At 56.4% G+C, this 57,671-nt stretch carries 51 protein-coding genes and 1 riboswitch (2 of these 52 running past the window's edge); of the genes, 28 read left to right on the top strand and 23 right to left on the bottom strand.

Annotation, left to right across the window (positions count from 1 at the left end; translation table 11 throughout):
* On the bottom strand, nt 1–500 hold the 5' end (the start) of the coding sequence (locus JYB85_RS00700) for a phytanoyl-CoA dioxygenase family protein (RefSeq protein ID WP_207380643.1). It extends 1,471 nt beyond the left edge of the window; 500 of the gene's 1,971 nt are visible here — the first part of the coding sequence; it begins with the start codon at nt 498–500; its stop codon lies off the left edge, out of view.
* A gap of 139 nt (nt 501–639) precedes the next feature.
* Between JYB85_RS00700 and JYB85_RS00695 the strand changes: the two genes are divergently transcribed.
* Together JYB85_RS00695 and JYB85_RS00690 are read left to right on the top strand one after the other, a co-directional pair.
* Nucleotides 640–1,554, top strand: a complete 915-nt coding sequence (locus JYB85_RS00695) for a phytanoyl-CoA dioxygenase family protein (RefSeq protein ID WP_207380642.1) — start codon at nt 640–642, stop codon at nt 1,552–1,554.
* A 17-nt stretch (nt 1,555–1,571) separates the two neighbouring features.
* Nucleotides 1,572–2,090 (top strand): hypothetical protein, encoded by a 519-nt coding sequence (locus JYB85_RS00690; protein WP_207380641.1) that lies wholly within the window; start codon nt 1,572–1,574, stop codon nt 2,088–2,090.
* On the opposite strand, the gene JYB85_RS00685 is transcribed toward JYB85_RS00690, so the two are convergent.
* The 4 genes from JYB85_RS00685 to JYB85_RS00670 are packed head-to-tail and all read right to left on the bottom strand — an operon-like array spanning nt 2,082 to nt 5,802.
* Entirely contained in the window at nt 2,082–2,663 is a 582-nt protein-coding gene (locus JYB85_RS00685; protein WP_207380640.1) for a DUF4937 domain-containing protein, read from the bottom strand. The genes JYB85_RS00690 and JYB85_RS00685 overlap by 9 nt on opposite strands.
* A 37-nt stretch (nt 2,664–2,700) precedes the next feature.
* Nucleotides 2,701–3,414, bottom strand: coding sequence for a hypothetical protein (locus JYB85_RS00680; RefSeq protein ID WP_207380639.1), 714 nt, complete (start codon nt 3,412–3,414; stop codon nt 2,701–2,703).
* Nucleotides 3,411–3,728, bottom strand: a complete 318-nt coding sequence (locus JYB85_RS00675; protein WP_207380638.1) for a GIY-YIG nuclease family protein — start codon at nt 3,726–3,728, stop codon at nt 3,411–3,413. The genes JYB85_RS00680 and JYB85_RS00675 overlap by 4 nt, the downstream gene beginning before the upstream one ends.
* 1 nt (nt 3,729) lies before the next feature.
* Nucleotides 3,730–5,802 (bottom strand): S9 family peptidase, encoded by a 2,073-nt coding sequence (locus tag JYB85_RS00670; protein ID WP_207380637.1) that lies wholly within the window; start codon nt 5,800–5,802, stop codon nt 3,730–3,732.
* Nucleotides 5,803–5,962: 160 nt separating this feature from the next.
* A riboswitch (FMN riboswitch) is annotated at nt 5,963–6,172 on the top strand.
* Between the two features lie 110 nt (nt 6,173–6,282).
* Between JYB85_RS00670 and ribB the strand changes: the two genes are divergently transcribed.
* On the top strand, nt 6,283–6,936 hold the full coding sequence (ribB, locus tag JYB85_RS00665; protein WP_207380636.1) for a 3,4-dihydroxy-2-butanone-4-phosphate synthase: 654 nt from the start codon (nt 6,283–6,285) through the stop codon (nt 6,934–6,936).
* A 238-nt stretch (nt 6,937–7,174) separates the two neighbouring features.
* Nucleotides 7,175–10,327 (top strand): EAL domain-containing protein, encoded by a 3,153-nt coding sequence (locus tag JYB85_RS00660; RefSeq protein WP_207380635.1) that lies wholly within the window; start codon nt 7,175–7,177, stop codon nt 10,325–10,327.
* A 54-nt stretch (nt 10,328–10,381) separates the two neighbouring features.
* Here the strand turns inward: JYB85_RS00660 and ftnA are convergent, their stop codons facing one another.
* Nucleotides 10,382–10,909, bottom strand: a complete 528-nt coding sequence (gene ftnA / locus JYB85_RS00655; protein WP_207321556.1) for a non-heme ferritin — start codon at nt 10,907–10,909, stop codon at nt 10,382–10,384.
* 223 nt (nt 10,910–11,132) lie between these two features.
* On the opposite strand from ftnA, the gene JYB85_RS00650 reads away from it, so the two are divergent.
* The 4 genes from JYB85_RS00650 to moeB all read left to right on the top strand — a co-directional run bounded on the left by JYB85_RS00650 (nt 11,133) and on the right by moeB (nt 17,411).
* Complete coding sequence (locus tag JYB85_RS00650; RefSeq protein WP_207380634.1) at nt 11,133–14,225, top strand: efflux RND transporter permease subunit; 3,093 nt, start codon at nt 11,133–11,135, stop codon at nt 14,223–14,225.
* On the top strand, nt 14,222–15,298 hold the full coding sequence (locus tag JYB85_RS00645; RefSeq protein ID WP_207380633.1) for an efflux RND transporter periplasmic adaptor subunit: 1,077 nt from the start codon (nt 14,222–14,224) through the stop codon (nt 15,296–15,298). Before JYB85_RS00650 ends, JYB85_RS00645 begins: the two co-directional genes overlap by 4 nt.
* Nucleotides 15,299–15,394: 96 nt before the next feature.
* Nucleotides 15,395–16,645 carry a molybdopterin molybdotransferase MoeA gene (gene moeA / locus JYB85_RS00640; protein ID WP_207380632.1) on the top strand — a complete coding sequence of 417 codons (1,251 nt, stop codon included), beginning with the start codon at nt 15,395–15,397 and terminating at the stop codon, nt 16,643–16,645.
* Between the two features lie 19 nt (nt 16,646–16,664).
* Complete coding sequence (gene moeB, locus JYB85_RS00635; RefSeq protein WP_207321552.1) at nt 16,665–17,411, top strand: molybdopterin-synthase adenylyltransferase MoeB; 747 nt, start codon at nt 16,665–16,667, stop codon at nt 17,409–17,411.
* Here the strand turns inward: moeB and JYB85_RS00630 are convergent, their stop codons facing one another.
* Nucleotides 17,412–18,590, bottom strand: coding sequence for an HD-GYP domain-containing protein (locus JYB85_RS00630; RefSeq protein ID WP_207380631.1), 1,179 nt, complete (start codon nt 18,588–18,590; stop codon nt 17,412–17,414).
* Between the two features lie 273 nt (nt 18,591–18,863).
* Here JYB85_RS00630 and JYB85_RS00625 point away from each other — a divergent pair, with 273 nt between their 5' ends.
* Complete coding sequence (locus tag JYB85_RS00625) at nt 18,864–20,213, top strand: isochorismate synthase (RefSeq protein WP_207380630.1); 1,350 nt, start codon at nt 18,864–18,866, stop codon at nt 20,211–20,213.
* A gap of 4 nt (nt 20,214–20,217) precedes the next feature.
* Here JYB85_RS00625 and JYB85_RS00620 read toward each other — a convergent pair whose 3' ends face one another.
* Entirely contained in the window at nt 20,218–20,958 is a 741-nt protein-coding gene (locus tag JYB85_RS00620) for an ABC transporter substrate-binding protein (RefSeq protein ID WP_207380629.1), read from the bottom strand.
* Nucleotides 20,959–21,146: 188 nt separating this feature from the next.
* On the opposite strand from JYB85_RS00620, the gene JYB85_RS00615 reads away from it, so the two are divergent.
* The 5 genes from JYB85_RS00615 (at nt 21,147) to mutM (ending at nt 24,532) form a co-directional block, all read left to right on the top strand.
* Nucleotides 21,147–21,806, top strand: coding sequence for a 7-cyano-7-deazaguanine/7-aminomethyl-7-deazaguanine transporter (locus JYB85_RS00615; protein WP_207380628.1), 660 nt, complete (start codon nt 21,147–21,149; stop codon nt 21,804–21,806).
* Nucleotides 21,807–21,873: 67 nt separating this feature from the next.
* Complete coding sequence (locus tag JYB85_RS00610) at nt 21,874–22,335, top strand: GNAT family N-acetyltransferase (protein WP_207380627.1); 462 nt, start codon at nt 21,874–21,876, stop codon at nt 22,333–22,335.
* A gap of 259 nt (nt 22,336–22,594) precedes the next feature.
* Nucleotides 22,595–23,182, top strand: a complete 588-nt coding sequence (gene mobA, locus JYB85_RS00605; protein WP_207380626.1) for a molybdenum cofactor guanylyltransferase MobA — start codon at nt 22,595–22,597, stop codon at nt 23,180–23,182.
* Nucleotides 23,183–23,256: 74 nt separating this feature from the next.
* Nucleotides 23,257–23,700 carry a hypothetical protein gene (locus JYB85_RS00600; RefSeq protein WP_207380625.1) on the top strand — a complete coding sequence of 148 codons (444 nt, stop codon included), beginning with the start codon at nt 23,257–23,259 and terminating at the stop codon, nt 23,698–23,700.
* Nucleotides 23,701–23,716: 16 nt separating this feature from the next.
* Complete coding sequence (mutM, locus tag JYB85_RS00595; RefSeq protein ID WP_207380624.1) at nt 23,717–24,532, top strand: bifunctional DNA-formamidopyrimidine glycosylase/DNA-(apurinic or apyrimidinic site) lyase; 816 nt, start codon at nt 23,717–23,719, stop codon at nt 24,530–24,532.
* 65 nt (nt 24,533–24,597) lie between these two features.
* Here mutM and JYB85_RS00590 read toward each other — a convergent pair whose 3' ends face one another.
* The 9 genes from JYB85_RS00590 to JYB85_RS00550 form a co-directional block, all read right to left on the bottom strand.
* On the bottom strand, nt 24,598–26,328 hold the full coding sequence (locus tag JYB85_RS00590; RefSeq protein WP_207380623.1) for an ArnT family glycosyltransferase: 1,731 nt from the start codon (nt 26,326–26,328) through the stop codon (nt 24,598–24,600).
* Between the two features lie 10 nt (nt 26,329–26,338).
* Complete coding sequence (locus JYB85_RS00585) at nt 26,339–26,977, bottom strand: TVP38/TMEM64 family protein (protein ID WP_207381939.1); 639 nt, start codon at nt 26,975–26,977, stop codon at nt 26,339–26,341.
* Nucleotides 26,978–27,011: 34 nt separating this feature from the next.
* The gene (locus JYB85_RS00580; RefSeq protein WP_207380622.1) at nt 27,012–27,737 is read right to left on the bottom strand and encodes a glycosyltransferase family 2 protein; all 726 of its coding nucleotides are present in this window, start codon (nt 27,735–27,737) and stop codon (nt 27,012–27,014) included.
* A 170-nt stretch (nt 27,738–27,907) separates the two neighbouring features.
* Complete coding sequence (locus tag JYB85_RS00575; protein WP_207380621.1) at nt 27,908–29,392, bottom strand: capsule assembly Wzi family protein; 1,485 nt, start codon at nt 29,390–29,392, stop codon at nt 27,908–27,910.
* Nucleotides 29,393–29,406: 14 nt separating this feature from the next.
* On the bottom strand, nt 29,407–29,895 hold the full coding sequence (coaD, locus tag JYB85_RS00570) for a pantetheine-phosphate adenylyltransferase (RefSeq protein WP_207380620.1): 489 nt from the start codon (nt 29,893–29,895) through the stop codon (nt 29,407–29,409).
* 133 nt (nt 29,896–30,028) lie between these two features.
* Nucleotides 30,029–31,123 carry a glycosyltransferase gene (locus tag JYB85_RS00565; RefSeq protein ID WP_207380619.1) on the bottom strand — a complete coding sequence of 365 codons (1,095 nt, stop codon included), beginning with the start codon at nt 31,121–31,123 and terminating at the stop codon, nt 30,029–30,031.
* Nucleotides 31,120–32,121: a glycosyltransferase family protein gene (locus JYB85_RS00560; RefSeq protein WP_228730172.1), complete on the bottom strand. Its 1,002-nt coding sequence runs from the start codon at nt 32,119–32,121 to the stop codon at nt 31,120–31,122. Before JYB85_RS00560 ends, JYB85_RS00565 begins: the two co-directional genes overlap by 4 nt.
* Nucleotides 32,122–32,204: 83 nt before the next feature.
* Complete coding sequence (locus tag JYB85_RS00555; RefSeq protein WP_207380617.1) at nt 32,205–33,272, bottom strand: hypothetical protein; 1,068 nt, start codon at nt 33,270–33,272, stop codon at nt 32,205–32,207.
* 1 nt (nt 33,273) lies between these two features.
* Nucleotides 33,274–34,320, bottom strand: coding sequence for a glycosyltransferase family 9 protein (locus JYB85_RS00550; RefSeq protein ID WP_207380616.1), 1,047 nt, complete (start codon nt 34,318–34,320; stop codon nt 33,274–33,276).
* Nucleotides 34,321–34,403: 83 nt separating this feature from the next.
* On the opposite strand from JYB85_RS00550, the gene JYB85_RS00545 reads away from it, so the two are divergent.
* Nucleotides 34,404–35,129 (top strand): 3-deoxy-D-manno-octulosonic acid kinase, encoded by a 726-nt coding sequence (locus JYB85_RS00545; protein ID WP_207380615.1) that lies wholly within the window; start codon nt 34,404–34,406, stop codon nt 35,127–35,129.
* A 61-nt stretch (nt 35,130–35,190) separates the two neighbouring features.
* On the opposite strand, the gene waaA is transcribed toward JYB85_RS00545, so the two are convergent.
* Nucleotides 35,191–36,459, bottom strand: a complete 1,269-nt coding sequence (gene waaA / locus JYB85_RS00540) for a lipid IV(A) 3-deoxy-D-manno-octulosonic acid transferase (protein WP_207380614.1) — start codon at nt 36,457–36,459, stop codon at nt 35,191–35,193.
* Nucleotides 36,460–36,606: 147 nt separating this feature from the next.
* On the opposite strand from waaA, the gene JYB85_RS00535 reads away from it, so the two are divergent.
* The 5 genes from JYB85_RS00535 (at nt 36,607) to glpG (ending at nt 40,926) form a co-directional block, all read left to right on the top strand.
* Nucleotides 36,607–37,242: a TetR/AcrR family transcriptional regulator gene (locus tag JYB85_RS00535; RefSeq protein WP_207380613.1), complete on the top strand. Its 636-nt coding sequence runs from the start codon at nt 36,607–36,609 to the stop codon at nt 37,240–37,242.
* A 224-nt stretch (nt 37,243–37,466) separates the two neighbouring features.
* On the top strand, nt 37,467–38,660 hold the full coding sequence (locus JYB85_RS00530; RefSeq protein ID WP_207380612.1) for a glycine C-acetyltransferase: 1,194 nt from the start codon (nt 37,467–37,469) through the stop codon (nt 38,658–38,660).
* 22 nt (nt 38,661–38,682) lie between these two features.
* Nucleotides 38,683–39,708 (top strand): L-threonine 3-dehydrogenase, encoded by a 1,026-nt coding sequence (gene tdh / locus JYB85_RS00525; RefSeq protein ID WP_207321531.1) that lies wholly within the window; start codon nt 38,683–38,685, stop codon nt 39,706–39,708.
* 79 nt (nt 39,709–39,787) lie between these two features.
* Nucleotides 39,788–40,099, top strand: a complete 312-nt coding sequence (gene glpE / locus JYB85_RS00520) for a thiosulfate sulfurtransferase GlpE (protein WP_207325126.1) — start codon at nt 39,788–39,790, stop codon at nt 40,097–40,099.
* Entirely contained in the window at nt 40,096–40,926 is an 831-nt protein-coding gene (gene glpG, locus JYB85_RS00515; protein WP_207381938.1) for a rhomboid family intramembrane serine protease GlpG, read from the top strand. The genes glpE and glpG overlap by 4 nt, the downstream gene beginning before the upstream one ends.
* 7 nt (nt 40,927–40,933) lie before the next feature.
* Here the strand turns inward: glpG and elbB are convergent, their stop codons facing one another.
* Nucleotides 40,934–41,587: an isoprenoid biosynthesis glyoxalase ElbB gene (gene elbB / locus JYB85_RS00510; protein ID WP_207380611.1), complete on the bottom strand. Its 654-nt coding sequence runs from the start codon at nt 41,585–41,587 to the stop codon at nt 40,934–40,936.
* A 388-nt stretch (nt 41,588–41,975) separates the two neighbouring features.
* On the opposite strand from elbB, the gene polA reads away from it, so the two are divergent.
* A complete protein-coding gene (polA, locus tag JYB85_RS00505) occupies nt 41,976–44,753 on the top strand; it encodes a DNA polymerase I (RefSeq protein ID WP_207380610.1) in 2,778 nt (925 codons plus the stop codon).
* Nucleotides 44,754–45,411: 658 nt separating this feature from the next.
* Here the strand turns inward: polA and yihA are convergent.
* Nucleotides 45,412–46,068, bottom strand: a complete 657-nt coding sequence (yihA, locus tag JYB85_RS00500; RefSeq protein ID WP_207380609.1) for a ribosome biogenesis GTP-binding protein YihA/YsxC — start codon at nt 46,066–46,068, stop codon at nt 45,412–45,414.
* A 168-nt stretch (nt 46,069–46,236) separates the two neighbouring features.
* Between yihA and JYB85_RS00495 the strand changes: the two genes are divergently transcribed.
* The 4 genes from JYB85_RS00495 (at nt 46,237) to JYB85_RS00480 (ending at nt 49,350) form a co-directional block, all read left to right on the top strand.
* The gene (locus tag JYB85_RS00495) at nt 46,237–46,857 is read left to right on the top strand and encodes a c-type cytochrome (protein ID WP_207380608.1); all 621 of its coding nucleotides are present in this window, start codon (nt 46,237–46,239) and stop codon (nt 46,855–46,857) included.
* Between the two features lie 748 nt (nt 46,858–47,605).
* Nucleotides 47,606–48,286, top strand: a complete 681-nt coding sequence (locus tag JYB85_RS00490; protein WP_207380607.1) for a methyltransferase domain-containing protein — start codon at nt 47,606–47,608, stop codon at nt 48,284–48,286.
* Nucleotides 48,287–48,337: 51 nt separating this feature from the next.
* Nucleotides 48,338–48,871, top strand: a complete 534-nt coding sequence (gene yihI, locus JYB85_RS00485; RefSeq protein WP_207380606.1) for a Der GTPase-activating protein YihI — start codon at nt 48,338–48,340, stop codon at nt 48,869–48,871.
* Between the two features lie 14 nt (nt 48,872–48,885).
* Nucleotides 48,886–49,350 carry a DUF2489 domain-containing protein gene (locus JYB85_RS00480; RefSeq protein ID WP_207380605.1) on the top strand — a complete coding sequence of 155 codons (465 nt, stop codon included), beginning with the start codon at nt 48,886–48,888 and terminating at the stop codon, nt 49,348–49,350.
* 26 nt (nt 49,351–49,376) lie between these two features.
* Here JYB85_RS00480 and JYB85_RS00475 read toward each other — a convergent pair whose 3' ends face one another.
* Nucleotides 49,377–50,672, bottom strand: coding sequence for a metal-dependent hydrolase family protein (locus tag JYB85_RS00475; protein ID WP_207380604.1), 1,296 nt, complete (start codon nt 50,670–50,672; stop codon nt 49,377–49,379).
* Nucleotides 50,673–50,811: 139 nt separating this feature from the next.
* On the opposite strand from JYB85_RS00475, the gene hemN reads away from it, so the two are divergent.
* Nucleotides 50,812–52,152, top strand: coding sequence for an oxygen-independent coproporphyrinogen III oxidase (gene hemN / locus JYB85_RS00470; RefSeq protein ID WP_228289728.1), 1,341 nt, complete (start codon nt 50,812–50,814; stop codon nt 52,150–52,152).
* A 59-nt stretch (nt 52,153–52,211) separates the two neighbouring features.
* Here the strand turns inward: hemN and add are convergent, their stop codons facing one another.
* Nucleotides 52,212–53,210 (bottom strand): adenosine deaminase, encoded by a 999-nt coding sequence (add, locus tag JYB85_RS00465; RefSeq protein ID WP_207325121.1) that lies wholly within the window; start codon nt 53,208–53,210, stop codon nt 52,212–52,214.
* A 231-nt stretch (nt 53,211–53,441) separates the two neighbouring features.
* Here add and JYB85_RS00460 point away from each other — a divergent pair, with 231 nt between their 5' ends.
* Together JYB85_RS00460 and JYB85_RS00455 are read left to right on the top strand one after the other, a co-directional pair.
* Nucleotides 53,442–55,280, top strand: a complete 1,839-nt coding sequence (locus JYB85_RS00460) for a DUF885 domain-containing protein (protein ID WP_207380603.1) — start codon at nt 53,442–53,444, stop codon at nt 55,278–55,280.
* Nucleotides 55,281–55,287: 7 nt separating this feature from the next.
* Complete coding sequence (locus JYB85_RS00455) at nt 55,288–56,262, top strand: alpha/beta fold hydrolase (protein ID WP_228730170.1); 975 nt, start codon at nt 55,288–55,290, stop codon at nt 56,260–56,262.
* 148 nt (nt 56,263–56,410) lie between these two features.
* On the opposite strand, the gene JYB85_RS00450 is transcribed toward JYB85_RS00455, so the two are convergent.
* On the bottom strand, nt 56,411–57,671 hold the 3' portion of the coding sequence (locus JYB85_RS00450) for a putative bifunctional diguanylate cyclase/phosphodiesterase (protein WP_228730168.1). The gene runs 1,238 nt beyond the window's last position; only the last 1,261 of its 2,499 coding nucleotides appear in the window; its start codon lies beyond the right edge, outside the window; the stop codon is at nt 56,411–56,413.

Genomic DNA, 57,671 nt, shown 5'->3' with positions numbered 1-57,671 from the left:
TCCCCCGGACACCACCGGGTGGCGTCGGCCAGGACAACCCCAGCGACCCTATGGCGGATATTGAATAATTCAACCAAGCGATTGACCGAGCTGACATTCTCCTCATGAATATCCAGCAGGGTCACTGTCACGTCGGCATCCGGATTCAGCGCCAACCAGGGGAGCATTAACAGGCCATAGGGTCCTGTACCTGCATAAAGTATGTTCACCGGGGATCCGAAAGCCAATTTATCGCTAATTGCCTCGGCCACGCCCTGCATAAATACCTGGGTACGAGTGGTTTCCAGCAGACATTTGGCGGCTTGCACCGGTGAAATAGCTATGCCCTGGGAGGTGTCTATATCGTGCCATTCGTTCATGTCGGCATGGGCCGAAATGCCCGTCAGCTGAGCCAGTAGCTCAGCCATAGCCTGGGTATGGGGGTGGTTCAAACCGACATCGACAGGGTTATGCAGCAGGCTGGAAGCATGTTCCAACAGGGAGGTCAGCGTTGCATTCATCTCAGTTCCTTCTGATAGCTCTTGCTACGAAAATGGCTAGCTTATTGTTTTTTATTTCAAAAATTAGGATAGATGAATTTGAGTTCCCGACAAGTTCTGCTAAATAAATAACTCACTGGAATTCATTGGGGACAAGGGAATGGCCAACTTTAATATTTCGAGCTCGCAACAGCAGCAACTCAAGGACCGGGGCTATGTACTGCTGGAACAGGCCTTGCCACAGGCACTGCTGCTGCGTTGGCAGTCCCGGGCGGCCGAGCTGGAACGTAGGGCCCTGGAGGCCCAGGCACAGGGACGACCACTGTATCATGCCTGTGTTGTACAGGACCCAGTCGGTCCCCGACTGATGCGTTACGATGATGTTTTTGCCGACGCTTGGGACGACAGCCTGGCACTGCTGGCCTGCCCGGCCATGCTGGTGGTGGCGCAGCAGCTGTGCGGTGACGGCACAGTGCCCTTGCAGTTGGATATTCTGTATAAGCATCAGCATCCGCATCCTGTCATCAACTGGCATCAGGGAGCACAACATCCCCGCAGCTATCCCTACCTGAATATCGGCATCTACCTCGACCCAGCCCCCGCGGGCGACGGTTGCCTGCGCTATGTGCCCGGCACCCAACACAGGTTGCACGATATTCAGGACCTGTCCGCCGAACATGGCTGGGACATTCCCGGGGTGGCGCAGCAGCCGGCACAGCCCGGTGACATACTGGTGCAGGACATGATGATATTGCATGGTTCTGAGCCCAAGCGCAGCCCCGGCTGTCGACGCACCATCTATGTGGAACTCAGGCCCATGGCAGGCATATTGGAGAGTGGCCGCCAAAGCCCCGAGTGGGCTGAGCTCAGACGCCAATGGATGGCGTTGGTGCTTGAGCGCGCCAATCCTGCCGATGTTCCGCCACATTGGTATGAGCTGTATCCGGTCGGCAAGGTGGATGAAGCCGAACTGCGGGCAAGGCTGGTTGCTCAGCGCGAGGCGCCCATTCCGGCGGTCTGGGCAACCTTTCCGGTGGAGCATCCCAACTACCCGGTTCCGGCCGATTTACGCTGATGCAGGAGCTGGCCACAATGACTGAAACTCAAAAAATTCTGGGCTTTTTTGACGAGATAGGGCTGAGTTATCGCCTCTCCTCCCTTGAGGAAAAGACATTCTTGCCCGGCATCAAGATAGAGCGGGGCCAGCTGCTCATAGACCTGGCGCGGCTGCGCTATCCGGGCGACCTGCTGCACGAGGCCGGGCATATTGCCGTGACCGATGAAAATGCCAGGCCCAGGCTTGGCGGCGATATGAAGCATGCGGGGCACATGGGCGGTGAGGAGATGGCCGCCATCGCCTGGTCCTGGGCGGCACTGCAAAAAATCGCCCTGCCAGCCGAATTGCTGTTTCACCCCGACGGCTACCGTGGCGCTTCCGCGAGCCTGATCGAGGCCTTCGCCGACAATAGGGGCTTCGGTTATCCCTTGCTGTACAGCTGGTTTATGTGTGAAAAACCGGACCACCCCGACGGTTATCCCAAAATGCAGCGCTGGTTTCGTGACGAAGCCTATCGCCAAGCCCGGCTGGCGGAGCTGACTGACTCAGCCTGACTGAATCTGGCTCAACAGCCTCCATTCGGGTAACAGGGGTAGATTCAAACAGGTCGACATGGCTGAATGTGCTGATTGACCCTGCATATCACCCACCGGCTCATTCGCTTGCACTCCGTCATGCCAAAAAGATAAACGCAGGCAATGTCCTGACTCCTGATTTGAGCGACCCCACACCCCACCCAAGAGTCCCGGGCCAGTTAAGGGTTTGGTCTGCTTCATATGACCTGGATATTGCTCTATGCGCACCGAGGTGGCATTCAACAGCCAAGCCGGTTGCAACGCTTCCAGGTCCTGTTCAAGGGTGAAATATTGCACCTTGCATTGCTGGTAGGTGTGCTCTTGGCCGCTGCCAGCAAAAATCCCGTCATGAACCGACGCCATAAAATTCACGACTGCCTGCTCGCTTTGCCACAGGGCAAGAATAATGGCGTGACCGTTGACGCTGTCCCAACCACCAAACTGAGCGATGAAGCCATCACATCCGGCTATGGGCGCCCATGCCATCTGGGCCTTGCTGAAATCGGCCCGCATTCCCGGTTTCGGCGTGCATTCGATGAACTTAAGTATCATAACTTTTTATGCGCCTGCCCGAGTAGCTCACGCCGGCTCATTGCAGTGCTCCCTCGAAGTTACGGTATTCGAGTTCCATGGCGGTCAGGTAAAGTTGCCGCGCCAACTCTTCATCCACAGCATGCTCGCCAATATAAGCCTCAATAAAATTGCCTATGGCAAAAGCACCGGCCACACAGGCGTTGCTACTGATCCAGGGGCCGTAAAGATTGGTATCGGTCGCGGGCGACAGCTGCTGGGCCAACCAGCCCCAGAGGTACTCGCAGGGCAACATGGCTATCAGGGTGTAGATGGGGTCGGCCGCTTTACCCGCCTCAGCCTGCCCTGTGGCCAGGCGGCGCTCAAAGTCGGAATAACGCTTGGCGGTATCGCTCGGCAGTACGGCCTTGGGATCCGCCAGGCGCCATTCCCGGCAGGCCGCGCGGTAATATTTTTCATAACTTTGCTGCTTGTGCAGCAAGAAGTCCCGCAGCACGGGATCCCGGGTACGCAGGGCCGCATCGCCAAAATCATCGGCGCCCTTACAGCAGTAATAGATATCACTGACATTAAAGGCGCCGTAGCTGCGCGGATCCAATGACCCTGTCCTTATCCCCTGCACAAAGCCTGTCGCCAGCGCCTTATGTGCCAGCTCACTGCCGCCGTCCTGCCACAGGCGCCAGAACAGCGAGTCCGCAGCCGGTGCTTGGGTGTCGAGCCGATGTTTTTCCACCAGAAGCCTGTGGTCATGCAGTCGCCGGGGGTTTCTCATGGGGTTTCCTTTTCCGTTTGCAATTCGCTGTTATCAGGCGCCTGCGCCAAAGCTAGTGCCAAGGCTTCGGCCACCAGCGCCTCCTTGGCAGACTTGGACAACCGCTTGACCGCCAGCTCGCGCTTGAGGGCAGCACTGCGATCGCCAACATGTTCACTGTAGACCAAAGTCAGCGGCCCCCTGCCCCTCAGATACTTGGCACCCTTGGGGCCGCTGTGTTCGGCAAAGCGACGGGCCACGTTGGTGGTGATGCCGGTGTAGAGCTCACCGCCGCCGCAACGGATCAGGTACAGATGCCAGTCGGCTGCGGCCATCTCAGTCCAACCCCAGCAGGTGCAGAAAGAAGGCGTATTCCAGCGCCGTGTCTTCGTACTGACGGTAACGGCCGCTCTTGCCGCCGTGGCCCGTGTCCATGTCCGTTTTGAACAGCAGCAAATTTGCGTCGGTCTTCATTTCCCTGAGCCTGGCGACCCATTTGGCAGGCTCGAAATATTGCACCTGGGAGTCGTGCAGCCCCGTGGTCACCAGCAGATGGGGGTAGGCCTGGCGGCTGATGTTGTCATAGGGCGAGTAACTCAACATATAGTCGAAGCATGCCCTGTCATTGGGATCGCCCCACTCATCGTATTCGTTGGTGGTCAGGGGCAAAGTCTCATCCAGCATGCTGGAGACTATGTCGACAAAGGGCACGTGGGCGGCCATGGCGAGATACAGCTCGGGCGCCATATTGGCCACGGCCCCCATCAACAGGCCACCGGCGCTGGCGCCACTGGCGACCACTTTCGAGCGATCGCCATAGCCCAGGGCCAACAGGCCCTGGGTGGCGTCGATAAAATCGGTGAAGCTGTTGCGCTTGTTAAACAGGCGCCCGGCGTCGTACCAGGCCCGCCCCAGCATCTCGCCGCCGCGGACGTGGACTATGGCGTACACCAGCCCCCGGTCCAGCAGACTCAGGGCGGCAGCGGAAAAGTCTGGCTCCACTACATGGCCGTAGGCACCATAACCGTAGAGGTACAGGGGATTGCTGCCATCGCCCTTGAATTTGCCGCGCCTGTATACCAAGGATACGGGGATCTCGGCCCCATCCCTGGCCTTAAGCCACAGGCGCTCGCTGTGGTACAGCGCCGGAGAAAACTCAGGTGGCAGCTTTAGCTGTTTGAGCAGGGTGCGCGCGCCGGTTTTCAGGCAATAATCGAATACCGAATCCGGAGTAGTGAGGCTGGAATACCAGATGCGTAAGCTGGTGGCATCTGGGTCCAGGTTGGTGCCAAGCCCTGTCACGTAGGCAGCTTCATCGAAGCTCAGCTGCGAGGGCGCGCTGCCATCATGGGGCACAGTGTGGATATGGGTTGCGCCCCGTTCTCGGGTTTGCAACACCAGGGCATGGTTGAGCAGCAGTATGTCTTCAACCCGCACCTCGCTGGCGTGGGGCCAGACCTCCAGCCAGCTATCCATGTCGTCCGTGTCGGTGGCCGCGACCTTAAACACCCGGAAGTTGGGCGCCTGATGGTTGCTCAGCACCCAATAATGCTCGCCGAGCTTGGCGATGCTGTATTCATGGCCTTCCTGGCGCGGTAAAAAAGACTGGAATTGGACCAGGGGCGCATCGGCATCCAGCAAAGACACCTCGGAGGTCAGGGTTGCCTGCTGATACAAGAGGATGCGGCTGTCATCCAGGGTCTTGTCGAGACCGAGAAAGAAGCTGTCATCCGTCTCCTCGTAGACCAGCACATCCTCGCTCTGGGGCGTGCCGAGGCGGTGGCGATACACCTTGTTGCCGAGCAGGGTGACGGGATCCTTGGCGATATAGAACAAATGCAGATTGTCATTGGCCCAGACGGGATCCCCTTCGGTGTTCTCCAGACTGTCCGCCAGCGTTTCGCCCGTGGCCAGGTCCAGCACCTGGATGCGATAAATGCGCCGTCCCAGGCAGTCCTCGCCTATGGCGAGCAGGCGCTCGTTGGGACTGACACTGCTGCCACCGAGATCATAGTAATCCTTGCCGACGGCGCGGAGGTTCACATCCAGCAGCAATTGCTCGGGCCCCTCCAATTCGGCCTTGCGCGCCAGCATCGGATATTCCAGACCAGCCTCGAAGCGGCGGTAGTAGTAATGGTTACGCCAACGGTAGGGCACGCTGGATTCATCGGGATCCAGCCTGGCGATCATCTCCGCCAACAACTTGTCCCTTAGCGGCGCAAACCCGGCTATGTGGGCATCGGCATAGCCGTTTTCCGCCTCCAAATGCGCCAAGACTGCGGGATCTGTCCGACTGTCGTCCCTGAGCCAGGCATAAGGGTCCGGGCGCAGCACGCCGTGTTCGGTCCATTGGTGTTCACGGCGGTCGGCCACGGGAGCTGGCGGCAAGGTTGGGGATACGGCTGACATCAAAGTCTCTTTGGAAGCGGGCATGTGGCGCCATCTTAAGCCAGCGGAGTTGTCATCGCCACTGTTCACCCCTATGTACAGAACAGGTCCGCCTCAGCCTTGGGCATAATTTGGACTTGGGAGCGTAAGACGGGCACAATGGCGGGCGCCGCACACAGCGGCATATTCTCAGGGCGGGGTGCAATTCCCCACCGGCGGTAAATTCTCAACAGAGAAAAGCCCGCGAGCGCCCGTGGCTTGCCACGGGGTCAGCAGATCTGGCGTCCCTGCCATGGCAGTTAACCATTGCTGTTAACTGCCACGGCAGCTAATCCAGAGCCGACGGTGTTGTCAGTGATTTCTGACTCAGTCCGGATGAAAGAGAATGGTCACAGCCAGGCGCGGATTTCCGTGCCCGGCTCGCTGCCACCCGCGTTTCGGCGCGGGTGTGTCTCTCCATGCCCTGATTCAGTAAAACTCAATTTTTTAAGGATTTTTACCATGAATCAGTCTTTACTCAGCGCTTTTGGCAATGCCCAACAAAGGGTGGAAGCCGCCTTGGACGCCCTGCGTCGGGGCCAGGGCGTACTCCTGGTCGATGACGAGGACAGGGAAAACGAGGGCGATCTTATTTTTGCCGCCCAGTCCCTTACCGTGCCACAGATGGCCATGCTGATCCGCGAATGCAGTGGCATAGTTTGCCTGTGTCTGACGGATGACAAACTCAGGTCGCTGGCCTTGCCCCCCATGGTGGAGCACAACTCCAGCCAGTACGGCACCGCCTTTACCGTCAGCATAGAGGCCAAGGTCGGGGTCACCACAGGGGTGTCGGCCGCCGACAGGGTCACCACCATCAAGACCGCCATAGCCGCAGATGCCAAACCCGACGATCTGGCACGACCCGGCCATGTCTACCCGCTGCGGGCCCAACCCGGCGGTGTGCTCAACCGCCGCGGTCATACCGAAGGCACTGTTGATCTGATGCAACTGGCGGGCCTGGCCCCGGCCGGGGTGCTGTGCGAACTTACCAATGCCGATGGCACCATGGCCAAGTTGCCGGAAATAGTTAGCTTCGCCAATCACCACGGCATGCCGGTACTCAGCATCGAAGATCTGGTGGCCTACCGGCTGCAAATCCAGAGCAAGATTGCCTGATGCAGCTAATGCAGCATAAGGCGGCCTTGGCCGCCTTTTTTATGTGCCCAAGTCAGTGACAGCAGCCTGCGCCACCGCTGGCGCAACCCTCAACATCGCCCTTCGCCACTGAAACTTCCTTTTTGTGAGCAGGATTAGAAATCCATTAAATAAGGGTCGCCTCATAAGCCGCGCCTGTGATACTACTGCCTGGCCCAAACCCTTTTCACCCATTTGTCGGAACAGGGAGTCCCACGACATGCTGTCACTGCATCACCTCGGTCTGAGGCAAAAGTTAATCCTCTTTGCCATTCTGCCCCTGGTCCTGCTGGCCCTGATGGGAATGAACCGGGCCTGGGAACTGCATCAAGCCACCAAGGCAGACAACCACAATAGCCAAGCCATCATAGTCGCCGGAGACATAGCCGCGCTGCTGGAGCAATTGCAGCAGGAACAATTACTGCTCCTCACCTGGCCCAACAGCCCCATGGCCGAGCTTGAGACCTCGGGAGAGCGCAGTAATCAACTGCTGGAGCAACTGTTGGCAAGCGATGCCGTCAAAGATTTACAGCAGCAAATTCAACCCCTTCCCGGCGATATGCGCCTCGGAAATTGCCTCGATGAAATCCGTCGGCTCGGTTATCAACTGGCATTGCAGCGTCAGAATCAACATGCTGTGGGTGTGGCCGGTCCCCTGCCCTTCAGCCCCCTGAAACAGTGGCTGATGTTGCTGCTGAGCCAATTACAGTACCAAAGTCAGGATCTGCAACAGGCCCGGGCCTATGGTGAACTGTCGGAAGTGTTTCAACTGGCCGAATTGACCGTCAGGGAAAACGAACTGGTGCCGCTGATTTTGGCCGGCAAGGTCAGCCTCGACGCCTTCAACGCCTTGGCTCTGGCCCAGGAACACACGCTTCAGCGAGCCAAAGAGACCTTTTCACCTGCACACAGACAAGGTCTTGGTCTGGTACAGGCTTCACTGACCCAGCAAAAACTGGAACTGTTGCGCCGGCAAATACAGGGCCAATATCGTTTGCGGGATCAGGCCAACGAACTTGAACACCTGGTGGCCGGTTCCGGCCTGCTGCAGAGCTTCCAGCTCTACTGGCAAGGTGGCGACAATACGGATCTGCAGCGGTTCCAGCTCGACTGGCAGGCGGCGCGGCAATTGCTGGATGCCATGTTGGGTTCCCCCTTCCTTGGCGAAGATCAACAACTGGCCCTGGGCCAACTGCATCAGGGACTGCTGGAGCTTAAACGTCTCAGCAATCAGCGGCCGCAACCCAAGTCATCAGCGGCGGCGCCCTTTGTGCCGCCCCTGAAGGCTGCCCTGTCGACCCTGCAGCAACCCAGCCAAACCATGTTGCTCGACCAATGGCACGCCCTGACCCAGGAGCGCCTGGGGCAACTGCATGCCCTGGGTCAGGAGATACGCCTTCAAATTGCAAGGCAGAGTCAGCAGCAACAAAAATTGACCCTGTTTTATATCTGCTTCTACCTGCTGATGGCCAACCTGATTTTGATCGCTTCCATTTGGCTGGGGCGCAAAATCATTGCCAGCTTTATGAACAAGATAGCGGCCATTGCCCGGGATATGCGGCGCATGGCCGACAATCCCAATCTGGAGCTCAGCATAGACATCAAGGGCTCGGACGAAATTGCCGACATGGCGCTTGCCATGAACAAGATGCTCAGTGAATACCAGAAATTCCGCAAGGATCTCGGCCGTGCGGCCGCAGTGTTCGAATATTCCGCCGAAGGCATCATGGTGACAGATGCCGATAACCATATCGAAATGGTGAACCCTGCCTTCAGTCGCATCACAGGCTACAGCCTGGCGGAGGTCAAGGGCCGCAATCCTTCCATGCTCAGCGCCCACCGCAATCCGCCACACCTGTATGAAACCATGTGGCAATCACTGGCCAACCAGGATAAATGGGAAGGCGAGATCTGGAACAGGCGCAAGGACGGTCAGATCTATCCCGAATACCTGGCCATTACCGTGGTACGCAACGACGCCGGTGAAGTGGTGCAGCACATAGGCCTGTTTATGGACATCAGTCGCCGCAAGCAGTACGAGCAGGACATCTGGTACCAGGCCCATTTCGATCCCCTGACCCAGCTGCCCAATCGCAAGTTGTTTGCCGAGCGCCTGCAACACGAAATCAGTCTGGCCCGTCACGATGAACGCAAGTTGGCGGTGATTAGCCTCGACCTGGACAGGTTCAAATTCATCAACGATACCCAGGGCCACAGCCTGGGGGATGAGCTGCTCAAGGCAGTCGCGGCCAGGCTGCAAAGCCATATGGGCAAAGCGGATTTCCTCGCCCGCATCGGCGGCGATGAGTTTGTCATTATCCTGCCGCGATTGGCCAACGATCTTGCCATAGAGCAAGTGGCGACCCGGCTGGCGACCTGCCTTGACGGTAACTTCGAACTCGGCGGCCAGTCGCTGGGGATCAGCGCCAGCATGGGCATAGGCCTGTATCCCGAAGACGGCAGCGATGTGGAAACCCTGTGCCGCAATGCCGAAACCGCCATGTACCAGGCCAAGGACGATGGCCGTAACACCTTCCGTTATTTCACTCCCGGGTTGCATAGGGCCATGAGCGAGCGGCTGGATCTGGAACAAAAACTGCGTCAGGCAGTCCAGACCGAAGCCTTCTGCCTCCATTACCAGCCCATAGTGGATATGCATCAGGGCACTGTGACAGGTGTGGAGGCGCTGCTGCGCTGGCCCCAGGCCGATGGCAGTTTTATTTCTCCGGACAGGTTTATTCCGGTGGCGGAAGAAACCGGTTTGATCGAAACCTTGGGCCAATGGGTGCTGGAGCAGGCGCTGGCCGATCTGGCCAAGTGGCACGCCAGGGGCTGGCCGCTCACCATGGCCATCAATGTCTCAGGTGCCCAGTTGCAACATACCAAGGGGGATGGTTTCGATATGCTGCTGGCCAAGGCGCTGGAACGCCACCAGCTGGACGCATCACAGGTTCATATCGAGATCACCGAAAGCATGCTGATGGATGACAACAGCCGCGGTCTGGTCAACCTCAGACGCATTGCCCGTTTGGGTTGTGATATCTATCTGGACGACTTTGGCACCGGCTATTCGTCCCTGAGTTACCTGAAGAAATTCCCCATCTCTGTGATCAAGATAGATCGCAGCTTTGTCGAGCGCTTGCCCCAGGGCGAGTCCGACGCCGGCTTGGTGCGCGCCATAGTCAACATGGGCCAATCTCTGGGGATGAAACTGGTGGCCGAGGGCATAGAAACCGAGGCCCAGTGGCAATTCCTCGCCTCCCTGGGCTGCGACTATGGCCAGGGTTATCTGCTGTCACGGCCACACAGCTTTGAAGAAATCAGCGCCTGGCTGCCACAGCAACAATTGCCGGGCCAGTGCGTTAACCAGTAACACTGGCAATAAAAAACGCGGCGTTTGGGCCGCGTTTTTTATTGGGCTGCGACCTTAGGCCGCCGGCGCCTTCATTATGCTGTCACTGCTGCTGTTTGCCAGTTGTTGCAAATCTTTATCGATGAAGAACAGTGCCTTGCCGTCTTCACCCACCAGACGGATCTTGTCGACTATGCTTTTGAACAGCTTTTCTTCCTCGTGCTGTTCGGCCACATACCATTGCAGGAAATGGAAGGTGGAATAGTCCTGGGTGCTGAAAGCGGTGTGGGCCAGCTCGTTGATCTTGCGGGTGATCAGCTGCTCGTGCTCATAGGTGTACTCAAACAGGGCCAGCAGTGAGCTGAATTCGGTGCGCGGTGCGGCAATGGCGCCCAGCAGCGGCATGCCACCGGTTTCACTGACATAGGTGAACAGACGGCGCATATGGCCCATCTCTTCATCGGCATGCTGGCGCATAAAGTGGGCCGCCCCTTCAAATCCCTTATCCTCACACCAGGCACTCATCTGCAGATAGAGATTGGAGGAGAAGAACTCCATATTGATCTGTTCGTTGAGCTTTTCAATCATGGCGCTGGCCAGCATGGCACTTCCTCTTAGCCTGTTTCGATGGCCGACCATTCTCCCCAAGGGGCGATTTAAAAGCAACCTTATTTATCTAACCCCATGATTTGCAAGTGCTAACCATTATCAATCCCAGTCAGGCAGGTCATTCGTGCAACATTTGCTAACCAATTGTGTGGGAAGCAATAACATTTGCTCCCTATTATTTGCGCGATACATTTCGATTTCATTGGCAAGGACTGGCATGGATCTCACCACCCAAAGTACCCGCAATCCGGCCGCCACCCTGGTGGCGCTGCTGCTCATCCTTATTTTTGGGGTACTGGCGGTGGCCAAGCTGCCCATCCAGCTGTTGCCGGACATACATCAACCGCAGATCTCCGTGTTTAACGGTTGGCGTGCAGCCGCGCCCCAGGAGATGGAATCCAATATCATTGAGCCCCAGGAAAATGTGCTGCGCCAGGTGCCGGGGGTGGAGGAGATGAACTCCAACATTTCCCAGGGATTCGGCGGTATCACCCTGACCTTTGAGGTGGGCACCAATATGCAGGAGGCGATGATCAATGTGATCAACGCCCTCAACCAGACGCCCCCCAGACCGCTGGACGCCAACGAACCCTTTATCAATGTCGGCGGAGGCAATAACGGCGTGCCCAACATGGCGTCGATCCTCATTCGTACCACGGCAGATAACCCGATCACCGATTTCAGCCACTACCAGAAAATGATCGACGACGTGGTGGAACCCCGCCTGCGGCAGATTGCCGGGGTGGGCGGTGTGCAGCTGCAAAGCCGCCAACCCAAGGAACTGCACATAGAGTTCGATCCCTTCCGTGCCGCCGCCCTGGGTATCACCCTGGATGAGCTGCGGGCCACAGTATCCCGCGCCGCCGATATTTCCGGCGGCACGGCCGATGTGGGCCGGCGCCAGTACACTGTGCGTTTTGTCGGTCAGTACAAGCCGGAAAATCTGGGTAACCTGATAGTCACCTATAACGAAGGTCGTCCCGTGCACCTGAGCGAACTGGCGGAAGTGAAAATTGCCGCCGCCGAGCAGCAGGGCTTTACCAAGCGCAACGGTTTCCCGGCCTACTACATCACGGTGGAAGGCACCTTTGATGCCAATACCGTGGCCGTGCTCGACGGTATCAATGTCGCCATCGAGGAGCTGAACCGTGAGGTATTGAACAAACAAGGGCTGGTGATGGAGCTGTCCTTCGATGCCTCGGTCCACATCAAACGCGCCATCCTGCTGGTGCAGGGCAACCTGGGGGTCGGCGCCGCGCTGGCGCTGCTGATCCTGTTCGCTTTCCTGCGCAGCTGGCGGGCCACCCTGATGATAGCCTCCACCATTCCGGTGGCCCTGCTGATCGCCTTTATGGCCCTGGAAGCCATGGGTCGCACCCTCAATGTGATCTCCCTGGCGGGGCTGGCCTTTGCCGTGGGTCTGGTGCTGGATGCCGCCATCATAGTACAGGAAAACATTATCCGGCTGCACCGCAGCGGAGAGCCGCTGCTCAGCGCCGTGCTCAAGGGTACGGCCGAGGTCAAGGGTGCCTTGCTGGCGTCCACCGCCACTACGGTCGCCATCTTCCTGCCGGTACTCTTTATGCCCGGCGTCGAAGGCCAACTGTTTTCCGATCTGGCACTGACCCTGTCGGTGGCAGTGGTTTCTTCTTTCTTCAGCGCCGTCACCCTGATCCCGGTATTCAACCTGCTGTGGCTTAAGCTGCCGGAAAAGGATAGCGGAGAACGCTTCTGGCACTGGCTGACAGCCAAGGTCAGGGCCCTGACCGGCTCCCGGAAACTGGCGCTGTTCTGGTGTGTTACTTTGATTTTCGGTGCATCTGCCCTGACCCTGGCCCTGATGCCCAGGGCCGACTTCCTGCCCCAGGCCCGTTCGGACGGCATATTCACCTTCTTCTCCTTACCTCCGGGTGCCAGCCTGGAAACCATGGAGAAGGAGCTGGGCGAAACCATCATAGGCCGGCTCAAGCCTTACTATGACAAGCAGCAGCAACCCTATATCAAGGGCTATAACTTCTCCGTTTACGGCGCCTTTAACGTGCTGTTTATCTATCCCGAGGATCCCACCCGGGCCGATGAGATGATCCAGGTGCTCAAGGACAAGATACTGATCGACCTGCCCGACACCCAGGCCTACCCCAGTCGCGGCTCCCTGCTGCAATTCGGTTTCAACGGCGGCCGGGCCATCAACGTCGATTTCCACGGTCCCGATATGGAGGCTCTGATGGAAGCCGCCGGCCAGGGCATGGAGATCATCAACCAGGCACTGCCCGGTGCCGTGGTGCGGCCCCTGCCCGGCCTGTCCATGGCCCAGCCCGAGTTGCAGCTCATTCCGGACGAGCGTCGTCTGGCCCAGGCCGGTGCCGACCGCATCCAGATAGCCAATGCGGTGCGGGCCTATACCTCGGGCCTGTTCGTCGGTGAGTACTTCGACGGCAACGAACGCATGGACGTGCTGCTCAAGGGCCCCAAGTGGACAGTGCCCGAGCAGTTGGCAGCCACCCCTGTCTATACCCGCACCGCCGGGATCCAGACCATAGGCGAGCTGACCCAATTGCACCGCACCGTGGGGCCGACCCAGCTGCAGCGGGTTAATGGCAAGCGCACAGTGTCACTGCTGATCTTCCCGCCGGCGGACATGTCCCTGGATGAGGCCATGGAGGTGATACAGACCCAGGCCATGGAGAAGATCCGCGCCACCTTGCCAGCCGACAGTTCCTTGGGCTTTCGCGACAGCGCCGACCGCCTGGATAAGACCATACGCGACATGGGCACCAACTTCCTGCTGGCCGTGTTGATCCTGTTCCTGCTGATGGCGGCCCTGTTCAAGTCCGCCAAGGACAGCCTGCTGGTGCTGCTGTCCATGCCCATGGCCATCTGCGGCGGCGTTATCAGTCTGCGGCTGCTGAACCTGTTCAGCTTCCAGAGCCTCGACCTGCTGACCATGATAGGTTTCATCATCCTGCTGGGCCTGGTGGTCAACAACGCCATCCTGATGGTGGACCAGACCCGCCAGGGCAGCCGTGACGGCCTGGCGCTGGACGAGGCCATCTACCAGGCGGTAGCGACCCGGGCCCGTCCCGTGTACATGAGCACACTCACCAGCATCTTCGGCATGTTGCCACTGATGCTGGTGCCCGGCGTTGGCAGTGAGATCTACCGTGGCCTGGCCGCCGTGATCGTCGGTGGCATGACCGCCAGCGCCCTGTTTACCCTGTTGCTGATGCCAAGCCTGCTGCGCCTGACCAGCCCGGCATCCCACACAGTCTCATCTTCCAATTCAACCCGCATTGCCGAGGTAACACCATGAACAAGCTGGTAGCCACCCTGATATTGCCAATCGCGGCCCTGGCGCTGCCGACCTTGGCCGCCGACGCCGAGGCCCGCCTGGTGAGCACAGCCCAGGTGGAGAATCGGCCCCTGTCCCCCAAGATCATGGTGATAGGTTCGGTTCACAGCCGTAACAATGCCGAGCTGACCACGGGCGTCAGCGGCCGCCTCGACTGGGTTCAGGAAGCCGGTACCCGGGTCCAGGCCGGTGATACAGTGGCGCGGCTCGACAAAACTCGCCTGGAGCTTGAACACACAGAGCAGCAGGCGTTGATCCGCCGCGAGCAGATCAACCTGACCCAGTTACAGCGCAACTTTGAGCGCCTGCAGCAGTTGTCCCGCAGCCAGAGCGTGTCCCGCAATGAACTGGACGATGCCAGCACGGCCCTGGAGCTGGCCAAGAGCAATCTGGAGCTGGCGCGGATTAAACTGGACATTATCCAGGACAACATCAACCGCACCGAACTCAAGGCCCCCTTCGCCGGCATCATCACCAACCGTCTGCATCAAGCCGGAGAGGATATAGGCCCGGCCGAGGCAGTGGTCAGCCTGACCGACCCCGAGCATCTGGAAATCCGCCTGCATGCGCCACTCAAGCACAGCCGCAGGGTCAAGGTCGGCGACAGCCTGAACATCTACCATGCCGACGGCGAGTTCCAGGCCAGTATCCGCTCACTGATCCCCGTTTCCGACGTGCGCTCGCAAACCTTTGAGGCCAGGCTGGATCTGCCCGGCGCCCTCGACGGCAGCATCAGTGTCGGCGAACTGGTGTCCCTGGCCTTGCCCATTGCTCCGGCACAGTTGACCACCCTGGTACCCAGGGATGCCATAGTGCTGCGCTCCAGTGGCGCCTTTGTATTCAGGATCAATGGCGACAACAAGGCCGAGCGCCTTGCCGTCACCCTGGGGGACGGTGCCGGTGATTGGATTGCGGTGCAGGGCCAATTGCAGGCCGGTGATCGTGTGGTGATCCGGGGTGCCGAAACCCTGCAGGATGGCCAGTTGGTGCGTTTCGCCCCCGAGCAACAGCAGCTGGCCAAGGGCACCAGCTGAAGTAAAAGCTGATTCAGTTCAAACTTATACAAGCCTGTCACTGGCCATGGCAGGCTGGCATGGCATAATGAGCCCTTGTTTTGCCAGCCTGCGGATATGCCCATGACTCTAGACCCCTGCGCCAAACCCGGTTTGATTCACCCAGACGAAGCTATTCCCCTGTTGCTGTCCCAGGTCAGCGCCATTGATGACAGCGAAATGGTGCGCCTGGCCGAGGCCCTCGACCGGGTACTGGCTGAAGATCTCGCCAGCGGTCTCGACCTGCCCCCCTTTGATAACTCGGCAATGGATGGCTATGCCTTCCGCTTCGATGAGCTCAATGGCCAGGAGTCCGGCAGTTTCAAGCTCGCCGGTCAGGCCTTCGCCGGGCATCCGTTCACGGGGGAACTGCCTCCCGGTCATTGTGTGCGTATCATGACCGGTGCGCCGGTGCCCGCCGCCTGCGACACGGTACAGATGCAGGAACAGACCCAGGTGCAGGGTGATGCCATCATTATTCAGGCCCCCAAGGGCAAGGGCGCCAACGTGCGCCGCCGTGGTGAGGAACTTAAGGCCGGCACCCGGGTATTGACGGCAGGTACCCGCATCCGCGCAGCCGAACTGGGCGTTATCGCCACCATAGGCATCAGCCAACTCAGGGTGGTGCGCAGGCCCATTGTGGCCTTCTTTTCCACCGGTGACGAACTCAGGCCCGTGGGCAGCGAATTGGCGCCGGGACAGATTTATGATTCCAACCGCTATTCCATTCTCGGCCTGCTGCAAAAGGCCGGTGTGGAATGGCTCGACCTGGGTGTTATCCCCGACGATCCTGAGGCGCTGCGCCAGGCATTCCGCACTGCGGCGGCCAAGGCCGACATGGTGCTGACCTCGGGCGGCGTTTCGGTCGGGGAAGCCGACTACACCAAGCAAATATTGGAACAGGAAGGGCAAATCCATTTCTGGAAGTTGGCCATCAAACCGGGCAAACCTTTTGCCTTCGGCCGCATTGGCAAGGCGCTGTTCTGCGGCCTGCCGGGTAATCCCGTGTCCTCCATGGTCACCTTTCACAAGCTGGTATGGCCCATGCTGTTGAAGTTGCAGGGACAGGCCCAGAGCCAACCCTTGATATTGGCGGCGGCCCTCAGCACTGCGCTGCGCAAGCAGCCGGGACGGGTGGAATACCAGCGGGGCATACTCAGCCGCAATGCCGAGGGCGCCCTGGAAGTGGCGCTCACCGGCAGCCAGGGCTCCGGCATGTTGACCTCCATGAGTCTGGCCAATTGCTTTATTTTGCTGGACCAATACCAGGGCGACCTGCAGGTGGGCGAGACTGTAATGGTTGAACCCTTCCACGGTGCACTGGCATAGGCCCGCTTCAGGAAAACACATGGACATACTCAGCGACGCCGAACTTATCCGCTATAGCCGGCAAATCTCCATCAAGGCCATGGACATCGATGGCCAGGAAAAGCTCAAACAGGCCAAGGTATTGATCCTGGGCTTGGGGGGCCTAGGCTGCGCCGCCGGACAATACCTGGCAACGGCAGGCATTGGTCAACTGACCCTGGTGGACTTCGACACAGTGGAGTTGTCCAATTTGCAGCGCCAGGTGTTGCACAGCGACGGCGATATTGGCCGGCCCAAGGTGGAATCGGCCCGGGACAGTATGCTCGGGCTCAATCCCGGAATAAGGGTAGAGACTCACCATGGCCTGCTGGACGAAGCGGCCATGGATGCGCTGGTGGCAAAACAGGATCTGGTGCTCGACTGCACCGACAATCTTGAGGTGCGCAAACAGCTCAATCTCTGTTGCTTCCGCCACAGAGTACCTCTGGTATCGGCGGCCGCCATCCGCATGGAAGGCCTGGTGACTGTGTTCGACTACGGCGCTGACACCCCCTGCTACCAGTGTTTCAGCGGCCTGTTCGGCGAGCAGCAACTCAGTTGTGTCGAGTCCGGCATCCTGGCGCCCGTGGTGGGCATGATAGGCTGCCTGCAGGCCACCGAGGCCATCAAGCTGCTGTGCGGCATGGGCCGTCCCCTTGTGGGCCGGGTGCTGCTGATAGATGCCATGACCATGGAATTTCGCGAGATGCGCCTGGCAAAGCAGGCGTCCTGCCCTGTCTGTGGTTGATCAGTAGAAGGGCGCCGGATCCACATCCAGACTGGCGGGGGAAACGCCGCGCTCTATGTGCAGCTCGGATTTCAGCAGGTCCACCAGGGTAACCTCTGTGTAACGCTTATTTCTGATGGAATAGAAACACTTGACCACGGGATGCAAGGCATCCCTGTCCTTGGCCTCCCAGACTATCCCTACCCGACCGTCCGACAACTCCACCAGGGATCCCACCGGATACACCCCGATACAGCGAATAAAGTCGTACACCAGATCTGTGTCCAGATGAAAAGGGGTCAGGCTGAGCAGAATCTTGAAGGCGGCGGCCGGGCTCATAGCCTCCTTGTAGCAGCGGGTGGCGGTCAGGGCATCAAAGATATCCACTATGCAGCTCATGCGTCCATGGAGCGGCAATTCATCACCTTTCAGCCCCCGCGGATAACCGCGGCCATCAAGTTTTTCGTGATGCATCAGGCATACATCCTTGGATACCTGTGACAAGCCCTGGGATTGCTGAATGATCTCCTGGGCATACACCTGATGCAGCTTCATATGCTCAAATTCTTCAGGGGTCAACTTGCCGGGTTTATGCAGCACCCGATTATCGACCTTGATCTTGCCGATATCATGCAACAGGCCACCAATGGCGAGTTGTTTCAGCACATTCCGATCCAGTTTAAGGTGTCGACCGAAGGTCACTAGCAGGAAGGCCACATTGATGGAATGTTCCAGCAGGTAGGCGTCTTTGTCTCTCAACGCCGATACGCACTTGAAGGCATCAGCATCAAGCATGATTGACTCCAACATGGAGTCCGCCAGAGTTTCGAAGGGGGTCACCTCAATGGCCTTGCCACCAAAGGTTTCGGACATCACCTTGCGCACCAGATCCTTGGCTTCGGAAAGGATTTTCTTGGCCTGGGTTTGCTGCAGATTGCGACTGACTTTGGTCCTGGCCACTTTTGGTGCTTCTGCCTTGGGCTTCAAACCGCAACTCTCGTCAGAGCGCTCCATGTCCACCCAGACATGCCGGATACCACTGTGAAGTAACTTGTCTATGGTTTGGCGTTGACGGATTTTCCCGGCACTGGCGATGGCAAGCTTGCCATTATTCTCAACCGCCGACACATACATGCCTATGGCCAATTTATCGACCGGCACTTTTATCAAAGCCTCGTTAGCATTCGCAGCATCTGCCATAACCGCACTCACTTATCGCATTATTGTTCTGACTCCATTCCATTGAAACTTGTCTGTGTCCGGCAGCCCCATTCTATTCACAGTTTAACTGTGCCGCCAAGTACCCTTTTGTAGCCCCCGCATCAGCGATTGCCGTCGCACTTAAGCCATTGCTGATTTAGCGGTTTGCGTTGGCTCACAGCTTTGACAATGGCAGATTGACAGGCCTGACCCCGGTCTTTACCTTGGAAACTCAAACGTTTGATTCAACTCAGCATGGAGTGAAAGCCCATTTTGTCTGCCCAGCCACTGGCCCAAGCCCTGGAGACACTCAAGCAGCTGCTGCTTGAACTGAAGCGGCCTGACACTCACGAGCCTCTGCTGCAGTTGTCCCTTGAGCTGACCCCGGAGCCTCTGTTGCCCTGGCTTGCCAGCCAAGAGCAATATCCGCGCATCTATTGGCAGGGCCGGGAGAAGAAGGAAGAGGCCGCCGCCATAGGCATCTGCGCCGAACGCTTCTTTGACACCCAGGTGTCGGATCATCAGCTGGCAGAAAGCTATCAGCGCCAAAGGGCCCTGAGCTCCAATCCCGATTTGCGATACTACGGCGGCCTGGCCTTTGATCGTCAGGTAGAGCCCTGGCCTGAATTTGGCCGGGCACGCTTCGTCCTGCCCAGGGTTGAACTGAGGCGCAGCGGCAACTCGCTGCGATTGCTGCTGAATCTGGATCTCAGTCGACTGGACAGCGAACGCCAGTCTGCCATAGCTACCCTGGCGGCGCTGCGCCCCACGCATCCGCAGGCCGAGCCCAAGATTAACTTACTCGGCCGCAGCGATATTCCGGGCTACAGCCGCTGGCAGGAGTTGGTGCAACAGGTCACCCATCCGGCGTTTAACCAGGAGACGCCCAAGGTAGTGCTGTCCCGCCAAACCCGCTTACAGCTGAGTGAAAACCTCAATCCCTGGTCGCTGCTGGCCCGCTGGCAACGCAGTTGCCCCAACAGTTTTCAGTTTGGATTCCAGTTCAGTCCTGAGCGGGCTTTTATTTCCTGCTCACCGGAGCGGCTGTACCGCAGACACCAGTCGGAACTCTTTACCGAAGCCCTGGCCGGCACCACCTTGAGGGGACAGGATCCCGAGCAGGATGCCCTGCTGGCAAGGCAGTTGCTGGATGATTGCAAGAACAGCCGCGAAAACCAGCTGGTCAGGCAACACATAGTGGAAAACCTGGGTCCGCTGTGTAATTACGTGGGCGCAGAAGAGTCGCCAACCATTTTCAAGCTGCCCCATATTCAGCATCTGCACCGGGCCATACGGGCCGAGCTCAAGGCCGGGATCAACGATTTCCAACTGCTGCAGGCCCTGCACCCGACACCGGCGGTCGGCGGCCTGCCAAGGGAAAGGGCGCTGCAATTTATCCGCCAGCAGGAAGGTTATAATCGCGGTTGGTATGCCGGTGCCTGTGGTTATTTTAACAAGTTGGAGAGTGAATTCTCGGTCGCCATTCGCAGCGCCCTGGTGGAGCCGGCAAGGATCACCCTGTTTGCCGGTGCCGGTATAGTGGCAGGCTCGGATCCCGCCGCAGAATGGCAGGAACTGGAAAACAAACTGGCCACCGTTATGTCCGTGCTGCGGCCCGAATAAATCCCTATTGCCGGGGATTTTCGCTGTTTCTCTGTCCTTCGACCTGGCGTAACAGCGCTTGCTGCTCGCCGGAATCGATTAACTTATGGTGCACTTCGTCGAATCGGATCCTGAGACTGTTACCAAAATCCGTGTCGGCAAAGCCAAAGTAGACTTCAGCACTGATCACACTGTCCAGGATAACAAAGCGTTGTGGCCGTTCCAGCTTGGAAACCAGGGCCTCCATACTGGGGCGATAATCGAGCACAGCGTCTATATAGCCGTTATTGACCCGGTTCAGCATATCCAACAAGTTGCTGCTTTCCTCGTAATACATGGGCACAGAGACCAGGCGATCATAACCATAGGCGAGATAGGCCTGGACCTTTTTATGCTCCAGACTCCGGGGGCCGGACCAACTGGCCGCCAGATTTGGGGTCATGGCAATATCCACTGTGTCCAGCTCCACCGGCAAACGACAATACTGGCCGTTGTCTATATCGCCCTTGTACACCCCCAGCACTATGTCGGCCTTTTGATGATCGAATAAATACAGGCTGCGGGCGAACGGCACTATCGAATAGGACAGCTGCCACTCAGGTTCCGGAAAAGCGCGTCTGAGCAGCTCAAAGTAATAACCGGTACCATCCTCATTACTGAATCCAATCCACTTGCTACTGACCACCCTGATCTCTACCGGCTCGGCCCTGAGCCAGAAAGACAGCAAGGCGGCCAACGCCAGACCGCATTTGAATATTGCATTCATAAGGGATCTCCTTCCGATTAATACAGTGTAGAAAACTGGCCAGCAATTAACCTGCAAATTCCACTGCATTCCTTGCCAAGGAACCCAACATGGGTATAATCCCGTCCCCTTGCCCCTGGCGGGTAAGGCATTTCCATTCACTTAGCGGGTTCCCTCACCCCGCCGACAAACACTAAAAAGGCCACAATATGTTGATTCTTTCTCAAGCCCAATACCGGCGGGCCTTGGTGCTGCTTGTCAGCTTCCATATGCTGGTGATTAGTGCCAGCAACTATCTGGTACAACTGCCGTTCCAATTGTTTGGCTTACACACCACCTGGGGCGCCTTCAGCTTTCCCTTTGTGTATCTGGCCACGGATCTCACAGTACGCATCTTCGGGCAAGACGCCGCCCGCGCCATCATATTGCGCGCCATGGTGCCAGCCTTGCTGATTTCCTACCTGATCAGCGTGCTGTTCCATGAAGGTATATATCAGGGCAGCGCATCCTTGCTGAGCTTCAATGACTTTGTGTTTCGCATCGCATTCGCCTCCTTTGCCGCCTATCTGTTGGGGCAACTGATGGACATCAAGGTCTTTGCCAAGCTGCGCCAACGTCCCCAATGGTGGCTGGCACCCGCCGCCTCGACCCTGCTAGGCAACCTGATGGATACCTTGGTATTTTTCTCCGTCGCCTTCTACGCATCCAGCGATGCATTTATGGCAGCCCATTGGCCGGAAATTGCCGCCGTGGATTATGGCGTAAAGCTGCTGGTCAGCCTGGGCCTGTTCCTACCGGCCTATGGTCTGTTGTTGCAATTACTGCAGGACAAGATTTTGCCGGCTCAGGATTGCGACGCAAGTCAGTGACCTCAACTGGCCCGACCTGTTATAATGCGCTTCTTTATTCCAGGTCGAGCCGGCAGAGAGAGCAGAGATGTACCAGATCCACATTCAAGCCTTAGAGCAATTGACACCCCAACTGGCGACCCAGGTTGCCGAATTGATGCAACAGATCCCCGAGTTCAACAAACCGGCCACCGCCGATGAATTGCTGACCCGACTGGCGGACAAGCCCTGTTTGCTGCAATGGGCCTTTATCGAAGGCGAACTGGCGGGCTTCAAGTTGGGCTATGCCCTGGATGAGCAGCACTTTTACAGCTGGCTCGGCGGCATCTTGCCCGATTATCGCCGTTTGGGTCTGGCACAGCGACTGCTGGAGTCCCAGGAAGCCTGGGCCAAAGACAAAGGCTACCAACAGGTTTCGGTCAAGACCCTCAATCGACTGGCCCCCATGTTGGGTTTACTGATCCGCAACCGTTACCAAATCACCGCACTCCAGAGTGGTATGCAACTGGGTGACACCAAACTCAGTCTGCAAAAATCCCTGTCGCTGTAAAAACGGCAAATAGTGCTTGCAAATACAATTGAGAATGATTATCGTTAATGTGCGTTCCAAAACTCACCCTCACACCGATTCAGGTGCAAGGTGTTCCTGAGTTTGCATAGCACGACATTGCTCACACACTTTGTGGCCGGGTGGCATTACCCGGCTTTTTTTTTTGCGCTTTTTATATCCCCATCCCCCGACAAGTCTGGCACCGGGCACTCATTGAGGATAAGGTGTGCAGCATTGACAATCCTGTATGAGACTCCCAATGCCAAGGCAAATTGATGCTGTAGTTCTGGCCGGTGGAAAAGCCAGGCGCATGGATGGTGATGACAAGGGACTGGTGCTCCTGGCGGGGCAACCCTTGATAGTTCACACACTCAACCGGCTCAAAAATCAGGTGACGCGGATCCTGATAAATGCCAATCGCAATGGCGATCGCTATGCCGAATTCGGCCATCAGGTCATATCCGATGGCAATCTGGATTTTGCCGGCCCCCTCGCCGGCATTCTCAGCGCCCTGCACCATACCAGTGCCGAGCTATTGCTGGTGGTGCCCTGCGATTGCCCTCAGCTGCCTGAGGACCTGCTGCCCAGGCTCCTGGCGGGGCTTGAACAGGAAAATGCTGAACTGGCCATCGCCTGCGATGCACAGCGCAGTCACCCTGTGGTGATGCTGCTGCGCACCGAGCTGAAACAGGCTATCGCAGATTACCTGTCTACGGGGGAACGCCGGGTTGAGCACTGGTGCCAGTCCCGCAAGCTGGCAAAGGTGTCCTTTGCCGACAAGCCCGGTGCCTTTACCAACCTCAATACCAAGGATGAATTAACTCAGTGGGAACAGACTAATCACTGAACTGGCCCCGGCTGGCACTGTCGCGCTGCCGTGATACACTGGGCTAAATCACCACAACCAATAAGATCTTAGCCATGGCTCTGACCCGCAGGCAGTGGAACAACACCATTATCATCGCCAGTTTATTGATGGTTTCTGTACTGACAGTGCTGGATCGCCGTACCTCCCAGGTTCCCAGTGGCACCAGTCCGTTGTTTGATGCCAAGGTGCCATTGACCGAGTTGCAGCTTGATGGCGTTTGGCTCAGCCGCGGTGATGATGGCTGGCATTGCGATCCCCAGGTAATAAGTTGCAGCGACTGGGCCGATGCCTGGCTGCAATTGGAAGTGTCACCCCTGAGCGAGGCTCCCGCAGAAACCAAACAACCCCGAGAGTTGTTACTGCGCATCGCCAACCAAAGTGAAGGTCAGGTCTGGCTGCTGTTTGCCGATGGTCTGCTCAAGTCCCCCGCCGGCAACTGGTACCTTATCCCCCCCAGCAGGCGAGAGTCCCTTGAACCTGTGCTTTTGACCCATTAATGACCCTGGAAGCCCCATGCCTGAATTACCGGAAGTCGAAGTTACCCGCCAGGGCATAGCCCCCCACCTGCTGGACCAAAAGGTGCGCGCCCTGATAGTCCGCAATGATTCCCTGCGTTGGCCCGTACCGGCGCAGGCACAAAATATCGTCGGCCAAATCATCCAGGGTGTGCGCCGCCGCGCCAAGTATTTACTGATAGATACGGATGCCGGTACCACCATAGTGCATCTGGGCATGTCCGGTAGCCTGAGGATATTGCCGCGCAATACCCCGGTGGAAAAACACGATCATATCGATCTGGAACTGGAAAACGGCCGTATTCTCAGGTTCAACGATCCGCGCCGGTTTGGCGCCTGGCTCTGGTGCGAACTGCCCGAGCAGGCCCATCCCCTGCTCAGTAAGCTGGGCCCCGAGCCCCTGACCGAGGCCTTCAATGCCCCCCAGTTGGCGGCCGCCCTCAAGGGTAAAAAAAAGGCCATTAAGCTGTGCCTGATGGACAACGCCATAGTGGTCGGAGTCGGCAATATTTACGCCAACGAAGCCCTGTTTGCCGCCGGAATACACCCGGAGGCCGAAGCCGGCAAGGTGGATTTGGAGCGCCTGACATTGCTGGTGGCAGAGGTGAAACAAATACTGGCCCAGGCCATTAAGCAGGGTGGTACCACACTCAAGGACTTCACCAACGCCGATGGCAAACCCGGTTACTTCGCCCAAAAGCTGCATGTCTATGGCCGTGGTGGCGAAACCTGCACCGCCTGCGGCAACCTGCTATCTGAAATTCGCCTGGGGCAACGCACCACGGTATTTTGTGGCATTTGCCAACCCCGATGATCCGGGGCAAAGACGACACACAAAAAAGGCTGCCCGTTGGCAGCCTTTTTTATTGTTCATGGCTATCAGTGCATCCAACTACCTGGAGTTGCGGTGAAAAACCTTTGCAATCTGGCGGGCGCCGGGCATTCGCCCTGCATGGCGTCGACACCGAGCAACAACCAGGTTTCCCTGTGTGCCATGCCCATATCGCGGCCCTTACCGAGGTCAAAGCAATTGAGCTGGATACTGGCGGGCGCCAACACAAATCGCTGTTTCCCCTCGGCCAGTCCCTCGTTCAGCCACAGGGCAGCATTGCGTTCCTGCTGCTCGTTGGGCGCCAGATAACTGAAATGGGTGATGCTTACCGGCGAGAACAGGATGAACTGTTCCTTGAAATCGATAAGCCCCAGCTCGGCCTCAGGCCCTATGACCTCGGCGGTGTGCTGCATCAGAGATCTGGGTGTGCGCATATCATCAAGCAGGCTGTAACCCCAGGTGCTGACCAGAGCCCAACCGAGAATCGACACCATCCCCGCCCTGAGCAGCGCCGCCTGACGTCTGGACCAGAGCAATAGCGCCAGCCACGCCAGGCCCAGACTGATAAACATCATGCCTATGCCGGTTAAGTCCTCGGTATAGTCGGCCATGGCCTTGACCAACTTGGGATGGTGCATAAAGGACAGCACCCCGGCCGCCAACACCACAGCTCCCAGGAACCACAGCAGGCCAGACACCAGCTTTTCAAACCAATTACATCTGCCGACTCCGGCAAGGGCCGCTGCCATGGCCAGTGCAGCCATGGGCAGCGCCGGCAGAATATACACATTGCGCTTGCCCGGACTGATGCTGAAGAACAGCACCACCAGCGCCACCCAGCACAGCAAGATAATAATGCGCGGATCGGCCTTGATGGCGGCCACAACCCGCTTCCAGTAGGCAATGACCAACAAGGGCAGCGGAAACCAAAGCCAGGGGATCACGCTGAACACAAAGAAATACCAGGGCTTGATATGGTGCCAGGCGTTGACGTAACGCTCGCCGGTCTGCTTGAACAGAATATTGTTCATGTAGGCCAGATGCTCGGGGGTACCGGCAGCCTTGACGGTCAGCACCATGGGCACCAGCCAGCAGGCAATCACGGCCAACATCACCACTGGCCCGGCGAGGGCGCGCCAGCCCCAGCTGTCACGGTAGAGCTTCTGTTTCCAGGCGTAAAATCCCAACGGCAGCAAGATCAACAGCGGCAAAAAACCCACGCCCTTGGTAATCACGCCCAGTCCCATAAAGGCCCAGCCGATAAAATACCAGCGCCAGCTCGGGCCGGTCATAAAGTGGCGGATAAGGCCATAACAGCCCACGGTTATCCAACACATCACCATGGCATCTATCTGGGCATTCTTGGTCTGCATCAGGAATTGGGGCACCAGCATCAACAGCAGGGCGGCGTTGCGACCGGTGCGCACGTTCCACAGTCTGGCGCCAAGATCAAACACCAGTAATACGGTCACCAAACCACAGAGGGCATTGGGGATCAGAAACGCCAGTTTGAGATTGCCCAGCAGGAAATAGCACAGGGCTATGGCCCACATGAATACCGGCGGCTTGTCCGGGTAAAATTCGCCGCCGCGGGCAGGAAACAGCCACTGGCCACTGGCCACCATTTCACGGGCCACTTCGACAAACCTGGGCTCGTCGGCCGGCCAGGGTGAGCGAAAACCCACCCCCAGCGCCATGACAACCAAGGTCAGTACAAACAAGGCCCAGAATACCCGGCGATAGTCATCACTGTTGAAGTACTTCAGCAGAAAAGCCATGGGAACACCCTTATTCTTCGGAAACCAATTCATCCACCTGACGACTCAGGCGATTGCGGTACAGGTAAGCGCCAATGGCGCTGGAGAGGATAAACAGCCCTATGCTGATGGCAAGCTGATAGTGATCCGACAGACCAATACCCGCACCGGCATAGGCAAAGATCAGCATTTGCGGCAGATAGCCGATAAAGCTGCCGAGCAAAAATCCCCGCGCCGGCACATGGGTGGCTCCGGCAAACAGGTTGGTGAGCACATTGCTGCCCACGGGCAACAGGCGGATCATCAACACCTTGAGCCAGGTACGTTCGGCAATCAAACGCTCGAAGCGCTGCAACCTGTTGCCGAAGCGGCGCTGCAAGCTGCGGCGCACCGTCAATCTGGCACTGTAAAAACACAGGATGCAACCGGCAAAGGCGGCAAAGTTGGAAAACAGCGCTCCCTGCCAACCTCCGAGGGCAAAGCCAAAGACAAAGGCGATCATTTGTCTTGGGCCACCGATGGCGGTAAACAGGGCACCAATGGCAAACAGCAGCGCCAGGGCATAGGCGCCCTGGGCTTTAACAAAATTGGCTACCCAGTTACTGTCGGTCAGGTGTTCAAACCAACCGTCTTGCGCAGCCAGCATCAGCAGGGTCAGTAACAGCACCATGAGTGCCGTCTTGAGCGCCCGCCTCAGCTTGGTGTTAGCGACTGTGGTCAATGCGTTCTATCTCGGCGATCTTGGCGCGGCGGTTTAACCACATCACCCCGAACATATCCACTATCCCGACCCAAATGCGGTTCCAGGCGGTGTACTTGGATACCCCGGCCTGCCTGTCTCTATGATTCACCACAGCAATGCGGATCTCACCTCCCATGCGCCTCACCAGCGCCGGAATGTACCTGTGCATATGATTGAAGTAGGGCAAGCGCAGGAAGGTCGCCCGGGGAAACAGCTTGAGACCGCAACCCGTGTCGGGTACACCATCGTTGAGCAGGGCGTCCCTGACCTTATTGGCAAAGCGTGACTGGAAACGCTTCCAGGCCGTGTCTTTACGGTTCTTGCGGTAGCCTGCGATGCAGAAATGGGGTTGCTTGATGCCGGAGATCAGGGCGTACATGGCCGGGATATCGGCGGGATCATTCTGACCATCGGCATCCAGGGTCACTATATAGTCGCCCTTGGCTTGCAGCACGCCGGTGCAAATGGCCGTGCTTTGGCCCGTGCTGTGACGGTGACGGATAACCCGCGCATCACAATCCTGGGCCTTGGCGGTGCGTAATACTTCACCGGCGGTGTCATCGCTGCTGCCGTCATCGACCACCAGCACTTCAAAATCACTGAGTCCCTTCAGCGCCAGACAGATTTCTTCGATGAGGGGACCAATGTTACCCACCTCATCTTTTGCGGGTATGACTACTGAAATCAAAAGTACTCTCCAAACGCTTGAATGGAATAAATATTATCCAAAAGCAGGGAAAAAGGCACAGAGCCGGAAAATTTAAGGGAACATCATCCCCAATCCGGCCTTGATGTGCAAACATTCTAACCTAAAACGACAGCCACCAGATGACAGCCGCTCACACTAAAATCAGGTTCTTAAAAACGGTATTCGTAGGCACCAAACACACCGGCATTGGTTTCCGAGTCGCTGACGAATTCAGAACGACCGGCGCTGCCCCCGAGGGTCAGCATGCCCTTGAACGCCGGCTGGCGGTATGACAACTCCAGCATCAACAGCTCTTCCTTGGTCGGTTTGGGGCTCCAATCGCCACCGCGGTTGCTACCGTCCTCATTGAGTTTGGCATAGCGCAGCAGGGCGTTGACCCCCTTGCTGTCGCCGTACTGGCCGATAAATCCCAGTACCAACACCTTGGCATCCGAGTCATAGGTCGACCCCAATGAACGCTTCTGATAACGGGAGCCACTCAGGTAGGTGCTATGTTCATAAAAGCAGTTGAAACTGTTTTGATTTTCACCGCACGCCACCTGGGTGTTGGAATATTCAAGAAAGACCTTGAACTGCTCACCGGCACCGCCGAAACGGCTATCCACACCCACCAAGTTGGCACAGTCCGCCAACTGCCATGGCATTTTACCGCTGGAATCCTCACAAGTGCGCTCCAGGTAAAGGCCCACGGGGACATTGAACCAGGTATCTGCGTAGCGCAGATCAAAACCGGCCATCTGGTTGCCTATCTTGGTATTCTGGCTGGGATCGCAATTGTCACTGCCATCCACGCACTCTGTACCACCGGATATGGCCTTGAAGAAGGTGTTCATACCACAAGGCTGGCCTTCGCCGCACAATTGGGTGGTCCAGGAGGTGCCAATCTCCAATTGTTTGAAGGGGCGCAAAGTGCCACGGAACTGCCATAACAAGGCATCTTCCACCGCCCTGTCATCGTTCATCCAGGCCACACCTGTAGTGAGAGTCCAGGGACCAATCCAAGATAGCCATGGGGTTTCAAAGGCCGCGGCATTATTGCGACTGAGAGTCAGGGCCGGCATGGGCCTGGCGTTATTGGACCTGTGCAATGCGGTATCAAAGCCCGGGCCCCACCACTGTTCCAGCGCTCCGGCGGTCAACACCCAGTTGCCGGCAATCATTGCCAGGTAGCTGCCATCGGCGCGCAAGGTCTCGTCATCCTGAGGATCCAGAGTTGCGGTCGCCGCCAATTTAAACGCAAAACGACTGCCCAGATATTCATGGGACAGGCCAAGCTCACCCTTTTCGCGGTAATCGCTGCCAAAGTGCTGGAATCTGGCCGCATCATCCGTAGCGCTCAGGCGCAGCCGACTGGCGCCTCTATTGGCTAGGACTTGCTGATAATAAAAGTTAACTCTGGCATAAGCCTGGGCTTGTGCCTCTGTCATCAAGGAAGGTTCCGCCTTGCCAAGATCGACGCCTATGCCCGACCACATCAAGGGGTATGTGTTCACTGGTACTGTAATAATGCCCGCATCGGCCAAGGTCTGGATGTCGGTCCTTAAGTAAAGATCCGCGGTATCTACCCAGGGCGCAGCGGTAACAGAGGCAGCCAATATGGCCAAGCTCAGGCCGGAAAGAGTCAAAGCTTTCATAAAATCCTTTTCAATCACTTATTTTTTGACGGCGGGGCCAATAGTGCCTCTGCCACTGCGGGATGGACAAATTGGCTGACGTCTCCGCCATGGAGCGCCACCTCTTTGACCAGAGTGGAGGAAATAAAGGAGTTTTCTTCGGCCGGGGTCAGGAACACACTTTCCAGTTCCGGACTGAGGCGTCGGTTCATGTTGGCCAGCTGGAATTCGTACTCAAAATCGGACACGGCACGCAGGCCACGCACCAGTACGCTGGCCTGCTGCTCCTTGGCAAAATCCACCAGCAATCCCTTGAAACCCACCACTTCGACGTTATCCAGATGTGCAGTGACCAATTTAAGCAGCTCAACCCGCTTCTCCAAAGAAAAACGTGGCTGCTTGGACGGGCTGGCGGCTACACCTATGATCACATGCCGGAACAGATTGGCCGCACGCTCAATTAAATCTGTGTGACCGTTGGTCACCGGGTCAAATGTTCCCGGGTATATGGCTCTGGTATGCACCTGAAACTCCATCCTTTAAAGGCGAAAGAATTGCCAATATTACTCCCTCTTGGGATAGTTGTGAATGAAAATGCCGGGCACACGACCCGGCAACAAAATTACAACATACTGTTTTATTTCTGTAATTTGTGGACTATTTGGCCAATGCCAAATACTGCTGCGCCACGTGTTCGGCACCAACGGCGTCCAGGATCGGCAGTTGTTCCAAAGATACGCCCTGAGTGAGCACCCGATCCATGGCCGCGGCCAGCGCCTGGGGATCTCTTCTTGGAACCAAGCAGTGAGCCAATGCGTCACCGAGGATTTCATCCGGACCATGGGGACAATCGGTACTGACCACAGGAGTGTTCAGCGCCAACGCCTCAAGCAACACGTTCCCAAAACCTTCATAGTCTGAACTCAATACCAGCAATTTCGCGTTTTTTATCCAGGGGAATGGGTTTTGCTGAAAGCCGGGAATAATGACCCTCTGTTCCAGTCCCAGCTTCTTTACCGCCTTCAATGCTTTTTTGCGATTACTGCATAACAGCACCAAAGGCACTTGATGCTGCATCACCTTCAACGCAGCAAACAACACATCGTGGCGCTTCTGCCTGGCAAAACGTCCTACGTGAATAATGTAATCGCCTTCCGGCATATCTGCTGGTCTTTGCTCAGCCAAGGTCCGGATAGTGTCAAGCTCAAATGGGTTATAGATAGTTGTCACGGATGCCGGCTTGATGCGTTTTGAATGCCTGAGCTCATTTGCCAAGCCTTCAGAAACGGCTATCAGATGCTGACCATCAAGAGCCTGCTGAGCGCGCCACATTTCAAACCAGGCAAGGGGGCCAAGTTTGCGCTGACGTTTCAACTCCTCTTCCATGGCATTGTGCACCACGCAATATAATGGAGCGACACCCACACGGGTCATCATCAGGTTAGTCTGGTGTAAATTGGACAGGAAAAGATCGAATTTACCGTACTCGGCTTCCAACCCGGCAATCCATTGTTTCACACGTTTGACCGAGTTTGATAAACGCCAGAAGCCGTCGATATTGCGCTCTTCGGCACCGAAGCAATAATGTACCTTGAGCTCGGGAGCAACTTCGTGCTGACAAATATTTTGCAGCACCAGCAAATGCGGCTCGTGCCCCATAGCTGTCAGCGAAGACGCCAGGGTCATTACAACTTTTTCTGCACCACCACCAGCCAACGAATTAATGGCAATGGCGATTCTCTTGCCGCTCATAGTCTGTCCTCGATCAGAGTTATCATGTGTTTCATTGCCAGATGCAGACCGTTCTCCTGTGTCTGTTGCATCAACTTGTGCCTCAATACCCGCTGTCGTTCTTCCGTTACAAAATTGTGCGCCGCAGCCACCAAGGTGGGCAAGGAGGCGCTAAGAACCAGGCCTTGCTCGACACAGCGGCGAATGCGCGCCGGTTGATCCTTGGACACAGGCACTGCCAGGGTCGGCTTGCCAAGGGCAATCGCCTGCAAAAGTGTGTCACCACCACCGAGTACTGCCGCGGTCGCCGCATCCAGGACATTGACAAAATCCATCGGAGTCATGGAACGCAGGCAATGCACCCCCTCAACATCCGGGGTCTCACCCGGATAATTTGGTCCCAACACCAGTAAGCAAGGCATAGCCGTTTTTTGGTTTGCCTCTTTGGCTGCATCCAAAAATCTGTCCGTCGCCAGTCCCTGATTCCACTTATGGCCACCGGAACCAGCACTGAACAAAAGGAAGTTACCCCGTTCCAATCCCAGTTCTGCCAAAAGGCGCTCTTGCCTATCCGGAGTCGGTGGAAAAAATACCGCTCCGATATTCTTGGGCCTTGGCAATTTGAACCAAGCGCATTTCAAACGCTCAAGCCATCCCAGCGGGCCTATGATAAATTCGGGTTGCGCCACCAAATGCAAATCGGTCACTTTGGCACGTCCAATTCTTAATCCCCGTCGCCGCTTACGCTTATGCTGGCTGATAAACACCACAGCTGCACCAACCTCTTGGGCACACTCAAGCTGCTTTTTTCTGCCTGAAGCATCAAACACCACCAGGTCCGGCACCATATTTTCAATGGCATCATTGACTGCGGCGGTGGCACGCGTGGGACTGCTGTCAAGCAAGGTCACAGGAAAGGGACACTCTGCGGTATAGGGCGCGTGACGATTCAACAAAAACTCAATACGCGCCCGAGGAAAGCGATCTGCCAAGGCCTGAGCCAGGATAAGGGAACGCATGTATTCTCCCATGCCCTCGGGTGAGGACACAGGGATAAACATTAACTTCAAATCCTTATTCAAATCCTGTCCCTGTTTAGTTTTCATTGGTTGGCGCGCTCAGCCAGTAACTCGGCGATATCGGCCAGAGCCTGTTGCAATCCATTTCCCTGTGACTGACTGGCTAATGCTTGGCTTAATTGCTGCAACACCTGTGGCTGTATGAACGCCCTGGCCGATTCAACCAAGGTCTCCGAAGCAGCAACCTTGATGAGTCCCTCCGCCTCACAGGCCTGTAACCGGGCCGGTTGATCTTTGGCAACAGGCACACCCAAGACAGGCACACCCAGAGCAATGGCCTGCAGCACCGTACCACCACCACTGAGAATGGCGGCCTTCGCCCCCGACAACAGGCTGATAAAATCCTCGTTATTTAGTGACTTAATAGCGACAACGTCGTCGTTTTCGACAGGTTGCTTTGGATAATTATCACCGTAGATCATAACGGTTCTAATGCCCAGTTCCCGGGCCAGAGCAGCGGCAGCATCGGCAAAAATATCGGCCGCAAGCCCCACTCCCAACTTGTGCCCACCGGAGCCGGCGTTTACCAGCAAATACTGGCCATGTTGCAGCTGCCACTTAGCTTGCAAAGTCTCTCGCCGCGCTTCATCCGGTGGCATAAACACCATACCCAGATGCCGGGGAGACACAAGTCCCAACAGCTTCAATTTGAACCTTTCCCAACGACTCAGGGGCTCTATGGCAAAGGATGGTTGGGCAACCCAATGCCTGTCCGTGTGCCTGGCACGGCTCCACTTCATGCCCCTTGCTCTTTTGCGCTTATGCTGACTGATAAAAACCACGGCCGCACCATTCCGCTTGGCACAGGCGAGTTGGCTGCGGCGCCCGGAGGCATCAAAGATCACTATGTTCGGTTTGAGTTCAGCCATCAACCGATTGACCGCAGCCACTTCCTTGGTGGGTGACCGGGCAACCTGATGAGTTTTAAAGGGACAAGTATTGGCATAGGGAGCTTCGCGGCTGAGGATAAAGTGGATATCCGCTTCCGGCCAGCGGCGCTTAACCCCCTCGGCGATAATCATGGAACGCATGTATTCCCCTATGCCTTCGGCCGAAGACACTGGAATAAACAGCAGTTTGGGACGTCTCATCTCATAGCTCCCTGGCGCTTAAGAGCTTATCAATCATCCGGCAAACCGTAGCCACATCTATCATAGCCATCAAATGCTCTCCCTTGGCTCGGGTGCCCCAGGGCATTTGCCTGTCGGGATACTGCTCCGCCATGGCTTGGTCATACACGCTGACCACATAGTCGCGGCAGGTGTAGGGGCCGGTACGGCCTGGGTTAGAGTGGGCATACAAACCTATCACGGGTGTGCCTTGGGTCACCGCCATGTGTGCCGGGCCGGTATCCGGCGCCAGCACCAGGCTGGCTCGGCGTAATATCGCTAGAAGGTGAACCAAAGAGGTCTTTCCAACAAGATTGGTTATCTCAGCTTTACAATTTTGCTGAATATCAGCGGCGAGCCGCTTTTCCATGGCGCTGGGACCGCCGCAGAGCAACACCCTGAATCCCTTGGATACCGCATAGTCTGCCACGGCGGCGTAACGCTCCGGCAACCAGTTGCGTTCGGCCTTGCTGGCAGCAGCGCAGATTGCCAGCACCCGCTCGCCCGGTGCAATCAACCTGGCGGCAAATTCTTCATCAGCCTGGGGAATAGGTATGTTCCAACTCGGAGTCAAATCGGTGACCCCGAGCTTGGCAGCGAATCCCATAAAGCCGTCCAACACGTGAGGTTGGTATTGGGGCGCTATGCTGTCATTGGTTACCAACCACTGACCTTCCTTGGCGCGGGCCCGGTCAAAACCGATACGCACCTTGGCGGAGATCATCATGGAAGCTATTGTGGCCCGCAGTGCCACCTGCATGTGAAGCAGCACATCGAATTTTCGGCCCTTCAAGGCCCGCAGCAATTCCCCGTAGGACTTCCAACCTTTGGACTTGTCGAAGATCACAAATTCGATGCCAGGCAGGTGTTTCAGCAACTGATACTCCACCTTGCCTATCACCCAGGTAATGGCGATGGCGGGATGACGTCTCTGTATGGCCTGCACCATGGCCACGGCGTGGCAGACATCACCTATGGCTGACAAACGCAGCAGGCACAGGGTTTGGATCTGATCTGGATTGAGGCTCATGGGCTTCCGGGACGCTGGGGTACAAAGCGGCGATCTTAATGTAGAATGGCGCCAGGTTCCACGCTTCGGATTAGATTTACCCCATGAGACTCAGGAAAAGTTCCGCAACAACACTGGCCCTGGCCGCAGCTGCGCCCGAATCCTTGACCGGTGAATGGTTCCATTCCGAGTACTGGCAAGCACAGGACAGGATCAGCGGCAGCTCCTTTGGTCGCTATACCACCTGGTTTTTCAGGCCGCCGCAAAGCCAAAGCGACTGGGTGCTGCGCCATTATTGGCGTGGCGGCCTGATGGAAAAGTTCAGTAAGGATGCGTACTTCTACACCGGATTGGAGCGTACACGCGCCCTGGCGGAACTGAGACTGTTGGAACAGCTCTACAGCGAAGGTCTGCCGGTACCCAAGCCCATTGCGGCGAGGATTATCAGAAAAGGTCTGTGGTACAGCGCCGATATTTTAATAGAACGCATCGAAGACTGTGTCGATCTGGTGGCCTTCCTCGAACAACATCCCATGACAGCTGAACAGTGGTGTCAGTTGGGTAGCACCCTGGCCCGCTTCCATCGCCGCGGCGTTTATCATGCCGATCTCAACGCCAAGAATATCCTGATAGGAAACGGCGAGTTCTATCTGATTGATTTTGATCGGGGTGAACTCAGAACGCCGGCAAGTCAGTGGCAGCAGAGCAACTTAGACAGGCTGCTGCGCTCCTTCAACAAGGAGAAAGGCAAACAAGCTGGGTTACATTTCAGCCCTGAGAATTGGCAACAGCTGTTGGCAGGCTATCAGGCGGGCATGGGCCAAGGCTGAGCCGGTCACCCTGGCGCTTAACTCGCTCTTGGCTAACTTAGCTCTTGGCTCAGGGCTGACTTCACTCTTGGCTCAACCAGGCCAATTGCCTCTCCTGTGCCCCCCGATTCTGCTCGACTACGGCCAAGCCCGCTGCGCCGGCTGTGGCTCGCGCCGGCTCATCGGTGAACCAAAGCGATAATAAATCACCCAGAGCTTCCCCATCTTGCACCAAGGTCAGATTTCCTGCCAGTTGCAGTAAGCGGCTGATTTCGGTGAAATCCCAATGATTGGGCCCAAGTGCGACCGGTAAGCCCATGGCCGCGGGTTCCAGCGGGTTGTGACCGCCACTGTGTATCAGGGTTCCGCCGACAAAGGCAGCCCCCTTATAAATTGAGGCGACACCATACCAGGTCAGCAGCTCACCCATGGTATCTCCAAGCAATACCTGTACTCCGGGGATCGGTGCTTCTTTGGCGCTGCGTCTGGCCAGACTCAATCCCGTATCGCTAATGGCCTGGGCTGCCGCAACGAATTGCTCCGGATGGCGGGGGACAAATATCAGCAAGGCTTGCGGAAACCGGGTCAACAGGGCCTTATGGGCGGCCAATACCGCAGCAAACTCCCCCGGATGGACACTGCCGGCAACCCAGACAGGATCAGTTTCCCTGCCCCACTGCTGTCGCAGTTGTCTGGCCTGTTCTCGGCGGCTCTCGTCTATCTGCAGATCAAATTTGAGGCTGCCGCAAACCGCAATACGCTGCGCTGCTACCCCAAGGGCCTGAAAGCGCTCGGCTTCAATCTGGGTTTGCACCGCGATGCGGTCAATGCTCGCCAACATGGGGCCGGTCAGCCTGTGCCACTTGTGATAGCTGGTCGCCGACTTGGCCGACAACCTGGCATTGGCCAGCTGAACTTTCATGCCCCTGGCCTTGGCCAAATGAATGAGGTTTGGCCACAGCTCGGTTTCCATGATGATAAGCTCGCTGGCATTCAGGGCCCTGAGAAAGCGAGCCACGCACCAGGGTAAATCAAAGGGCAGATAACAATGCTGCACCTGAGCGCCCAGGGCCTTAACCACTTCGGCCGACCCCGTGGGGCTGGTGGTGGTTACGGTAATTCTGATACCCGGTTGTTTTGCCAGGATGGCACGGATCAAGGGCAGGGCCGCCAGGGTTTCGCCCATGGAGACCGAGTGAATTAACAGATCACAGGGCTGCAGAGTGGCCAGGCCGAAACGCTCGGCCCAGCGGCCCCGATAGTCGGCACTGCGACTGGCTCTCAGAGCCAGGTACAGAAGTAACAAGGGCGATAGCAGGTACAAGAGCAGCGAATAGAGCAAACGATTCATAAGATCCGGCGCTTAAATGAGTTTTGCCTGATGAATTGGGGCAATGCTAACATAATCCGGCTGCCGAACTAAGCCTGTCATCAGGTCTGTCATCGGCGGCCAGTGACTCGCCGGAACGCGGATTGCCCATATAACAACAGGACCTACATGAAAACCCGTGACAAGATAATCCATGCCAGCCTGGAACTGTTCAACGAGCATGGCGAACGCAACATCACCACCAATCATATCGCCGCCCACATGGATATCAGTCCCGGCAACCTTTATTACCATTTCCGTAATAAAGAAGACATCATCCGCAGCATCTTCGACATGTACGAAAGCCACCTGGGCTCGGGCTTCAAACCCTATGAAGGTGAGCAGATCACCCTGGAACTGCTGATGGGCTATTTCGATGCCATCTTCTATACCATGTGGCAGTTCCGTTTTATGTACGCCAACCTGGCGGATATTCTCAGCCGAGACGAACAGCTCAAACAGCGCTATCTCAAGGCCCAGCAACAGGTATTGCAGCACTCCAGCCATATTCTCAGGCAGCTGAACCAAGAGGGCTTCCTGGCCATCGAGCCCGGCAAGGAAGTAGAGCTGGCCGATACCATTAAGATGCTGGTCAGTTTCTGGATAAGTTACAAGCTGACCCAATCCAGCATTGCCAGTATCAATAAAGCCTCCCTGTACGAGGGCCTGTTACGGGTGCTGATGATCTTCCGCGCTTATTCAACCCCACAGTCCCGCTCCACCTTTGACCGGCTGGAGCAACACTATCTGGCCCAAGCCAACTGATGTAGACCGCGGGTGACATTTAGTGCCGCCCGCGACTACAATCAAATGGATCCGAGGCGGTCAATCGCAGGCCAAGGATTAGATTTTTTAATGCGAAACCCCTGCCAGCCCTAAACTAATTTATCCGGCCTACACGCTGCTAAAAAAAGCTGCCGGGCGATTTGGTTTAAGGGTAGAATGCCGCCACTCCAAGAAACAGAATAAAGTTAACTAAGGAGAGACAAGTGGCATCACCCTCATTCTACGAGCAGATTAATCAGCAACTCGCCGAAGTTAAGGCCGAAGGCCTGTATAAAAGCGAGCGCGTCATAGTTTCGCCCCAGCAAACGGCCATCAAGGTAAATAACGCCGAAGTGATCAACTTCTGCGCCAATAACTACCTGGGTCTCGCCAACCACCCGGAACTGATCAAGGCTGCCCAGCAGGGCCTGGCCGATCATGGTTTCGGTATGGCCTCAGTGCGCTTTATCTGTGGCACCCAGGACATACACAAACAGCTGGAAGCCAGCCTGTCCGAATTCCTGGGCATGGAAGACACCATACTCTATTCCTCCTGCTTCGACGCCAACGCAGGCCTGTTCGAAACCCTGCTGGGTGCCGAAGACGCCATAGTGTCGGACGCCCTCAACCACGCCTCCATCATTGACGGCGTGCGTTTGTGTAAGGCCAAGCGTTTCCGCTACGCCAACAACGACATGGCCGATTTGGAAACCCAACTGATCGCCGCCCGCGATGCCGGTTGTCGTCATATTCTGATCGCCACCGACGGCGTATTCTCCATGGACGGCGTGATTGCCAACCTCAAAGGTGTTTGCGATCTGGCCGACAAGTACGGCGCCCTGGTGATGGTGGATGACTCCCATGCCGTTGGTTTCATCGGCCACAATGGTCGCGGTACCCACGAGTACTGTGACGTGATGGGCCGGGTCGACATCATCACAGGCACCTTGGGCAAGGCCCTGGGTGGCGCTTCCGGCGGTTTCACCGCGGCTAAGAAAGAAGTGATCGACTGGCTGCGTCAGCGTTCACGCCCTTATTTGTTCTCCAACTCCCTGGCCCCCTCCATTGTGTCCGCCTCTATACGGGTGCTGGAAATGCTCAAGGACGGTCAGGAGCTGCGTGAATCCGTATGGGAAAACAGCCGTTACTTCCGTGAAAAAATGTCAGCCGCGGGTTTCACCCTGGCCGGCGCCGATCACGCCATCATCCCCGTGATGCTGGGTGACGCCAAACTGGCTGCCGACTTCTCCAATCGCCTGCTGGCAGAAAATATCTATGTGATCGGCTTCTCCTTCCCAGTGGTTCCCAAGGGACAGGCGCGGATCCGTACCCAAATGTCCGCCGCCCACACCAAGGCGCAGCTGGACAAGGCCATCGAGGCCTTTACCCGTATCGGCAAGGAGATGGGCATCATCTGATGCCCTTTCCGGGAGCAAAACAATGAAAGCACTGAGCAAACTCAAGCCCGAAGAAGGCATCTGGATGGTGGACGCCCCCAAGCCGGAAATGGGCCATAACGATCTGCTGATCAAGATCCGCAAAACCGCCATCTGCGGTACCGACGTGCATATCTATAACTGGGACGAATGGTCACAAAAGACCATTCCCGTGCCCATGGTGGTCGGTCACGAATACGTGGGCGAAGTGGTCGGTATCGGACAGGAAGTCCGCGGCTTCAAGATTGGCGACAGGGTTTCAGGCGAAGGCCATATCACCTGTGGTCACTGCCGTAACTGCCGCGCCGGCCGCACCCATCTGTGCCGCAACACCACCGGCGTGGGTGTGAACCGCGAAGGTTCCTTCGCCGAATATCTGGTGATCCCGGCCTTTAACGCCTTCAAGATCCCCGATGACATCAGCGACGACCTGGCCGCCATCTTCGACCCCTTCGGCAACGCGGTGCACACAGCCCTGTCGTTCGATCTGGTGGGAGAAGATGTGCTGATCACGGGTGCCGGCCCCATAGGTATCATGGCCGCTGCCGTATGCCGTCACGTGGGTGCCCGTCATGTGGTGATCACCGACGTCAACGAATACCGTCTGGAGCTGGCCCGTAAAATGGGCGCCACCCGCGCGGTCAACGTGGCCAAGGAAAATCTCAGGGACGTGATGAAGGACCTGGGCATGACCGAAGGCTTCGACGTGGGCCTGGAAATGTCCGGTGTGCCTGCGGCCTTCCACGCCATGCTCGACACCATGAACCACGGCGGCAAGATTGCCATGCTGGGTATTCCCGGCGGTGAAATGGCCATCGACTGGAGCAAGGTCATCTTCAAGGGCTTGATCATCAAGGGCATCTACGGCCGTGAAATGTTCGAGACCTGGTACAAGATGGCCAGCCTGCTGCAATCGGGTTTGGATCTGTCCCCCATCATCACCCACCACTACAAGGTGGATGACTTCCAGCAGGGCTTCGACGCCATGCGCTCCGGCCAGTCCGGCAAGGTTATCCTCAGCTGGGATTAACCCGCTTCAACAGGGTGCTGTACAGATTGCAGCACCCTGTTGCACACTATAGCTATTGATCAATACCCCGGATTTCATCATGTCCAGCTTTAAGCACCTGAGCGTTAACGAGCTCATCCACATGCGCGCCGACCACGGCGATCAAGTTCAAATCGCCGATATTCGCGATGCCCAGAGTTATGGCAGTAGCCATATCGAAGGCTCGGTCAACCTCAGCAATGAAAACCTGGCCCGCTTTATCGCCGAATCCGACATGGACAAGCCCCTGGTGGTGGTGTGCTACCACGGTATCAGCAGCCAGAACGCCGCGGCCTACCTGGCCGAGCAGGGTTTCGACCAGGTTTTCAGCCTCGACGGCGGTTACAGCGCCTGGCACCTGGCACACATCTGATGGAAATCGGCCGCCTGCCCAATCCCCGCGCCGCCCAGGCCCTGGTGGATTATCTGCGCGGCCAGGGCGTGTCTTGCCGTATTCAACAGGCGGAGCACGGCGTCATTGTCAGCGTCGAGCGGGAGCAGGATTATTCCCGCGCCAAGGCTGAATTCGACCACTTCATCAGCCATCCCTACGATGCCAAATACTTGCAAGCCTCCTGGGAACACGGCGATATGCACGCAGGCCTGGATTACGGAGCCCCCGCACTGGCATTGTTCAGCCGTTTCCTGACCGGCGCAGGTCCGGTGACCTTGCTGGTGTTCGCCCTTTGCATCTTGGTCTACGGCGCCATGCAACTGGGACTGGGCCAGCAAACCTACAGTCTGCTGAGCTTTTTCGGCGCTGTCTCCAACGGTCATGCCGAGGTCTGGCGCCTGTTTACCCCTACCCTGATGCACTTCTCGCTGATGCACATCAGTTTCAACCTGCTCTGGTGGTGGTATCTGGGCGGTAAGATAGAGACCCGGCTGGGTACGGGGCCACTGCTGCTGCTTTTACTCGTCGCGGGCACCCTGCCCAATCTGGCCCAATACCTGTTGACCGGCCCCAATTTCGGTGGTTTGTCCGGCGTGGTCTATGCCGTGGCGGGTTACACCTGGGTAATGGGAATAAAGAAACCACAAGCCGGTATTGGACTGCCACCGGCATACATGGGCTTTATGCTGCTGTGGATGCTGCTGGGCTTTTTCGATGTACTGGGTATGTCCATGGCCAACGGGGCGCACCTCGCCGGCCTGGTCATAGGTTTGGGTCAGGGTTGGCTCGACAGTCGCAAACCCTGATTGGAGCTTAAGCCAGGGCCAGCACCTTATGCACCAGCTTATCTATGCCGCTCTGTGCCTCGGCGATAGAGTCCGCCAACATATAGGCTGGGGTGCTGACTATTTTGCGTTTCTCATCCACCACTATTTCATCCACACAGGCCCTGTGATGCTCACCGCCCATGGCGGTAAAGGCTGTGGCCGTACCTTCATCTGTGCCTATGGTGCCCTGGGCGCCAGCGCCATATAGTTTCGGGATCATCACGGGTGAAATGCAGATAAAGCCCACGGGCTTGCCGGCATCACGGAAGGCACCGATAAAGCCGGTCACCTCGGGTGCCACCTCACAGTCAGCGCCCTTGATGGCAAAGTTGCACAGGTTCTTGGCCGCCCCGAAGCCACCCGGGATGATCAGCGCATCAAACTTGTCGATGTCCAGCGCCTGGGTCGCCTTGATGTTACCGCGGGCGATACGCGCCGCCTCCTGCAATACGTTACGGCGTTCACCCTGAACCACCTCGCCGGTCAGGTGATTTACCACGTGCATTTGCTCAATATTGGGCGCAAAGCATTGGTAATGTACCCCGGCCTGGGACAGGGTCAGCAGGGTCAACACCGCCTCATGAATTTCACTGCCGTCATAAACGCCGCATCCCGCCAACAGCACTGCGATATTTTTCATAAAAACGTCCCTCTTATGTCATTTAGTTTTAACAAACAGATCACATTTCGATTGATCTGATTAAAAATCATGCTAAGTTAGTTCATCGGTAATTTGGACCCTATGCCGATAGCATGGCCGCAGAGCCAGATAAAAACAACCAACAAAGAAATCCACAAATCAGGAAGATTCGGCGGAATTGCAAGATAAATCACAATAAAAAATAAAAACACTGGTTTTCAACAAGTTAAGCATGAACCCTTCGGTAGTATTCATAACCTTCTCACATTGTTGACCTTTTTAGCTCACAGACTTATCCACAGGCTGTGGGCTTTTGGCGGTGGCCGATCTTCAAGGGATGTGGCATCCTTAGCCACCAAGATTTCAAGGACAGCAAAGGCACTCTTTTATGCCAGAAATAGCCCACGACCCACTCATCCTGGTGGATGGTTCTTCCTACCTGTATCGCGCCTATTATGCCCCGCCACACCTGACCAACTCCAAGGGTGAAGCCACGGGTGCCGTTTACGGTGTGGTTAATATGCTGCGCAGTTTGCTGTCCCGCTACCAGCCCAGCCAGATGGCGGTGGTCTTTGACGCCAAGGGACCGACCTTCCGCAATGAGATGTACACCGAATATAAGGCCCACAGACCGCCGATGCCGGACGATCTGCGTAGCCAGATTGCGCCTTTGCACCGCATTATCAAAGCCTTGGGCCTGCCACTGCTGTGCATTCCCGGCGTAGAAGCCGACGATGTGATAGGCACTATTGCCGTGCAGGCCGCCGCCGAGGGCCGCAGCGTGCTTATCAGCACAGGTGATAAGGACATGGCCCAGCTGGTCGATCCCCATATCACGCTGATCAACACTATGACCGACACCATAATGGGGCCGGAAGAGGTGACCACCAAGTTTGGTGTCGGACCCGAACTGATTATCGACCTGTTGGCGCTGATGGGCGACAAGGCCGACAACATCCCTGGTCTGCCCGGTGTGGGGGAGAAGACTGCGCTGGCCATGCTCACAGGCGCCGGTGGTGTCGGCAAACTGCTGGCCGAACCCGACAGCGTTACCGAACTGGGGTTCCGCGGTGCCAAGACCATGGCGGCCAAGATCCGTGACAATGCCGAGATGCTGGAGCTGTCCTACCGCCTGGCCACCATTAAGACAGACGTCACCCTGGAACAGGACTGGCACAGCCTGTCTTTGACCGAGCCCGACCGAGACGAGCTGATTGCCTGCTACGGCGAAATGGAATTCAAGCGTTGGCTGGCAGAAGTTCTGGATAACAAGAGTCCCAGAGGAAACGCCAAAAATGGCGCGCAAACTCAAGATGCTCAAGCGTCACAGGATGCCGGCCCAGCTCCCGTCATTGACACTCAGTACGATACCATCTTGACCGAAGCGCAACTGGACAGCTGGCTGGAGCGCCTGCGCCAGGCGGAACTCTTTGCGGTCGATACCGAAACCACCAGTCTCGACTACATGCAGGCCGAACTCGTTGGCCTGTCCTTCGCCATCGAGGTCGGCAAGGCCGCCTACCTACCAATTGGTCACGATTATCCCGGCGCCCCTGAGCAACTGCCGCGCCAGCTGGTGCTCGACAAACTCAAGCCACTGCTCGAAGACCCGGCCGTTCATAAGGTGGGTCAGAACATCAAGTACGATATGAGTGTGCTCGCCAACGCCGGCATCAAACTCAAGGGTGTAGTCTTTGATACCATGCTCGAGTCCTATGTGTTCAACTCTGTGGCCTCCCGCCACGACATGGATGGCTTGGCACTCAAGTATCTGGGCCACAAGAATATTGCCTTCGAAGACATAGCGGGCAAGGGTGCCAAACAGCTGACCTTCAACCAGATAGCTCTGGAACAGGCCGCACCCTACGCCGCCGAAGATGCGGATATTACCCTGCGCCTGCACCAACATTTGTGGCCAAGACTGGAACGTGAACAAGGATTGGCAAGCGTGTTCAAGGAGTTGGAACTGCCACTGATCGATGTGCTGTCAGACATTGAGCGCCGGGGTGTATTGATCGATGCCATGTTGCTGTCACAGCAAAGCGATGAGCTGGCGCGCAAGATAGATCAGCTTGAACAGCAGGCCCACGATATCGCCGGCGGCCCCTTCAACCTGTCGTCCACCAAGCAATTGCAGGAACTGTTCTTTGACAAACTGGGTTACCCAGTGTTGAAGAAGACGCCCAAGGGTGCACCGTCCACCGCCGAGGAAGTCTTGGTGGAGCTGGCACTGGATTATCCCCTGCCGAAAATCATCCTTGAACACCGCAGCCTGACCAAGCTCAAGAGCACCTATACGGACAAGCTGCCGCTGATGATCAACGGCAAAACGGGGCGGGTACACACCAGCTATCACCAGGCCAACGCCGCCACCGGCCGTCTGTCGTCCAGTGACCCCAACCTGCAGAACATTCCCATTCGGACCGAGGAAGGTCGCCGTATTCGCCAGGCCTTTATCGCCCCCGCAGGCAAACTGATCCTGGCCGCCGACTATTCCCAGATTGAATTGCGGATCATGGCGCACCTGTCCCAGGATCCCGGCCTGCTGAAGGCCTTTGCCGAGGGCAAGGACATTCACAGGGCCACCGCCGCCGAGGTCTTTGATGTAGCCTTTGAAACCGTGACCCCGGAGCAACGCCGCCGCGCCAAAGCGGTCAACTTCGGTCTGATTTACGGCATGTCAGCCTTCGGCCTCGCCCGTCAGCTCGACATCCCCCGCAACGAGGCCCAAAGCTATATAGATACTTACTTTGCCCGCTATCCAGGGGTGCTCAAGTATATGGAGGAAACCCGAGCCGCCGCCGCAGAACAGGGCTATGTCAGCACCCTGTTTGGTCGCCGGTTGTATTTGCCGGAAATCCGCGATCGCAACGCCATGCGCCGCCAGGCCGCCGAGCGCGCTGCGATCAACGCCCCCATGCAGGGCACGGCCGCCGACATTATCAAGAAGGCCATGATTGCCATTCAGCACTGGATAACCACCGAGACCCAAGGTGAAATCAGCATGATAATGCAGGTACACGATGAACTGGTGTTTGAGGTGGATGCCGACAAGGCCGAAGCATTGAAGAGCAAGATCTGCAGCCTGATGGCGGCAGCCGCCAACCTGGATGTTCCGCTATTGGCGGAAGCCGGTCTCGGCGACAACTGGGATCAAGCCCACTAAGCCCCCTCTCAGCAAAAAGCCGTGCCTCGCACGGTTTTTTTGTTTCTGGCCCTCCTCAACCTATTTTCAAAACAATCACACACCCCTTACTCAAAGCGGCCCGCAGCGTATTTTGTTGTAAATAGATCAGATTTAGCCGCCCATGCGGTAAAAATACGCTAAGAAATTGATATTTTATCTATTTGAGAAATTTTCAGATCAAAAAACGCAGCTTTTCAGTGCAATCATCTGAGTCATGGCTCACATAATTGTCGCTTTTTTACAAAAACTGTTTTTACTTTGGAGATAAATGGGGTAATATTCTCTGCGTAGGGTACAGAGGTTAAGATGTTCTATCTTTCAGACCTTTATTTCACTTCTAGTGAACTGCCAAATACTGGCGCCCCAGCAAGCATTTGCTGGGGCTTTTTTTATGTCTGAAAAATATTTTAGAGCAAATACTTTAATTTTTGATTGGTTCGGGATATGCTTTCGACATTGAGAGCCATCCAGACGCAGTTTGGTGGTACTTGAGTCTTGTTGAATTTTAGCTTCTCCCCAAAGAGCTAACTTTTTTATCGCCGCTGACCCTGTCAACGGCGTTTTTTTTGCCTGCGCTCCGGCTGAATGCGGACAATAAAAAACGCCGCAGTTGCGGCGTTTTTCGTATCAAGCAAGCTTAAGCCTGGCCATCCGGCTCCTCGGCCTGCTCCAACCACTCGGGATGACACCACTCGTCCAGAATCGCCAGTACCTTGGGCTTACCCGTACCCTTCAACGATGAGAAAGGTTCAACCCGCACCCAGTCACCGAACTCGGCCAACTCCTTGCGCACCTCATTGACTGTCTTCATCTTCGCACTCTGTGCCAGTTTGTCGGCCTTGGTCAGCAGGGCCAGCACCGGAATTTCACTGGCAACGGCCCATTCGATCATCTGCATATCGAGATCTTTGAGTGGATGCCTGATATCCATCAACACCACCACACCACTGAGACAGGCGCGCTTTTGCAGATATTCTCCCAGCGCATGTTGCCATTTTTGCTTCATGGCCAGGGGTACCTGGGCAAAACCATAACCGGGCAGATCCACCAAACGCCTGTGATCATCCAAAGCAAATACGTTGATCAGCTGGGTTCGGCCCGGGGTTTTACTGGTGCGCGCCAGGTTCTTTTGCTCGGTCAAGGCATTGAGAGCACTGGATTTGCCGGCATTAGAGCGACCGGCGAAGGCTATCTCGACGCCAACATCACCGGGAAGATGTTTGTCCAGATGCGCTATGTCCGGGGCGCTGATAAGAAATTTGGTTTGGCGAAAATCAATCCGGGTCTGAGTCACATTTGGCTCCAAAATTTATTCGGCATCGGGCATATTTTCTTAAGATTTGCTTACTTTTACAGGTTTTCGTGTAAAATATTTGCCCGACTATACTCAGTGTATTTTACCACGCTTGCGGGCCAGGCCGGTAAGCTCAGGACAATAATCTTAACAAGAAGTTGGAACGCTATGAAAAAATTAGCTCTTGCGCTGTCTGTTCTCGCTGCCATGTCTTCCACTGCAATGGCTGAAGGCAATGCCGAAGCGGGAAAAACCAAAGCTCTCGTCTGTTCAGCCTGCCACGGCATGGATGGCAACAGCATGATCGACATGTATCCCAAACTGGCCGGTCAACACGCTCACTATCTGGAAAAGCAACTGCACGACTTCCAGAGCGCCGCCAAATCAGGTGGTAAAGAAGGCCGTATGGATCCCATCATGGGTGGCATGGCCATGCCTCTGAGTCAGCAGGATATAGAAGATGTTGCGGCATTTTACGCCTCTCAAGCAGTTCAAGCCATTGAAGTACAAGATGTACCAGCCCTTGGCAAACAGCTGTACACAGGTGGTGATATGTCTCGCGGTGTGACTGCCTGTATGGCCTGTCATGGTCCCGATGGTAAAGGCGCTGACCTGGCCGGTTTCCCATCTCTGACTGGTCAGCATGCCAATTACATCAAGATCCAGCTGACCAAATTCCGTACCAAGGCCCGCGCCAACGATCTGAACGGTATGATGCAGGATATCGCCGGCAAGCTGACCGACGCAGACATCGAAGCACTGTCAAAGTACATTGCCGGTCTGAAATAACACCGAGTGATGATAAGAGGGTGGCATATGTCCACCCTTTTTTATCACCCCAAGTTTACGTTAACGTAAACTGACAAGATAAAGACTTGACAAAGATCACCCTTTTGGGTTTAATTGGCGACGTACCGGGATGAACCCAACTGATAGTACAAAAATCACTCAAACAACTTTCAGGTTTCGGTACGGTTTACATTTAAGATATAAGAATAAAGTCAACTAATAACAATAACTTTACTAAGACCACTCGCCAATAATAATAATGAGTAGTGATTTCGCGCTGAGATCCGGGTCAAAACCAATAAGGGAAACGCCGAGTTTGGCAATTGCTGTTTAGCACTACCCTTAAAACTGTCAGCATGGGCAGAAAAATCAGTTTTGAACTTTGCAGAATTGTTCTTACTGCCTCACTGAGAGTCTTACTACATGGATGGTAAAGTTAACGTCAATGATGACGGGTTGGAACAGGATGTGTCATAGAAGACCATCTACGGAAGCTGTGTTCAGGAAGATAGCAGGACGAAATAGAAAGCGTCTGGAAGACCGATAACGAGAAATACCGGCAAGGAAAGCAGTAAGAAAAAGATGGATCTGACCGGGAAAGTCACATAGCAAGTAAGGATACTTGGAATCAGGATAAGGTGCTGAGGCACCGATGTTAAGGCGGCAGGCCTACTGCCGCCTTTTTTCTTTTGGGGCGTCAACTTGTTATACTGGTGCCCGCCCCTGGAAGTCAGTTGGACCGAACCCCATGCAAGCCTGCCCCCTGTGCCACCACAGAGAAGCCGCATTTTTTCACCAGGACAAGAAACGCAGCTATTTTCGTTGCCCACGCTGCGAACTGGTGTTTGCGGATGTCGGCAGTCACCTGCCCCCCGAAGCGATTCGCCGCCGTTATGGTCGGGAGCCGGGCGGAATAAAGCAGAAGCAGTTGTCGCAGTTTTTGTTGCCGCTGCTGGGGGAATTGAGCAAAACCACGGATGCCAGACTCCAAGGTCTCAACTACGGTCGGCTTTTGGATGCCAGCAGCCTCGCCATAATAGAAGCCGCCGGTCACAGCCTGAGCCAGTTCGATGTGTATCTTGCCCCCAGGCATGACCTATTGCGATGCCAGTATGATTTTGTCAGCTGCTTTCGGGTCTTTGAGCACTTCATCAACCCGGGGCGCGAGTGGGAGTTGCTGGTTCGCCTGCTGAAGCCTGGCGCATTTTTGGCAATCAACACCCGTTTATTGCAGCGGGAAGACAACTTTGCCAAATGGCATCACAAGAACAACCTGGCCCATGTCAGCTTCTGCAGTCGCGCAACCTTTGAATACCTGGCCGCGGCCAGTGGCCTTGGGCTATTATTTGCCGGAAACGACCTCATTCTGATGCAAAAAGCATCGGGATCTGATATAACACGCGACCTTGTTTCGCACCTTGCTGATTGAGCCCTGACTCGGTTTTCCAAGGCCAACACTGTCATCTGATCTGAGAATGTTATGACCCGTATCAAAAAGACGCGCAAGGGCGGCGAAAACGGCCCCAAACGCAAACCCAAACTGAAAAAGAGCGAAGAAGTCGCAAGCAGCAAACGCAAGCGTGACTCCGGCAACAAGGCAGGCAGCCGTCACAACGAAGGCATGCTGAACCAGGCCTCGCCCTCTGGAAGCGGACGCAAATCCAGCAGCGACCCACGCCACGGCAGTAAAAAGCCGGTGGCCCTGGCACTCACAGACAGCAAGCCACAGGCCAAGGTCAAACAACCCAAACTCAGTGACGAGCAAAAACTGTTGGCACTGGAAGAAGATCCGCGCCTCAACAACCTGCTGGATATGCTGGAAGAAGGTCGCGATCTCAGTGCCGAAGACCAAAGCTGGCTTGATCAGCAGCTCAGCAAGATTGAAGCGCTGATGGAAAAACTGGGTATCGCGGACATCGACGAGGCCCCGGCCAGCCGCCCAAGCAGCGACGACGATCTGCTGGAGAAATTCGAATCCGGCGCCGAGTTACTGAAAGACTACCAGCAAGACTGATAGGGGAAACTGGCATGCTGACGACGCTGACCATTCTGGGGGCCGCCATTATTTTGGGCCTGGCAGGCTATGCCACTTTGCTGTTATTGAAGGTGCGTAAGCAGCAACAACAGCAAGTTGAAGAAGCCAAGGCACGCAAGGAGCAGGCCGATACCCGCCGCGAATCTGTGCTGGGGGATATCCGTTATATCGCCCTGGCCATGACCGAAGATCGCTGCGAAATTTCCGAAGGTGTAGTGCGGATAGCCCGCTTGTTTGATGTGCTGTCGCTCACCGACAGGGTCAGCCCCGACTATCCGGCGCTGTTCAGCCATTTCGAACGCATCAAGGATCATCCCATCATGGACGCGCGCCAGGCCCTGCCGAAGCAGGAGCGGATGCGGCTCGACTTTGAGCGCATGAAGTCCGAAGCCGAGTTCGAGCAGGCCATACTGGATGAGGCCAAGCGTCTCAGCGACTTCAAGGTCAGCAACCATTGAAAAAGGGCGCCTCGGCGCCCTTTTCATCAGTCCGCTTGTTCGCCCCTGGGTATCTTGACCACCTTGCCGTCCTTGATCACCAAAGACACCCGCTCCAACAGCTGGATATCTTCCAGGGGGTTGCCTCTGACCCCCACCACATCGGCAAAGCGGCCCGGTTCCAGAATGCCGATTTTGGGTTCACCCAAGACCTCGGCCGCCACCGAGGTGGCCGACTGAATCGCCTTCATCGGCGGCATACCCGCCGCCACCATCAAACTGAATTCCCGGGCATTGCCACCATGCTCAAACACCCCGGCATCGGTCCCGAAGGCAATACGCACCCCGGCCTTGTACGCCGCCGCGAAGGTAGTCTGGATCTTGGGACCAATTTCCGCCGCCTTGGGGCGCACCAACTCGGGGAAGAAGCCGTCAATCTTGGCCTTTTCGGTCACATATTCACCGGCCATCAGGGTGGGCACCAAGGCAACATTGTGTTTTTTCATTAAAGAGAACAGGTCCTTATCCATATAGGTACCGTGCTCTATGGTGTTGACCCCGGCGAGAATCGCGCGACGTATACCTTCCTTACCATGGGCATGCACAGCCACCTTAAAGCCATAATCCCTTGCGGCTGCCACTATCGCTTTGAGTTCTTCATCGGTGAACTGGGGATTCTCACCACTCTTGGCCACAGACAACACCCCTCCGGTCGCGGTGATCTTGATAAGGTCGGCTCCTTCCTTATAGCGCTGGCGTACCGCCTTGTAGGCCTCGGCCGCACCATTGATTACCCCTTCCTTTGGCCCGGGATCGCCCACCAGCTCCAGATTGCGGCCATTGGTTTTATCGGCATGGCCGCCGGTTGTCGCTATGCTGGTGCCAGCGGTGTAGATCCTTGGCCCCTGTACCCAGCCCTTGTTGATGGCATTGCGCAGCGCCACCGAGGCATTGCCCATGTCCCCCAGATCCCGCACCGTGGTAAAACCGGCATTCATGGTCTTCTGGCCGTACAAGACACCACGCAGGGCCACATCGGCCGGATTCAGAGTGTAAGGTTCAAGATACGCGCCCTCGCCCCCCCTGAACGTCTGATGGGTATGCATGTCGATAAAGCCAGGCATCAGGGTACCGTCACGCCAGTCGATGACGGTATCGCCTTCGGCCGCGGCCCGATAGCCGGGCTCAATGGCCTGGATCAGATTGGCATCCAGCACCAGGGTCGCCTGGTGCATGGGGGTATCGGAACGGCCATCTATGATCTGGCCAGCATGGATCAGGGTCAGGGCCTGGGCCTGAACACTGAGTAATATCAGGGATAAGGGGAGCAGCGCTTTTTTCATTATGGTTCTCTATCTTATTTTTGAATTTACAACATGGATCAAAGTTATTTGACCATCGAAGCCGCATAATTCGCCTATTGCTAAATTAATTGGAGGGCACGACTTGAAACAACCAACCCAAATCAGTTGGGATCAGTCGATGATCGAGAAATACAACTACAGCGGTCCACGTTATACCTCTTATCCAACGGCGCTGGAGTTTAACGATGCCTTTACCGAGCAGGATCTGCAGCGGGCCATATCCAACAGCAAGAGCGATAAGTTATCACTCTATCTACACATTCCATTTTGCGCAAAGCTTTGTTATTACTGCGGTTGTAATAAGGTAATCACTCGTCACGCCCACAAGGCCGACCAATACATAGAGTATTTGGCCAACGAGATTGTCAGCCGGGCACCGCTGTTCAAGCACTACACAGTGACCCAAATGCACTGGGGTGGCGGCACACCGACCTTCTTAAGCCCCGAGCAAATACTGCGCCTGACCGATCTGCTGAAGCAGCATTTCAACTTCGCTGCCGAAGGGGAATTCTCCATTGAGGTCGACCCCCGTGAGATTGAGCTGTCCATGCTCGACACCCTGAAACAGGCCGGCTTCAACCGTATCTCTGTTGGGGTACAGGATTTCAACAAGCAGGTACAGGTAGCGGTTAACCGCGAGCAGGACGAGCAGTTTATTTTCGACCTGATCAACCGCGCCAAGGCCATGGGCTTTGAGTCCACCAACGTGGATCTGATCTACGGTCTGCCACACCAGACTCCCGAGACTTTCGCCGAAACCATTAAACGCATTCTCGACCTGTCACCGGACCGTCTGTCGGTGTTCAACTACGCCCACCTGCCGTCCCGCTTCGCTGCCCAGCGCAAGATTAGGGATGAAGATCTGCCGGGCCCCCAGCAAAAGCTGACCATGTTGCAGCAGACCATCAATACCCTGACCGAAGCCGGATACCAATACATAGGTATGGATCACTTCGCCAAGCCCGATGATGAGCTGGCCAAGCTGCAACGGGCCGGTAAGCTGCACCGCAACTTCCAGGGTTACACCACCCAGGAAGAGTGCGACCTGTTGGGTCTCGGCGTATCGTCAATCAGCCAGATCGGCGACTGCTATGCCCAGAATCAGAAGGACATTCGTCCCTATTACGAGGCGATTGATGCCCAGGGTCACGCCCTGTGGAAAGGCTGCAACCTCAACGCCGACGATGAAATTCGCCGTGCCGTGATCAAGCAGCTCATTTGTCACTTCGAACTGGACATGGCCACCATAGACCAGAAGTTTGACCTGGTATTCGAAGACTACTTTGCCCAGGATCTCAAGCTGCTGCAGACCTTTATCGACGACAAGCTGGTCAGCATAGCGGACCGCAAGATCACTGTGTCCAATACAGGGCAGCTGTTGATCCGCAATATCTGCATGTGCTTCGACGTCTACTTCCGCGAGAAGGCCCGTCAGCAACAGTTCTCCCGGGTTATCTAAACCCCGGCAATAAAAAACCGGCCAATTGGCCGGTTTTTTTGTGTCTATAAATGGGCGTGTCAGGCCTTGGCGGCGTACAGTGCCTTGCGTTCGCTGTCGGACAGGAAAGCCATCTCCACACCATTGCGCTGCAGACGGGCCAACTCGGCGGCACTGAAACCCATCTCTTCGGCTACAACCTTGTACTCATGGGCTATATCGATGGCGCTGACACCGGGATCGTCGGTATTGAGACCTATCAGCACCCCGGCTTCCATAAAGCGGCGCAGCGGATGGTCCAGGTAGGACTTGACCGTTGAAGTGTGCAGGTTACTGGTGGGGCATGACTCAATGCCGATGCGTTTTTCCACCAGGAATTCCATCAGCTTGGGATCGCGAATGGCATTGACACCGTGGCCGATGCGGGTCGCCCCCAGTTCCTGAATCGCCTGCCACATGCTCTCGGGGCCGGCAGCTTCACCGGCATGAACTGTGATCTGCAGGTCCGCCTTGCGAACCCGCGCAAAATGGTCATTAAAAAGGGCGCCGGGGAAGCCCAGCTCATCACCGGCCAGATCTATGGCCACCAGCTTGTCTTTATGGGCCAGCAAACCATCCAATTCGGCGGTGCAGGCGTCCTGACCGAAAGAACGTGACATGATGCCGATAAGCTTAATCTTCACCTGGGGATAGTCTTTCAGGCCGGCGGCCACGCCATCAATAACCGCTTCCACCACACCTTCGATGGGCAGTTTATGGTTCATGGCCATGTAATAGGGGCTGAATCTCAGCTCTGCATAGTCCAAGCCGGACAGGGCGGCATCGGCCACGTTTTCATAGGCCACCCGCTTGACCGCATCCAGATCGGCCAGCACGGCTACCATCCAGTCCAGCTTTTTCAAGAAAGCCACCAGGCTGGACTCTTTGCCCTGGATCTGCACGAATGGCGCCAGGGTGTCCAAGGAAGACGCAGGCAAGGCAATACCGTGCTGATGGCCCAGCTCCCATATGGTCTGCACCCGCACATTGCCGTCGAGATGCCGGTGGAGATCCACCAAAGGAATCGAATTATCAATCATAGTTAACCCCTGTTTAAATGGCCCCGCCAATGCGTTGTTATTCTTGGTCTTGGGCGACGACCAAGTTTAACATGCATTTTCCTTCCTCCCTCTGAGTAATGTTCAATCTGTTCGCGAAATCAACAAATTCTCCGATTCTGCATCCAATATACCCGGGTTTTGGGCTGACGTTTCCCCCCCGACTGAGGCATAATCCCTTGCTAACTTAAAAGAATTTTAAAGGACAAAGGCATGTATAAGTTTATCACTCCTGCCCTGTTGGTATTCGCTGTCACCGGTTGCAATGTCAATACCACAGTCGGTGAAGCGCACAAGTATGCGTACGATGCCAATCGCAAGCAGCAAAAGCCGGCGCAGGAACAGAGCAGCAAGCCTGAAGCCACCAAAGGCGCGCTGAATGCAGACCTTCAAAGCATTGTTGACCAGGCCTGGGCCGCCCAATTGGTCGCCAGCCCCGAAATGGCCTATGCCATGGGCGATGCCACAGCCGCAGGCAAGCTAACCGACATGTCGCCACAGGCGCTGGAGGCCAGATTCAAACAACAGGCGCAACTGCTGGCCGCCATCAAACAGCTCGACCGCAGCAGCCTGTCGAAGACCGACAGGATCAATGCCGACATATTGCAAGGGCAATTACAGAACGATGTCGACATGTATCGCTTCAAGGACCATTACCTGCCCATTACCTCCGAGGGTGGATTCCACGCCTATGTGGCCGGGATCAGCAAGGGCAATTTCAAGACGCTTGAGGATTATCAGCATTATCTGGCCAAGCTCGAGGCCCTGCCCGACTATTTTGCCCAGCAAACCCATTGGCTGAAGCAAGGTTTGGCCGCGGGGATCACCCCGCCCAAGGTTACGCTCAAGGGGTTTGAGGACAGCATCAGCGCCTTTATCGTGCCGGTTAAGGACAGCAGCTATTTCGCTCCCTTCACCCAGTTCCCGGCCAGTTTCAGCGCCGAGCAGCAGACCGAGTTGCGCAGCCGTGGTGAAGCCCTGGTGCGGGACAGGGTGCTGCCCCTGTACCGTGATTTTTATGACTTCATGACAAAGGAGTATATTCCCGGCGCCCGCGAATCCATCGCCGCCTACGACCTGCCCGACGGCAAGGCCTTCTACGAAAACCGGGTGCGCTACTACACCACCCTGGACATGAGCTCGGAAGAAGTTCACCAGCTGGGCCTCAAGGAAGTGAAGCGTATCCGTGGCGAGATGGAGCAACTGATCAAGGAAACCGGCTTTAAGGGCAGTTTCGCCGATTTCCTGCATTTCCTGCGCACCGATCCGCGCTTCTATGTCACCACGCCGGAGCAACTGCTGAAGGAAGCGGCCTATATTGCCAAAAAGGCCGACGCCATGTTGCCGCGTTTCTTCGGCAAGCTGCCACGGGCGCCCTACGGTATTGAACCCGTACCGGCCGAAATCGCCCCCAAGTACACCACAGGACGTTATTCCGGCAGCGAGTCGGACGACAGGGCCGGCTACTACTGGGTCAATACCTATGCCCTCGACAAGCGCCCCCTGTACGAACTGGAGGCCCTGACACTGCACGAGGCCGTACCCGGCCACCATCTGCAGATCTCCATCAACAAGGAGCTGGAGCAACTGCCCAACTTCAGGCGCTACAGCTATATCTCCGCCTTCGGTGAAGGCTGGGGCCTGTACAGTGAATTCCTCGGTCTGGAAGGCGGCTTCTACAAAGATCCCTACAGCAACTTCGGCCGCCTGACCTATGAAATGTGGCGTGCCGCCCGTCTGGTGGTGGATACCGGCATGCACGCCAAGGGTTGGACACGGCAGCAAGCCATAGATTTCATGGCCGGCAACACTGCGTTGTCACTGCACAATGTAACCACAGAGATAGACCGCTACATTTCCTGGCCCGGTCAGGCCCTGTCCTACAAGATTGGTGAGCTGACCATCAAGCGCCTTCGGGCCAAGGCCGAGACGGCCCTGGGTGACAAATTCGACATCCGCACCTTCCACGATGCTGTGCTGGAAAACGGCTCAGTGCCCATGTCGGTGCTGGAACAGCAAATAGATGATTTTATTGCCGCCCATCGGGGCTAATGGTGTTATGAGCGACAAGATGTTTACCCAGTCTCTGGCAGACACAAGCCTGCAACTGCCGGCGGCGTTCAAGCCGCTGGCGGAACAAATTTACGTGCAGCGCCTGACCACTGCCCCCGGAGTGGAGATTTGCGCCATGGAACTGCGCCATCCCCGGCCGCGGGGGACCCTGGTATTCAGCAATGGCCGGGTAGAGTCGTTCGTGAAATACCTGGAGCTGTTCGCCGAACTCCATGCCAAGGGTTATAGCCTGTACGCTCTCGACCATAGGGGCCAGGGCCTTTCCTCCCGCTTAACCGCCAATCCCCATCAGGGCCATGTCGCCCGCTTTGATGACTATATTGAAGATTTTAAAATCTTTATGGACAAGCTGGTACTGCCCCGGGTCGAGGGTCCGCTGCTGCTGAGCGGCCATTCCATGGGAGGCTGTATCGGCAGTCTGTACTTGGAGCGCCATGGCGGCCAATTCCTGGCAGCGGCTTTTTCGGCCCCCATGTACGGTATTCGCCTGCCCATGAGCAAGGTGTTTATCCGCTGGCTGGCACACAAGCTCGACAGCAGTGACAAGGGCCAGCCCAACTATATTCTCGGTGGCGGCGATTACGAGGCTACGCCGTTCGCCAAGAATGACCTGACCCATTGCCGCGAGAGATATGATGATTACCGCGCCCTGTACCAGGCCAATCCGCAGCTGCAACTGGGCTCACCCACCAACCGCTGGTTACTGGAGGCCCTCGACGCCTGCGATGCCAGTGTGCTGGCGGCACGGGAGAGCAAGATACCGCTACTGATCCTGCAGGCGGACGAAGACAGCATAGTGGATAACGAGGCCCAGAAACGGGCCGTGGGGGGGCGCTGTCAGCTGGTTAATATCGCCAACGCCAAGCATGAACTGTTTATGGAAAATGATGTGCCCCGGGCACAGACCCTGGACGCCATGCTGGCCTTCTTCGAGCCCCATTTGTCTCAGGCAGTGGCCTGAAACTGGGAGTAGGCCTCGATACCAGGGACCTGAAAGTCGTGATGACCTTATCGAATCCTTCTTGGCTCAGGCAGTGACCTGAAACTGGGAATAGGCCTCGATACCAAGGACCTGAAAGTCGTGATGACCTTATCGAATCCTGCTTGACTCAGGCCGTGGCCTGAGGCTGGGTAAAGGTTTCGGCGCCGAGGCGGGCGGCAAATTCGGCTTCCCCTATGGGCTTGCTGAACAGGTAGCCCTGGAAGAAGTCGCACTGCAGTTCATCAAGGAAATCCCGCTGCAATTGGGTTTCCACCCCTTCGGCCACCACGGCCAAGCGGAGACTGTGGGCCATGTCTATGATGGCCCTCACTATGGCGTCGGCGGCGTCGCTGCTGCCGATGCGGCTGACAAAGGCCGCATCCAGCTTAAGCCGTGACAGCGGCAAACTCTGCAGATAACTCAGGGAGCTGTAACCGGTGCCGAAATCGTCGATGGCGATGGAAATACCCGCCTGCCTCAGAATCTGCATCCGCTCGCTGATAAGCTTCAGGTTGGTCAGCAGCGCGTATTCGGTCAGCTCCAGCTCCAGTTGCTGCGGCATCACCTGCTGCCCCTTGAGCAGGGCAATCAGGCGCTCGGCGAATTCCTGCTGGTTGAAGTGTCGGGCACTGATATTGACCGCCATCGGCGGCACCTCACAGCCCTGAGCCTCCAGGCGCTTAATGACCCGGCAAACCTCCAGCAACACCCACTGGCCTATCTCCACGATCAGGCCGCTGCCTTCGGCCACGGGGATAAATTCCGCCGGCGAAATCAAGCCCTTCTCCGGATGTTGCCAGCGCAGCAGTACCTCGGCACACACCAGTTCACCACGGGCATCGACTATGGGCTGAAACACCAGGAACAGCTCGGCACGGGAGATGGCATGGCGCAGCTCGTTCTGCATCCACAGGTTGCGGGAGGCCTTGTCATCCAGTTCCGGGCTGTAGAGGGCACAACCGTCACGACCGCTTTCCTTGGCCTCGTACATGGCCATATCTGCCTGACGCAGCAATTGTGCCGGTTCCTGGGGCTGCTGGTTGTCGAACAGACATACACCGACACTGGCAGAGACATTCAGCTGTTGCTCGGCCAGGTTGAAACTGCGGGCGATCAGCTGCCGTATTTGCCCCGCCAGATTGAGGGCGCGCTTGGCGGCCGCTTCCGGCGTCTCGGCCACATCCAGGGCCACCACGGCGAACTCATCCCCTCCCAGGCGCGCCACCAGCGCATTGCCCGAGAAGGCCCCGGACAGCCTGGCCGCCACCTGGATAAGCAGTCGGTCACCGTGATGATGCCCCAGGGCATCGTTGATTATCTTGAAGTTATCCAAATCAATCAGCATCAGGGCGCCAAGGCGTTTACGGGTGACCGCCTTGCGACCACTG

It is taken from the genome of Shewanella sedimentimangrovi, from assembly GCF_017354965.1.
Taxonomy (GTDB): Bacteria; Pseudomonadota; Gammaproteobacteria; order Enterobacterales; family Shewanellaceae; genus Shewanella; species Shewanella cyperi.
Note: the sequence above shows the minus strand (reverse complement) of the source record. Positions and strands in the feature narration are given on the sequence as shown.

What these genes read in the sequence shown, in the direction of transcription:
- JYB85_RS00490 (WP_207380607.1), top strand. Translation starts at nt 47,606, where the DNA reads ATGCAAGCCTGCCCCCTGTGCCACCACAGAGAAGCCGCATTTTTTCAC.
- ribB (WP_207380636.1), top strand. Translation starts at nt 6,283, where the DNA reads ATGAATCAGTCTTTACTCAGCGCTTTTGGCAATGCCCAACAAAGGGTG.
- JYB85_RS00565 (WP_207380619.1), bottom strand. Translation starts at nt 31,123, where the DNA reads ATGAGCGGCAAGAGAATCGCCATTGCCATTAATTCGTTGGCTGGTGGT.
- JYB85_RS00555 (WP_207380617.1), bottom strand. Translation starts at nt 33,272, where the DNA reads ATGAGACGTCCCAAACTGCTGTTTATTCCAGTGTCTTCGGCCGAAGGC.
- JYB85_RS00550 (WP_207380616.1), bottom strand. Translation starts at nt 34,320, where the DNA reads ATGAGCCTCAATCCAGATCAGATCCAAACCCTGTGCCTGCTGCGTTTG.
- JYB85_RS00695 (WP_207380642.1), top strand. Translation starts at nt 640, where the DNA reads ATGGCCAACTTTAATATTTCGAGCTCGCAACAGCAGCAACTCAAGGAC.
- JYB85_RS00680 (WP_207380639.1), bottom strand. Translation starts at nt 3,414, where the DNA reads ATGAGAAACCCCCGGCGACTGCATGACCACAGGCTTCTGGTGGAAAAA.
- JYB85_RS00685 (WP_207380640.1), bottom strand. Translation starts at nt 2,663, where the DNA reads ATGATACTTAAGTTCATCGAATGCACGCCGAAACCGGGAATGCGGGCC.
- JYB85_RS00660 (WP_207380635.1), top strand. Translation starts at nt 7,175, where the DNA reads ATGCTGTCACTGCATCACCTCGGTCTGAGGCAAAAGTTAATCCTCTTT.
- JYB85_RS00675 (WP_207380638.1), bottom strand. Translation starts at nt 3,728, where the DNA reads ATGGCCGCAGCCGACTGGCATCTGTACCTGATCCGTTGCGGCGGCGGT.
- ftnA (WP_207321556.1), bottom strand. Translation starts at nt 10,909, where the DNA reads ATGCTGGCCAGCGCCATGATTGAAAAGCTCAACGAACAGATCAATATG.
- JYB85_RS00545 (WP_207380615.1), top strand. Translation starts at nt 34,404, where the DNA reads ATGAGACTCAGGAAAAGTTCCGCAACAACACTGGCCCTGGCCGCAGCT.
- glpE (WP_207325126.1), top strand. Translation starts at nt 39,788, where the DNA reads ATGTCCAGCTTTAAGCACCTGAGCGTTAACGAGCTCATCCACATGCGC.
- JYB85_RS00480 (WP_207380605.1), top strand. Translation starts at nt 48,886, where the DNA reads ATGCTGACGACGCTGACCATTCTGGGGGCCGCCATTATTTTGGGCCTG.
- JYB85_RS00610 (WP_207380627.1), top strand. Translation starts at nt 21,874, where the DNA reads ATGTACCAGATCCACATTCAAGCCTTAGAGCAATTGACACCCCAACTG.
- polA (WP_207380610.1), top strand. Translation starts at nt 41,976, where the DNA reads ATGCCAGAAATAGCCCACGACCCACTCATCCTGGTGGATGGTTCTTCC.
- JYB85_RS00690 (WP_207380641.1), top strand. Translation starts at nt 1,572, where the DNA reads ATGACTGAAACTCAAAAAATTCTGGGCTTTTTTGACGAGATAGGGCTG.
- JYB85_RS00535 (WP_207380613.1), top strand. Translation starts at nt 36,607, where the DNA reads ATGAAAACCCGTGACAAGATAATCCATGCCAGCCTGGAACTGTTCAAC.
- hemN (WP_228289728.1), top strand. Translation starts at nt 50,812, where the DNA reads ATGATCGAGAAATACAACTACAGCGGTCCACGTTATACCTCTTATCCA.
- tdh (WP_207321531.1), top strand. Translation starts at nt 38,683, where the DNA reads ATGAAAGCACTGAGCAAACTCAAGCCCGAAGAAGGCATCTGGATGGTG.
- elbB (WP_207380611.1), bottom strand. Translation starts at nt 41,587, where the DNA reads ATGAAAAATATCGCAGTGCTGTTGGCGGGATGCGGCGTTTATGACGGC.
- JYB85_RS00670 (WP_207380637.1), bottom strand. Translation starts at nt 5,802, where the DNA reads ATGTCAGCCGTATCCCCAACCTTGCCGCCAGCTCCCGTGGCCGACCGC.
- add (WP_207325121.1), bottom strand. Translation starts at nt 53,210, where the DNA reads ATGATTGATAATTCGATTCCTTTGGTGGATCTCCACCGGCATCTCGAC.
- JYB85_RS00645 (WP_207380633.1), top strand. Translation starts at nt 14,222, where the DNA reads ATGAACAAGCTGGTAGCCACCCTGATATTGCCAATCGCGGCCCTGGCG.
- yihI (WP_207380606.1), top strand. Translation starts at nt 48,338, where the DNA reads ATGACCCGTATCAAAAAGACGCGCAAGGGCGGCGAAAACGGCCCCAAA.
- mobA (WP_207380626.1), top strand. Translation starts at nt 22,595, where the DNA reads ATGCCAAGGCAAATTGATGCTGTAGTTCTGGCCGGTGGAAAAGCCAGG.
- JYB85_RS00575 (WP_207380621.1), bottom strand. Translation starts at nt 29,392, where the DNA reads ATGAAAGCTTTGACTCTTTCCGGCCTGAGCTTGGCCATATTGGCTGCC.
- JYB85_RS00585 (WP_207381939.1), bottom strand. Translation starts at nt 26,977, where the DNA reads ATGGTGCTGTTACTGACCCTGCTGATGCTGGCTGCGCAAGACGGTTGG.
- JYB85_RS00475 (WP_207380604.1), bottom strand. Translation starts at nt 50,672, where the DNA reads ATGAAAAAAGCGCTGCTCCCCTTATCCCTGATATTACTCAGTGTTCAG.
- JYB85_RS00650 (WP_207380634.1), top strand. Translation starts at nt 11,133, where the DNA reads ATGGATCTCACCACCCAAAGTACCCGCAATCCGGCCGCCACCCTGGTG.
- JYB85_RS00560 (WP_228730172.1), bottom strand. Translation starts at nt 32,121, where the DNA reads ATGCGTTCCCTTATCCTGGCTCAGGCCTTGGCAGATCGCTTTCCTCGG.
- waaA (WP_207380614.1), bottom strand. Translation starts at nt 36,459, where the DNA reads ATGAATCGTTTGCTCTATTCGCTGCTCTTGTACCTGCTATCGCCCTTG.
- JYB85_RS00495 (WP_207380608.1), top strand. Translation starts at nt 46,237, where the DNA reads ATGAAAAAATTAGCTCTTGCGCTGTCTGTTCTCGCTGCCATGTCTTCC.
- moeA (WP_207380632.1), top strand. Translation starts at nt 15,395, where the DNA reads ATGCCCATGACTCTAGACCCCTGCGCCAAACCCGGTTTGATTCACCCA.
- JYB85_RS00460 (WP_207380603.1), top strand. Translation starts at nt 53,442, where the DNA reads ATGTATAAGTTTATCACTCCTGCCCTGTTGGTATTCGCTGTCACCGGT.
- mutM (WP_207380624.1), top strand. Translation starts at nt 23,717, where the DNA reads ATGCCTGAATTACCGGAAGTCGAAGTTACCCGCCAGGGCATAGCCCCC.
- JYB85_RS00615 (WP_207380628.1), top strand. Translation starts at nt 21,147, where the DNA reads ATGTTGATTCTTTCTCAAGCCCAATACCGGCGGGCCTTGGTGCTGCTT.
- JYB85_RS00455 (WP_228730170.1), top strand. Translation starts at nt 55,288, where the DNA reads ATGAGCGACAAGATGTTTACCCAGTCTCTGGCAGACACAAGCCTGCAA.
- JYB85_RS00600 (WP_207380625.1), top strand. Translation starts at nt 23,257, where the DNA reads ATGGCTCTGACCCGCAGGCAGTGGAACAACACCATTATCATCGCCAGT.
- moeB (WP_207321552.1), top strand. Translation starts at nt 16,665, where the DNA reads ATGGACATACTCAGCGACGCCGAACTTATCCGCTATAGCCGGCAAATC.
- JYB85_RS00620 (WP_207380629.1), bottom strand. Translation starts at nt 20,958, where the DNA reads ATGAATGCAATATTCAAATGCGGTCTGGCGTTGGCCGCCTTGCTGTCT.
- JYB85_RS00590 (WP_207380623.1), bottom strand. Translation starts at nt 26,328, where the DNA reads ATGGCTTTTCTGCTGAAGTACTTCAACAGTGATGACTATCGCCGGGTA.
- JYB85_RS00630 (WP_207380631.1), bottom strand. Translation starts at nt 18,590, where the DNA reads ATGGCAGATGCTGCGAATGCTAACGAGGCTTTGATAAAAGTGCCGGTC.